At 71.6% G+C, this 57671-nt stretch carries 46 protein-coding genes (1 of these 46 only partly in view); 16 read left to right on the forward strand and 30 right to left on the reverse strand.

The annotated features are described in order from the left end of the window. Positions 1–253 precede the first annotated feature (253 nt). Positions 254–901, forward strand: a complete 648-nt coding sequence (locus tag BLR12_RS24900; protein ID WP_218120745.1) for an excalibur calcium-binding domain-containing protein — start codon at positions 254–256, stop codon at positions 899–901. A 47-nt stretch (positions 902–948) separates the two neighbouring features. Here the strand turns inward: BLR12_RS24900 and BLR12_RS19215 are convergent, their stop codons facing one another. The 3 genes from BLR12_RS19215 to BLR12_RS19225 are packed head-to-tail and all read right to left on the reverse strand — an operon-like array spanning position 949 to position 3523. Further along, positions 949–2016 (reverse strand): PDDEXK family nuclease, encoded by a 1068-nt coding sequence (locus BLR12_RS19215; RefSeq protein WP_091381547.1) that lies wholly within the window; start codon positions 2014–2016, stop codon positions 949–951. Between the two features lie 4 nt (positions 2017–2020). Continuing rightward, entirely contained in the window at positions 2021–3058 is a 1038-nt protein-coding gene (locus BLR12_RS19220) for a glutathione S-transferase family protein (RefSeq protein WP_091381549.1), read from the reverse strand. A 36-nt stretch (positions 3059–3094) separates the two neighbouring features. Continuing rightward, the gene (locus tag BLR12_RS19225; RefSeq protein WP_091381551.1) at positions 3095–3523 is read right to left on the reverse strand and encodes a DUF1810 domain-containing protein; all 429 of its coding nucleotides are present in this window, start codon (positions 3521–3523) and stop codon (positions 3095–3097) included. Positions 3524–3659: 136 nt separating this feature from the next. Here BLR12_RS19225 and BLR12_RS19230 point away from each other — a divergent pair, with 136 nt between their 5' ends. Together BLR12_RS19230 and BLR12_RS19235 are read left to right on the forward strand one after the other, a co-directional pair. After that, a complete protein-coding gene (locus BLR12_RS19230) occupies positions 3660–4595 on the forward strand; it encodes an ATP-binding protein (protein ID WP_091381552.1) in 936 nt (311 codons plus the stop codon). A gap of 40 nt (positions 4596–4635) precedes the next feature. Beyond that, positions 4636–5076 carry an AAA family ATPase gene (locus BLR12_RS19235; RefSeq protein WP_091381554.1) on the forward strand — a complete coding sequence of 147 codons (441 nt, stop codon included), beginning with the start codon at positions 4636–4638 and terminating at the stop codon, positions 5074–5076. On the opposite strand, the gene BLR12_RS19240 is transcribed toward BLR12_RS19235, so the two are convergent. Together BLR12_RS19240 and BLR12_RS19245 are read right to left on the reverse strand one after the other, a co-directional pair. Then, positions 5073–6950 (reverse strand): S9 family peptidase, encoded by a 1878-nt coding sequence (locus BLR12_RS19240; protein ID WP_091381556.1) that lies wholly within the window; start codon positions 6948–6950, stop codon positions 5073–5075. The two genes, BLR12_RS19235 and BLR12_RS19240, sit on opposite strands and share 4 nt — an antisense overlap. 476 nt (positions 6951–7426) lie before the next feature. Next, positions 7427–8857 (reverse strand): amidase, encoded by a 1431-nt coding sequence (locus BLR12_RS19245; protein ID WP_091381559.1) that lies wholly within the window; start codon positions 8855–8857, stop codon positions 7427–7429. 142 nt (positions 8858–8999) lie between these two features. Here BLR12_RS19245 and BLR12_RS19250 point away from each other — a divergent pair, with 142 nt between their 5' ends. Beyond that, positions 9000–9974 carry a helix-turn-helix transcriptional regulator gene (locus BLR12_RS19250; RefSeq protein WP_218120746.1) on the forward strand — a complete coding sequence of 325 codons (975 nt, stop codon included), beginning with the start codon at positions 9000–9002 and terminating at the stop codon, positions 9972–9974. Positions 9975–10063: 89 nt separating this feature from the next. Next, positions 10064–10801, forward strand: a complete 738-nt coding sequence (locus tag BLR12_RS19255) for an enoyl-CoA hydratase/isomerase family protein (RefSeq protein WP_091381561.1) — start codon at positions 10064–10066, stop codon at positions 10799–10801. Between the two features lie 47 nt (positions 10802–10848). Here BLR12_RS19255 and BLR12_RS19260 read toward each other — a convergent pair whose 3' ends face one another. After that, the gene (locus BLR12_RS19260) at positions 10849–11472 is read right to left on the reverse strand and encodes a maleylpyruvate isomerase family mycothiol-dependent enzyme (RefSeq protein ID WP_091381563.1); all 624 of its coding nucleotides are present in this window, start codon (positions 11470–11472) and stop codon (positions 10849–10851) included. Between the two features lie 138 nt (positions 11473–11610). Between BLR12_RS19260 and BLR12_RS19265 the strand changes: the two genes are divergently transcribed. Further along, complete coding sequence (locus BLR12_RS19265; RefSeq protein WP_091381565.1) at positions 11611–11835, forward strand: hypothetical protein; 225 nt, start codon at positions 11611–11613, stop codon at positions 11833–11835. Between the two features lie 73 nt (positions 11836–11908). Here the strand turns inward: BLR12_RS19265 and BLR12_RS19270 are convergent, their stop codons facing one another. The 3 genes from BLR12_RS19270 to BLR12_RS19280 form a co-directional block, all read right to left on the reverse strand. Next, positions 11909–12949, reverse strand: coding sequence for a transglycosylase domain-containing protein (locus BLR12_RS19270; RefSeq protein ID WP_091381567.1), 1041 nt, complete (start codon positions 12947–12949; stop codon positions 11909–11911). A gap of 68 nt (positions 12950–13017) precedes the next feature. Beyond that, positions 13018–13812, reverse strand: coding sequence for a class F sortase (locus tag BLR12_RS19275; protein ID WP_255363661.1), 795 nt, complete (start codon positions 13810–13812; stop codon positions 13018–13020). A 70-nt stretch (positions 13813–13882) separates the two neighbouring features. Further along, the gene (locus BLR12_RS19280) at positions 13883–14263 is read right to left on the reverse strand and encodes an excalibur calcium-binding domain-containing protein (RefSeq protein WP_091381569.1); all 381 of its coding nucleotides are present in this window, start codon (positions 14261–14263) and stop codon (positions 13883–13885) included. Between the two features lie 167 nt (positions 14264–14430). On the opposite strand from BLR12_RS19280, the gene BLR12_RS19285 reads away from it, so the two are divergent. Then, positions 14431–15009, forward strand: coding sequence for a TIGR03086 family metal-binding protein (locus BLR12_RS19285; RefSeq protein WP_091381572.1), 579 nt, complete (start codon positions 14431–14433; stop codon positions 15007–15009). Positions 15010–15228: 219 nt separating this feature from the next. On the opposite strand, the gene BLR12_RS19290 is transcribed toward BLR12_RS19285, so the two are convergent. From BLR12_RS19290 to BLR12_RS19305, 4 genes are all read right to left on the reverse strand, one after another. Further along, positions 15229–15810 carry a tetratricopeptide repeat protein gene (locus tag BLR12_RS19290; RefSeq protein ID WP_091381574.1) on the reverse strand — a complete coding sequence of 194 codons (582 nt, stop codon included), beginning with the start codon at positions 15808–15810 and terminating at the stop codon, positions 15229–15231. Continuing rightward, positions 15795–17102 (reverse strand): AarF/UbiB family protein, encoded by a 1308-nt coding sequence (locus BLR12_RS19295; protein WP_369803479.1) that lies wholly within the window; start codon positions 17100–17102, stop codon positions 15795–15797. The genes BLR12_RS19290 and BLR12_RS19295 overlap by 16 nt, the downstream gene beginning before the upstream one ends. A gap of 68 nt (positions 17103–17170) precedes the next feature. After that, the gene (locus BLR12_RS19300; RefSeq protein ID WP_091381576.1) at positions 17171–17596 is read right to left on the reverse strand and encodes a DUF3237 domain-containing protein; all 426 of its coding nucleotides are present in this window, start codon (positions 17594–17596) and stop codon (positions 17171–17173) included. Positions 17597–18016: 420 nt separating this feature from the next. Next, positions 18017–19132 (reverse strand): hypothetical protein, encoded by a 1116-nt coding sequence (locus BLR12_RS19305; RefSeq protein ID WP_091381578.1) that lies wholly within the window; start codon positions 19130–19132, stop codon positions 18017–18019. Positions 19133–19295: 163 nt separating this feature from the next. Between BLR12_RS19305 and BLR12_RS19310 the strand changes: the two genes are divergently transcribed. Further along, the gene (locus BLR12_RS19310; protein ID WP_091381581.1) at positions 19296–20717 is read left to right on the forward strand and encodes a DUF4407 domain-containing protein; all 1422 of its coding nucleotides are present in this window, start codon (positions 19296–19298) and stop codon (positions 20715–20717) included. A gap of 70 nt (positions 20718–20787) precedes the next feature. On the opposite strand, the gene BLR12_RS19315 is transcribed toward BLR12_RS19310, so the two are convergent. Both BLR12_RS19315 and BLR12_RS19320 read right to left on the reverse strand, forming a co-directional pair. Next, a complete protein-coding gene (locus BLR12_RS19315) occupies positions 20788–21162 on the reverse strand; it encodes a hypothetical protein (RefSeq protein ID WP_091381583.1) in 375 nt (124 codons plus the stop codon). 188 nt (positions 21163–21350) lie between these two features. Next, on the reverse strand, positions 21351–21824 hold the full coding sequence (locus BLR12_RS19320) for a hypothetical protein (protein ID WP_091381585.1): 474 nt from the start codon (positions 21822–21824) through the stop codon (positions 21351–21353). Between the two features lie 198 nt (positions 21825–22022). On the opposite strand from BLR12_RS19320, the gene BLR12_RS19325 reads away from it, so the two are divergent. Beyond that, entirely contained in the window at positions 22023–22469 is a 447-nt protein-coding gene (locus tag BLR12_RS19325) for a hypothetical protein (protein WP_143018818.1), read from the forward strand. Positions 22470–22475: 6 nt separating this feature from the next. Here the strand turns inward: BLR12_RS19325 and BLR12_RS19330 are convergent, their stop codons facing one another. The 3 genes from BLR12_RS19330 to BLR12_RS19340 form a co-directional block, all read right to left on the reverse strand. Beyond that, on the reverse strand, positions 22476–22772 hold the full coding sequence (locus BLR12_RS19330) for a hypothetical protein (protein ID WP_091381589.1): 297 nt from the start codon (positions 22770–22772) through the stop codon (positions 22476–22478). An 8-nt stretch (positions 22773–22780) separates the two neighbouring features. Next, the gene (locus BLR12_RS24685) at positions 22781–23617 is read right to left on the reverse strand and encodes an ATP-binding protein (protein ID WP_091381591.1); all 837 of its coding nucleotides are present in this window, start codon (positions 23615–23617) and stop codon (positions 22781–22783) included. A 285-nt stretch (positions 23618–23902) separates the two neighbouring features. Continuing rightward, positions 23903–24364, reverse strand: coding sequence for an ester cyclase (locus BLR12_RS19340; protein ID WP_176832594.1), 462 nt, complete (start codon positions 24362–24364; stop codon positions 23903–23905). 291 nt (positions 24365–24655) lie between these two features. Here BLR12_RS19340 and BLR12_RS19345 point away from each other — a divergent pair, with 291 nt between their 5' ends. The 3 genes from BLR12_RS19345 (at position 24656) to BLR12_RS19355 (ending at position 28957) form a co-directional block, all read left to right on the forward strand. Next, positions 24656–27802, forward strand: a complete 3147-nt coding sequence (locus BLR12_RS19345) for a DEAD/DEAH box helicase (protein ID WP_091381594.1) — start codon at positions 24656–24658, stop codon at positions 27800–27802. 193 nt (positions 27803–27995) lie between these two features. Then, on the forward strand, positions 27996–28466 hold the full coding sequence (locus tag BLR12_RS19350) for a YeeE/YedE family protein (RefSeq protein WP_091381597.1): 471 nt from the start codon (positions 27996–27998) through the stop codon (positions 28464–28466). After that, positions 28463–28957, forward strand: coding sequence for a DUF6691 family protein (locus BLR12_RS19355; protein WP_091381599.1), 495 nt, complete (start codon positions 28463–28465; stop codon positions 28955–28957). The genes BLR12_RS19350 and BLR12_RS19355 overlap by 4 nt, the downstream gene beginning before the upstream one ends. 225 nt (positions 28958–29182) lie before the next feature. Here BLR12_RS19355 and BLR12_RS19360 read toward each other — a convergent pair whose 3' ends face one another. Then, a complete protein-coding gene (locus tag BLR12_RS19360; protein WP_091381601.1) occupies positions 29183–30427 on the reverse strand; it encodes a polyhydroxyalkanoate depolymerase in 1245 nt (414 codons plus the stop codon). Between the two features lie 393 nt (positions 30428–30820). Then, complete coding sequence (locus BLR12_RS19370; protein WP_091381605.1) at positions 30821–31444, reverse strand: hypothetical protein; 624 nt, start codon at positions 31442–31444, stop codon at positions 30821–30823. 268 nt (positions 31445–31712) lie between these two features. Between BLR12_RS19370 and BLR12_RS24905 the strand changes: the two genes are divergently transcribed. The 3 genes from BLR12_RS24905 (at position 31713) to BLR12_RS19390 (ending at position 34167) form a co-directional block, all read left to right on the forward strand. Then, complete coding sequence (locus tag BLR12_RS24905; RefSeq protein WP_218120747.1) at positions 31713–32723, forward strand: GGDEF domain-containing protein; 1011 nt, start codon at positions 31713–31715, stop codon at positions 32721–32723. 332 nt (positions 32724–33055) lie between these two features. Beyond that, a complete protein-coding gene (locus tag BLR12_RS24910; RefSeq protein ID WP_218120748.1) occupies positions 33056–33277 on the forward strand; it encodes a hypothetical protein in 222 nt (73 codons plus the stop codon). A gap of 245 nt (positions 33278–33522) precedes the next feature. Continuing rightward, positions 33523–34167 (forward strand): phospholipase D-like domain-containing protein, encoded by a 645-nt coding sequence (locus tag BLR12_RS19390; RefSeq protein ID WP_176832595.1) that lies wholly within the window; start codon positions 33523–33525, stop codon positions 34165–34167. A gap of 326 nt (positions 34168–34493) precedes the next feature. Here the strand turns inward: BLR12_RS19390 and BLR12_RS19400 are convergent, their stop codons facing one another. The 6 genes from BLR12_RS19400 to BLR12_RS19425 form a co-directional block, all read right to left on the reverse strand. After that, on the reverse strand, positions 34494–35675 hold the full coding sequence (locus BLR12_RS19400) for an McrC family protein (protein WP_218120749.1): 1182 nt from the start codon (positions 35673–35675) through the stop codon (positions 34494–34496). A gap of 38 nt (positions 35676–35713) precedes the next feature. Next, entirely contained in the window at positions 35714–38395 is a 2682-nt protein-coding gene (locus tag BLR12_RS19405) for an AAA family ATPase (protein WP_091381617.1), read from the reverse strand. After that, positions 38392–42366 carry an Eco57I restriction-modification methylase domain-containing protein gene (locus BLR12_RS19410; RefSeq protein WP_218120750.1) on the reverse strand — a complete coding sequence of 1325 codons (3975 nt, stop codon included), beginning with the start codon at positions 42364–42366 and terminating at the stop codon, positions 38392–38394. The genes BLR12_RS19405 and BLR12_RS19410 overlap by 4 nt, the downstream gene beginning before the upstream one ends. Continuing rightward, positions 42363–45233: a helicase-related protein gene (locus BLR12_RS19415; protein WP_218120751.1), complete on the reverse strand. Its 2871-nt coding sequence runs from the start codon at positions 45231–45233 to the stop codon at positions 42363–42365. The genes BLR12_RS19410 and BLR12_RS19415 overlap by 4 nt, the downstream gene beginning before the upstream one ends. After that, on the reverse strand, positions 45230–50452 hold the full coding sequence (locus tag BLR12_RS19420) for a DEAD/DEAH box helicase (RefSeq protein WP_091381621.1): 5223 nt from the start codon (positions 50450–50452) through the stop codon (positions 45230–45232). Before BLR12_RS19420 ends, BLR12_RS19415 begins: the two co-directional genes overlap by 4 nt. Before the next feature lie 231 nt (positions 50453–50683). Next, positions 50684–53791: a DEAD/DEAH box helicase gene (locus BLR12_RS19425; RefSeq protein WP_091381623.1), complete on the reverse strand. Its 3108-nt coding sequence runs from the start codon at positions 53789–53791 to the stop codon at positions 50684–50686. A 203-nt stretch (positions 53792–53994) separates the two neighbouring features. Between BLR12_RS19425 and BLR12_RS19430 the strand changes: the two genes are divergently transcribed. Continuing rightward, a complete protein-coding gene (locus tag BLR12_RS19430) occupies positions 53995–54837 on the forward strand; it encodes an HNH endonuclease (protein WP_091381625.1) in 843 nt (280 codons plus the stop codon). 14 nt (positions 54838–54851) lie between these two features. Here BLR12_RS19430 and BLR12_RS19435 read toward each other — a convergent pair whose 3' ends face one another. From BLR12_RS19435 to BLR12_RS19450, 4 genes are all read right to left on the reverse strand, one after another. Then, entirely contained in the window at positions 54852–55193 is a 342-nt protein-coding gene (locus tag BLR12_RS19435) for a DUF6308 family protein (protein ID WP_091381627.1), read from the reverse strand. A gap of 22 nt (positions 55194–55215) precedes the next feature. Then, the gene (locus BLR12_RS19440; protein ID WP_091381629.1) at positions 55216–55575 is read right to left on the reverse strand and encodes a hypothetical protein; all 360 of its coding nucleotides are present in this window, start codon (positions 55573–55575) and stop codon (positions 55216–55218) included. Position 55576: 1 nt separating this feature from the next. After that, a complete protein-coding gene (locus BLR12_RS19445) occupies positions 55577–56611 on the reverse strand; it encodes a restriction endonuclease (protein ID WP_091381631.1) in 1035 nt (344 codons plus the stop codon). Between the two features lie 338 nt (positions 56612–56949). Then, positions 56950–57671: the 3' end of a hypothetical protein gene (locus BLR12_RS19450; RefSeq protein ID WP_091381632.1), read on the reverse strand. Its footprint extends 850 nt past the window's final position; the window shows 722 of its 1572 coding nt (coding positions 851–1572); its start codon lies beyond the right edge, outside the window; it ends in the stop codon at positions 56950–56952.

Consider the following 57671-nt stretch of genomic DNA (forward strand, 5'->3'; position numbering starts at 1 on the left):
CGCCGCCAGCGACCGTCACGCCCCGAGGGGCTGGATGGCGGGCGCTCCGCCGACCGCCGGCGGTCCCCTCCATCAGGCCCCGGGAACCCCGCAACCCCGCCTCATCCGGATCTCGCGCACCACCCGACCCTGATCGGATCAGCCGGCACACCTCGCGTGCGGCGCGCACGTACGGTCCTGCTGCACTGCTGAGGTCTCGCCCGAGCGGACGGCGCCCCGGCAGACGGCACTTCTCACACGGGGGACCGCGACGATGCCGACCGACCCGGGCATGCAGCCCACGCAGACCATGCAGATGCCCGTCCAACCGTCACCTGAGCAGCCTGCTCGGCGCTCCCGCAGGTGGCTGCGCTGGGCGATCCCGCTGCTCGCCTTCCTGCTCGGCGTCGGCGTGGGTGGGGCCGGCGACCAGACCAACCCGACTGCCACCCCGCAGTACCAGTCCCTGCAGGCAGAACTGGACAGTGCGGAGGACGAGGCCAGTGAGCTGAGTGACGAGGTGGCCGCAGCCGAGGAGCAGGTCCAGCAGGCGGCCTCGGCGGCACAGGCCCAGATCGAGGAGCAGACCGCGGCGATCATCCAGCGCGCCACGACGCTCGACCAGCGGGAGCAGGAACTCGCGGCTCGGGAGAGTGCCCTGCGGGCCGCTGAGGCGGCCACCAGCAGTGGCGACAGGGGCAGCTCGTCGTCCTCGCCGTCGGGCTCCGTGTCGTCCGGTGCAGGCAGTGCGGTGGTCGTGGAGCCGGAGCCGGAGCCGGAGCCGGAGCCTGAGGTGGTGGTGAGCGCCTCATACGCCAACTGCTCCGAGGCGCGCGCCGCGGGCGCTGCCCCCGTCAGCGTCGGGGACCCGGGCTACGGGCGGCACCTCGACCGCGACGGCGACGGGGTCGGCTGCGAGTAGGGCGATCGATGACGGGCCGGTCCGGACGACTCCGGACCGGCCCGTCCTCAGTCCTGGGGGTCGCCGGTGTCGTCCGCGAGGTACCCGATCCCGGCGGACGGCGCCAGCGAGATGAGGGCATCCATGACCTCGAGGGTCCCAATGCCCCACATCTTCGAGAGCACCCACGTGCGGTCGCCGTCGGCGAACGGCTCGTCGAGGAACCACCGGCCGAGGTTCTGCTCAGCCTTGGGGTACCGGGAGACGAACGCGGCGGCGAGCTCGTCGCCGGTCAGGCGGCCCTGGACGGGCAGGAACTTCGACCGCCGCATGACCCCGGCCATCGCCTCCGGTGCGACACCCGCGGCGTGCAGCTGGTGCATCAGCAGCAGCAGAGCCCGGCGCTTGGGCAGGAAGGCACTCGTTCCCGGCGGGCCGGTGACCGCGTAGCGGGTCAGGTCGCGTCCCTCACCGGAGGTCACCGCGCGGGTGGCCTCCTCCCGGCGGCGCAGCCCGACGGTGTACTCGGCGGCCTCCGGCAGCGGGATCAACTGCTGCAGGTCGATCACCAGCCTCCCACCCACCCGGTACGGCGTGAGCCTGATGCAGGTGACGTCGAGACCGTAGACGTCGTTGAGCCACAGCACGGTCGTGGTGATCTGGGTGTCGAAGCCCGCCGACACCAACACGATCCGCACTCGCCGCTCAAGGACAGCATCCTCGCCGCCGACGTCCTCCAGCCACTCGGCGAGCAGCTCCCGCGCCCGGTCGGCGTCCGGAGAGCCGACGGCGCGCAGGTGCCGGCCCAGCGTGGTCGCGAGCTGGTCGAACGTCATCGCCGAGACCATCGCGGCGTACCGGAGCGCCTGCAGCTCCAGGTGCCCGCCGTCCTCGGTGCGCTTGAGCTCGACGACGACCAGTTGTCCGGCCCGGTCGACGCACAGCAGGTCGATCCGCCGCCGGACGTCGAAGTCGCCGAACTCCTCGGCCACCACGAGCAGGTCCTCGCCGAGGACGTCGATCCGGTCGCGGATGGCCGCCTGCAGGTCCGCCCGCTCCCACACCCCCTCGGCCGCGAACGTCGTCGCCGGGACGTCCTGGAAGGAGCGCGAGGCGGTCAGCTCGAACAGGGTCACGCGGTCACCGGTGGCCGATGCCGCCGGGGCCGTGGTCGGCCGGCACGCGCTCGTCCTCCGGCGGCGGACCGGGCGGCGTCCCGTCGCCGAACGGCGAGCCGCCGAGCTCCTCGCGCCCGTGCGGGGTCAGCCAGACCGACGTGTCCGGGCCCTGCGGGATGACCTGCGTCGGGTTGATGTCGGCGTGGACGACGTAGTAGTGCTCCTTGATCTGCGGGAAGTCGGTCGTGTCGCCGAACCCGGGGGTCTGGAACAGGTCGCGCGCGTAGGCCCACAGCGCCGGCATCTCGGTCAGCTTCTGCCGGTTGGCCTTGAAGTGGCCGTGGTAGACGGGGTCGAAGCGGGCCAGCGTGGTGAACAGCCGGACGTCGGCCTCGGTGATCGTGTCGCCCACCAGGTACCGCTGTCCGGAGAGGCGCTCCTCCAGCCAGTCCAGCGCGGTCCACAGCCGGTCGTGGGCCCGGTCGTACGCCTGCTGGGAACCGGCGAACCCGCACCGGTACACCCCGTTGTTGACCTCGGTGTAGACCCGCTGCATGACGTCGTCCATCTCGTCGCGCAGCGCCTCGGGGTAGAGGTCGGGCGCGCCCTCGCGGTGGAACTTCGTCCACTCGGTGGAGAAGTCCAGCGTCATCTGCATGAAGTCGTTGGTCACCACCTGCTTGGTGGGGACGTCGACCAGCGTGGGCACCGTGATGCCCCGGTCGTAGTCGGGGAAGCGGGCGAGGAAGGCCTCCTGCAGCCGCTCGTAGCCGAGCACCGGGTCGCGGCCGCCCGGGTCGAGGTCGAAGGTCCAGGACCGCTCGTCGTGGGTCGGTCCGCACATGCCCATGGAGATCGCGTCCTCCAGGCCGAGCAGCCGCCGCACGATGACCGCGCGGTTGGCCCACGGGCAGGCCCGCGCGACGACGAGCCGGTAGCGCCCGGCCTCCACCGGCCACCCGCCGGACCCGTCGGCGGTGACCCGGTCGGTGATGTACGCGGTGTCCCGCCGGAACTCGCCCGAGGTGACGTAGCCCGAGCCGCTGTTCTCATCGCTCACGGCCCCAGCTTGATCGACCGGTCGCGGGCGCGCTCGTCAGAGCCGCGAGGTGGTCGCCGTGTCGCGCTCGCCGTCGTAGAAGCGCTCCAGCACCTCGCCGAACACCCGCTCGTCGGGCGCGGCCGCCTCGAACAGCGTCATCGACGAGCGCAGCTTGAGCGCGTCGACCGACCCGAGGACCCGCACCGGGTCGCGCTCGCCCAGCTCCAGCAGCGCCTGCGCGCACTCGACCAGCCGCGGGCCGAGCACCGGGTGCGCGAGGTAGGCGTGCGCCTCGTCCAGCCCGGAGACCGCGTACCGCTGCGCCGTCGGGCTGGAGCCGAGCCCGGCGACCTGCGGGAACACGAACCACATCCAGTGGCCGCGCTTGGCGCCGTCCCGCAGCTCGCGCAGCGCCTGCTCGTACACGCCGTCCTGCGCCTGCACGAACCGCTCCAGGTCGAAGGGGTCACCGGTGTCGCTCACCCGGGCAGGGTCGGTCGCGCCGCCGTCCCGGGCAAGTCGGGGACCCGCTGGCCCGGCCGACGCCGGGCTGCCAGGCTGCGCCCGGACCACGCGTGGTGCGTGACCGGACGGGGAGGTGCACGTGTAGAGGGGGTCGGTGCAGACGCCGGACGACGACGGCGGCCTGGAGCTCGCCGACATCGGCAAGCTCGCCCGCCGCGGGGTGCGCGCGGTGACCCGGGCCGCCCGGGCCGACGACCGGATCACCTTCGCCTCGCTGCTGCGCGGGCACCTCGGCGCGGCCGCGGACGGCGACGTGGTCGAGGAGACCTGGTCCGGCTACGAGCACGTCAACGTCCAGGCCGGCCTGGACGCGTGGCTCGCCGGGGAGGGGCGCGCCGGCGAGACGGTCGGCGTCCTGAACTTCCGCCACCAGCACTTCGGCCTCGCCGAGCTGCTGACCAGCGGCGACGAGCCGCACCCGTTCGGCCTGCGGCCGGGCGACGCCGCCACGGTCAACCTGCCCAGCGGCCCGGACGGCGCCACCCGCCCCTGCCTGCGCTGCGCCCTGGTGCTGGTGACCGACGGCGACGTGCGGACGGCGCTGCTGGTGCGCGGCGCCGAGCCAGAGTCCGGGCTGCTGCAGATCTCGGTGCAGGCGCTGTCCACCGACCCCGGGGCCGCCCGGGCCGCGGTCCGCGACATCCGCGCCGCGGCCGACCGGCAGAACGTCTTCCGCGGCCAGGTGCTCTCCTTCGGCCAGGAGGTGTTCGGCCACGGCCAGACGCTGCCGCAGTTCCACCGCCGGCCGGACCTCGCGTCCGGTCAGCTGGTGCTCGCCGCGGACACCCTCGCCTCGATCGAGCGGCAGGTCGTCGACGTCGCCCGGCACGAGGAGCGGCTGCTCGCGGCCGGGCAGCACCTCGAGCGCGGGCTGCTGCTCTACGGCCCGCCCGGGGCGGGCAAGACGCACACGGTCCGCTTCCTGGCCGGCCGGCTGCCCGGCACCACCGTCGTCCAGTTGATCGGCAACGCCCTGCACCTGATCGCCGAGGCCCCGTCCCGAGGCTCGCACCGAGCTTGCGAGGTGTGAGGAGGACGGGGTCCTTCTGCTGATCGCCGAGGACCGCGGCATGCACCCCGGCCAGCACCCGCTGCTGTTCCAGCTGCTCAACGAGATGGACGGCCTGGCCGAGGACGCCGACGTCGTCTTCCTGCTGACCACCAACCGCGCCGACCTGCTGGAGCCGGCGCTGGCCGCCCGCCCGGGCCGGGTGGACCAGGCCGTCGAGCTGACCCTGCCCGACCGCGAGGCGCGCCGGGCGTTGTTCGACCTCTACCGCGGCGACCTCGCCATGGACCTGTCCGGGCTGGACGAGGTGCTCGACCGCACCGACGGGGTCACCGCGTCGTTCCTCAGGGAGCTCATCCGGCGGGCGGCGCTGTTCGCCGCCGACCGCACCGGCGACGGCGCGCTCGACGTGTCGGCCGCCGACCTCACCGCGGCGCTGGGCGAGCTGCTCGACACCCGCAACGCGATGACCCGCACGCTGCTGGGCGCCGGGGACCCCTAGTCGCGCCGGCCGTCCAGCGCCGCGGTGAGGAACCGGAGCACCGTGCGCGTCAGCCGCTTGCGGGAGTCCGCCCGGCGGTAGTCGTGGCCCTCGCCGGGGAGCTCCAGGTACTCCACCGGCCGGTCCAGCGCCCGCAGCGCGGCGACGATCTGCTGCGCCTCGCCGATCGGCACGTTGGTGTCGTGCTCGCCGTGCACCACGAGCAGGGGGACGTCGATGAGGTTGGCCGAGGCGAGCGGCGAGACGTCCTCGAGCAGGGCGCGGTCGCGCTCGGGGTGGCCGTACTTGCTGACCGCCGCCGCGGCGATCCACGGCTCGCTGTCGCGGTAGAAGGTCACCAGGTCCGACATGCCGCAGATGTCGACGCCGGCCGCGAACACCCCCGGCGAGAACGCCAGCGAGGCCAGCGTCAGGTACCCGCCGTAGGACCGGCCGGTCACGGCGATCCGGTCGCTGTCGGCGACCCCGGTCGCGACGAGGTGGTCGGCCGCGGCGAGGACGTCGGCGAACGCGGCGTACCGCCCGGTCAGGTCGTCGGCATGCACGAACTCGCGCCCGAAGCCGGCGGACCCGCGGATGTTCGGGGCGAACACGGTGATGCCGGCGGCGGCCAGGGCCTGGTGGTGGGCGGCGAAGGTGGGTCGCTCCTGCGCCTCCGGGCCGCCGTGCAGCCACAGCGCCACCGGACCGGGCTCCTTGAGGTGGCCCGGTGCCCGGTACAGCCAGCCGGTCAGCGGCAGCCCGTCCCGGCCGGGGAAGGTCTCCAGCCGGGGGACGACGAGCCGCTGCCGGGGCAGCGGCGGGGCGGAGGTGACGCGGGTCCAGGCGTGCGTGGTGGTGTCCAGGTGCCACAGCTCGCGCGGGCGGGTGGGCCCCTGGACGCCGAGCACCACGCTGGAGCCGTCGCGGCTGAGCACCGGGTCGGCGGCGACCAGGCCGGGCAGCCCGGTGATCGGGGTGCGCCCTCCGGTGGTGGTGTCCATCAGCTCCAGCTCGCTGCGGCCGGCGACGTTCCACACCAGCAGGAGCAGCAGGCCGGCGTCGTCGGCGTCGACGAACTCCAGCTCCGCGTCGTCGCGGGCGGCGAGGGTCCGCGGCTCGCCGCGCCAGCCGTTGGGCCCGAACGGGACACCGATCAGCTGGCGGCGGGGGAGTCCGACGTCGGAGGCGAGGTAGACGTAGACCGGGCCGGAGTGCTCCACCGGCGCCGGGCGGATCAGCGCGACGTCGGTCGAGCCGGTCGCCCCGGGCGGCAGCACGCTGAGGTGCTCGTCGGTGAGCCGGTCGACGACGACGACGAACTGCTGCCCGCGCTCGCCGTCGCGGACGACGATGAAGCGCTCCTCCAGCGACACGTCGAGCACGTGGATCAGGTCGCCCTCGGCCAGCGGGTCGAGCCGGCCGGTCGCCGGGTCGGCCAGGTAGCAGCAGGTGGGTGCGCCCTCCGTGGCGCCGGGGAAGGTGACGACGAAGCGGTGCCCGCTGCGCGTCCAGGGCCCGAGCTCGGCGTGGGTGTCGGCGTCCCCGGCGACCCGGCGGGCGTCGGTGCCGTCGGGCCGCACCACCCACACCGCGGTCCGGACGCCGCCGTCGGTGGCCACCTCGACGGTCAGCCAGCCGCTGTCGGCGGCCCACCGCACCTGCGTCACCGGGTCGTCGGAGAGCGCGATGTGCCGCGCCCGGGGCTGCTGCCCGTCGAGCACGATCTCCTGGATGTAGACCTGCGGGACGCCGGAGCGGTCGCTGATGAAGGCGACCTGCCGGGCGTCGGGGGTCATGTTGGGGCCCCAGCTGCCCCAGGCGTCGACGAGCGCGTCGGCCAGCGCGGCCGCCGCCTCGACCGCTGCCGGGGCCACGTCCGCCTGCGTCGTCACCGTGCCAGGTCCTCCACCTTCTGCAGCTCCGTCCCGGGCAGCGCCGGGCTGCCACAGCGCACGGGAGCCGAGCGTCGTCCGGACGGCGTCCGGCTCGCGCAGCATGCTCTCCACCGCGTGAGGCCGGAACGGGCCACGCCGCTCGTCGGCCCGGTCGCTCGGCGCATCGCGTACCCGGCCACGGTACGGCCCGCGCCGCGGCCCGATCGCGGGCCCCGGCAGGTGCGGTCGGAGGCCGTCGTCCACCTCGGTTGCGTGGCCCCGCGGCGGGCAACGGAGGACCCCAGCGACCTCGGGCACTGCTCACCCGTGTGAGCAGTGCCCGAGGTCCCCGGGGTGGGTGTTCGTTCCACGGGAGCTCGTGCTCTGCCCACTCACGTGGGCAGAGCACGAGCGTGCCGGGTCGGAGGTGCGCGCCGGCCGGCTCGGGCAGCGTGGCGTCCGCCGACAGCCGCTCCTCGCGCAGCGCGCAGAGCTCACCGGGCGACGACGGCCGGACGGCGGTCCTCCCACGGCAGCGCCTCCTCGAGGAGCGCGGCGAGTCCCAGCAGCGTCTCCTCGGCGCCGTACCGGCCCACGAGCTGCACGCCCACCGGCCAGCCCTCCGGCGACGGCGTCCCGGGCACCGAGACGGCGGGGACCCCGGTGACGTTCGCGAGTGCGGTGAACGGGGCGAAGGTGAAGATCCGGTCGTACCAGCCGCGGGCGTCCAGCGACGGGTCGTCGGCGTCCAGGTGGCCGATGGCGGTGTTGGGGGCCGCGGTCGTCGGGGTGAGCCAGACGTCGTAGCCGGAGAGGAACCCGGCGAGGGCACGGGTGGTGGCGTTGACGACCCGGTCCACGGCGTAGAGGTCGAGGGCGGTGAGGGTGGCGCCGTACTCGGCGCAGGCCAGCGTCGTGTGCTCGAGCACGTCGGGGCCGAGCCGGACGCCCAGCGCGGCCGCCGCCCCGTACGCGCCGTCGGCGAGGAAGCTGCACCAGGCATTGAGGTTGGCCTCGTCGAAGGCGGCGACGTCGTAGTCGGGCGCCGCCTCCTCGACGGTGTGCCCCGCGTGCTCCAGGGCGTCCACGGCTGCGGCGACCGCGGCGACGCAGGCGGCCTCGACCGGCACACCGCTGGGCGCGGTGGTGGACACGGCGATCCGCAGGGGGCGCGCCGGCGTCCGGACCGCGTCCAGGAAGGTGGTGACCGGTCGGGGGAGCAGGTAGCGGTCGCCGGGTTCCGAGCCGTGGACGGCGTCCAGCAGGCCGGCCGCGTCGCGCACCGTGCGGGTGACCGCGAACTCCACGCCCAGGCCCAGGAGCGGGTCGGAGTAGTCGGGGGCCACCGTGACCCGGCCGCGGCTGGGCTTGAGCCCGACCAGGCCGGAGGCCGCGGCCGGGATGCGGATGGACCCGCCGCCGTCGTTGGCGTGCGCCACGGGCAGCGCGCGTGCGGCGACGAGGGCGGCCGAGCCGCCACTCGACCCGCCGGGTGAGCGGCTGGTGTCCCACGGGTTCCGGGTCGGCCCGTTGGCGACGGACTCGGTGCTGGCGTTGAACCCGAACTCGGGCGTGGCGGTCAGCCCCACGGCGGCGAGGCCGGCCCCGCGGAAGCGGCGCATCAACGCGGTGTCGTGGGGATACGGGACGCCGGGGCCGAGCAGCCGGGACCCGGCCCGCTGCGGGACGCCGTCGGCGTGCAGCACGAGGTCCTTGATCCCGAAGGGCACGCCGCCGAAGGGGCCCGTCGCGTCGGCCTCCAGCGGCTTCTCGAACAGCTCGCCGACGAGCGCGTTCAGCTCGCCGTCGACCGACTCGACGGCCTGCCGCCCGGCGGCGTGCACCTCTGCGGGGGAGACCTGGCCGGTCCGGACCAGCTCGGCCAGCCCGGTGGCGTCGTACCGGGTGTACTCGGAGACCTGCACGGCGCGCTCCTCGCGTCGATGGCGGGCCGTGCTGCCCGCGCCCGGTCCAGAGGCTCCCGCCGCGGCCACGGGTGGCACATCGGCAGAACTGCCGACCGCCGCGCCCTTCCCGTCGTCGCGTGGCCGTGCCACCCTGCCGCGCGTGCGCTCCGTGCGGAGGACCGGCCGGCTGGCCGCTGCGCTCGCCCTCCGCACGACCGCCGAGGCGGTGGCGGCGGGCGAGGTGCTGCCGGACGTCGCCCGGGGCGAGGCGGTGCTGACCGCGCTGCAGTCGCTGTCGACCTGCGCCGCCGCGGTCCAGCGGTGGGACCCGGTGCGCTCCCGGCACGAGACGCTGGCCAGCTCCGGCTACGTGGGTGAGGCGCTGGCCGCGATGGAGGGTGCCTTCCACCAGGACCCGTTGTTCCCCGCCGTCCGTGCGTCCGGCCGGCCGTTGCGGGTCTGCGACATCGCCCCCGCCGACCGCCGCGGCCCGATGTTCGAGCGGGTCATCACGCCGCTGCGCTTCACCGACGGGGTGAGCCTGTGCCTGGTGGCCGGCGGCCGGTACGTGGGGTCGCTGCACGCCAGCACCGCCTCGGACGGCGTGGACGACGAGGCGGTCGACTGGCTGCGGCTGCTGCGTGCCGATCTCGCCGGCCTGGTCGACCCGCTCGGTGGGCAGCTGCCGGTGGTGCCCGGGGACGGCGGCGTGCTGGCCTGGCTGCCGGACGACGGGCGGGTGCTGGCGCTGACGCCGTCCGGGCGCGCGTCGCTGCTGTCCGGACCCCTGGCAGCGCTGCTGCACCCCTCGTCCTGGCCGTCCCGGCTGGGACGGCACCTGCTGGTGCTCCGCGGTGCGGAGCTGACCGGTGTCGAGGCGCGTCCGGCGGGACGGTGGGTGGTCGTCGAGCACCGCCCGGTCGCGGCGCCCGCGAACCTGTCGCTGCGCGAGCTCGAGGTGCTCTGCGGACTGGCGCTGGGCGGGACGAACCGGATGGTGGCCCGGTCGCTCGGGGTCACCGAGCGCACGGTCGCCACCCACGTCGAGCACGTGCTCACCAAGCTCGGCGCCGGCAACCGCGCCGCTGCCGCGGCGTTCGCCGTCGGTGCCGGGCTGGTCCGGCTGCCGGCCTGACCCGCATCCCGGCACCCCGCCGTCCCGCACCGGTCGCGGGTGGGCATGCTCGACGGCGCACCCGGAACCCAGCAGAGAGGCAGGGACACGTGGGACAGGTCCAGTTGGAGCGGCACGGCGGCGTCGCCGTGTTCACGGTCGACTCGCCCGAGGTCAAGAACGGGCTCAGCCCGGAGATGGGGCTGCAGCTGGCGGCCCTGTGCGACGAGGTGGACGCCGACCCGGCGATCGGCGCGGCCGTCGTCCGCGGGGCCGGGGGCACCTTCTGCTCCGGGGCCGACCGCCGGCGCTGGACGGCCGGCGCCGACCAGGCCGAGGACACCGTCTACAAGGCGCTCGGCGCGGTCTACACCGCCTTCCGCCGGATCGGGACGCTGCAGGTGCCGACCATCGCCGCGGTGCGCGGCGCCGCGGTCGGCGCCGGGCTGAACCTGGCGTTGTCGACCGACCTGCGCATCGTCGGCGAGGACGCGCGGCTGCTCGCCGGCTTCCTGCGCATCGGCCTGCACCCGGGCGGCGGCTACTTCACCATCAGCTCGCGGACGGCGGGACGCGAGGCCACCGCCGCCATGGGGCTGTTCAGCGAGGAGATCGACGGGGTGCGCGCCGCGGAGATCGGGCTGGCGTGGAAGGCGGTGCCCGACGACCAGGTCGAGGACCTCGCCCTCGAGCTCGCCGGCCGCGCGGCGAAGGACCCGGAGCTGGCGCGGGAGGCCGCCCGCTCGTTCCGCACCGAGGCCGGCCCGCCCGGGATCGGCTGGGAGGCCGCGCTGCACTTCGAGCGGGCCACCCAGATGTGGTCGCAGCGGCGGCGCGACACCGCCTGAACCGCGCGAGGTGCCTTTCGCGCGCGGAAGGCACCCCGGACGCAGGGTCAGGCCTCGAGGCGACGGGCGACGCGCTCCCGGCCCGGTCCGGACAGCTCCGCCGTGACCTCCCGCCGCCCGGCGACGGCCATGAGCAGCGCCTCGGCCGGGCCGCGCACCTCGGGGCCGCGGCCGAACGCCCAGTCGGCGTCGGTCGCCACCAGTCGCACGTCGCGGACCCGCAGCACCCCGAGGAGCGTCGGAGCGAACAGGGCCGTGCGGAGCGCCGGGACCAGCCGCTCGGTGGGGATCTCGCGGCGCAGGCCGAGCGGGCGCCGGATGTTCTGGTGGTGGATCAGCCCGTCGGTGAGCGCGATGGCGCCGCCCAGCCCGGCGGTCAGGCCGGTGGGCGTCAGGTGCCGGCGGAGCAGGTCGACCAGCTGCTCGGGGGAGCGGGTGCGGTACTCGCGCAGCCCGACGGCGTTCACCCGGTCGAAGCGCAGGGCGCCGCGGGCGAAGCGCCCGGCCAGCTTCCGCGGACCGAGCTCCTCGTAGCTGAGCAGGTGCGCGACGACGTCCTGCACCGACCAGCCCGCGCACAGCGACGGCGCCGCCCACTGCTCGGGCGTCAGGGTGACCAGCAGGTCGAGGAGGTCCTCGCGCTCGGCGCGGGCCAGTGCCATGACACCCATGCCGTGTGCCTACCGGATGCGGGACGGCTCGGTCCACGTGACGGTTCTGTGTCGTTCGGCCGTCGGTCCGGGCAGCGGCCGCTCCGGCTGGGCAGCGGGTTCCGTACGCGGAGTCCGACGGTTCGAGGAGGAGACGGCATGCGCAGGACGCGGCGGTGGCTGACCGGGACGGTGCTGGCGGTGACCCTCGGGGTGACCGGCTGCTCCGGCAGCGCGGCGGGTGACCCGCCCGGTGACGCGGTGCCCGGCGAGGAGGCCGACAGCTCGAGCGACCCTGACCCGGTGGACGGCGGCGAGGAGGACGCCGACGGCATCGACCCCGGCACCGGCGGGATCGACGACGACGACGACACCGACGGCTGATCCTCGGACGGACGACGTCCCCTCCCGCTGGGTCGTGCTCTGCCCACGGTGGTGGGCAGAGCACGACCTCGCGTCAGTCGGTGCCCTCGGCGGCGATCAGGTCGGCGACCGCCTGCGGCCGGGTCGAGCAGTCGTCGTCCGACGGCGGCTGGTCGGAGGCGAGGCCGGTGACCCCGGCGTCCTCGACGGGGGTGAAGCCGAGCCGCTCGATGTGCCGCGGCACCCGGTTCTGCGCGTTGACCACGTGCGAGCGGGACAGCCAGCCCTTGCCGTCGGCGACCTCGAAGTCCATGCCGCCGCCGGACGCGCGCTGCACGTGGCCGGGCGAGGGCAGCAGCCCGACCAGCTGCACCGCCTGGTCGACCGGGAGGTCGGCCGGCGGGCGGTCGAAGTAGTACCAGCTGGCCGCGCAGACGCCGTAGAGGGTCGGGCCGAACTGGGCGTGGTTGACGTAGAGCTCGAGCATCCGCCGGTCGTCGACGACCATCGCGAGCTCGAAGGACAGCCCGGCCTCGACCGCCTTGCGCCAGGCGCTCATCTCCTGGTTGAGGAAGAGGTTCTTGGCGACCTGCTGCGGGATGGTCGAGCCCGACGGGTCCTCGGCGCCGGACAGGTGCGCCTGCGCGCGGCTCCACATCTGGGCCCAGGTGAAGGCGCCGGAGCGGTAGGGCAGCGCGGCGTCCTCGTGCGCAATGACCGCGGCGAGGAAGTTGCGCGACACGTGCTCGACCGGCACCGACTGCTGGATCGCGCCGTTCGGGTTGGCCGCCATGAACGCCGTCGTCGGCGGGTCGACCCAGCGCAGGGAGAGCATCACCAGCAGCTGGACGACGAAGCCGACGGCGAGCGCCAGCCCGAGCCGGCGGAGCAGCGCCCGGCGGCGGCGGGGCCGCTCGGGGCCCTCGTCGCGGCGGGGGCGCCGTCCCGACCGCTCCTCCGGCGCGGGGCCGTAGCGGTCGGCGACCTGGTCCCACGGCGAGCGGGACGGGGGGAGCGGCCGGGACAGGACCGGGCCGTCGTCGTACTGCTCCCAGTCGTCCTCGGGCGGCTCGGGTGCGGCGCCGCGGCTCCAGCGGCGACCGGTGGGCCGGCGATCCGGTGAGCGGTGGGGCATGGGGCGGTGCTCTCCCTGGTGGACGCGAGCCGTCATGGTAGGACGGCGGACCGTCACGGCCGGGGAGCTCAGCCTGTGAGGCGCGCGAAGACGACGACGTTCTCGGTGTAGTCGCCGGTGTCCTCATCGAAGGCGCCGCCGCAGGTGATCAGCCGCAGTCCGGCGTGGTCGAGGTCGCCGTAGACGGCGTCGCTGGGGAAGGCGTCCTTGGCGTGCTCCTCGACCCGGTCGACGACGAAGACGGCGGTGCTGCCGTCGGCGCGGTCGACCTCCACGGTGTCACCGGGCACCAGCTCGTCGAGGCCCGCGAACGCGCCGGGCTCGCCCTCCCAGTCGACGTGGCCGGCCAGGACGGCGGGCCCGAGCTGGCCGGGGGTGGGGCTGCCGTCGTACCAGCCGACCGGGTAGCCGGCCGGCGGGACCTCCATCGAGCCGTCCCGCCGCAGGCCCAGCTCCATGACGGCGGAGGTGACGCGCAGGGCCGGGATGCGCACCGCGGTCGGCGGGCTGGCCGGCAGCTGGTGCACGACGGCGGCCGGGGTCATCGCGGCGGCGGCTGCCCGGGCCGGCTGCTCGAGGGGCAGGTCGGCGGGCGCGGCGACGACCCGGTGCACCGCCGGCTCCGGTGCGGGGCCGACCATGAGGACCCCGGTGCCGGCCGCGGCCAGCACGACCGAGGCGGCCGACCAGACGAGCACGGCGCGCGGGGTCCGGCGCCGGTGCCGGCCGTAGCGGGTGACGCGCGGCGGGCGGGCGAGCAGTGCGGCGACGTCGTCCAGGGGTGGCGGGTAGGCGCCGACGATGCGGACCTCGCCGTCGGCCTCCCCGCGCAGCCGGATGGCCAGCGTGCCGGTGCCGGGCACGGCTCCGCCCGCCCCGGTCGCTGGTGGACCGGGGCGGGCGGGAGGCGGGTGCTGTGGCACGGCCCGCCGGTCAGGCGGAGCTGCGGGCGCTGCGGCGGGCCGCGACGGCCGCGCCACCGGCGGCGGCCAGCGCGGCGCCGCCGAGGACGAACGGCAGCGCGCCGCCGTCCTCGCCGGCGCTGCCGTCGCCGGCGGCGACCGCGCCGGCCGGGCGGGCGGTGACCTGGGTGCTGCCGGTGCTCGCGTAGGCCTGGTCCTCGCAGGCGATGCCGTCGTTGTCGGCGTCCAGCCGCTCCGGGTCGCCCGGGACGGCGTCGAAGGCGGCCTGGGCGGCGGCCTGGCTGGCGAAGTCGGGGCAGTCGCGGTCGGTCGCGGCGTTCGCCGTGCCGGTGGTGCCGAAGGTGAGGACGGCGGTGACGAGGACACCGGCGGCGGTGGTGGTGCGGCGCATGGACTCTCCCGGGAGGGCGGTGGCTGGGGGACCACCATCACCCGGGAGTGACCGTGTCGGCACGCTCCGACATACCGGGACCTCGGCGTTCCGGTTGGTGGATGCTGCCAGCCCGACACGCGCGGACACGCCGCTGACTTCCGTGACGCCGGGCGGTCTGCCCCCTCATGGGGACGATCCAGTGGGACCTGGGTGCGCAGGCGGCGGAGGTGGCGCGGGTGGTGGCCGGCGTCCGCGACGACCGGCTCGGCGAGCCGACACCGTGCGCGGGCACCCCGGTGGCGGGGTTGCTCGCGCACCTGGCGGGGCTCGCGGTGGCGTTCCGGATGGCCGCGGACAAGACGCCGGTGCCCGGCCAGGCGCCGGCGTCCCCGGACGACCTGCCGCCCGACTGGCGCACCCGGATCCCGGCCGACCTCGACGCGCTGGTGGCCGCGTGGCGGCGACCGTCAGCGTGGGAGGGCACCGCCGAGGCCGGCGGCGTCGAGATGCCCGCGCCGGTCGCGGCGGTCGTGGCGCTCGACGAGGTGCTGGTGCACGGCTGGGACCTCGCCGTCGCCACCGGTCAGGACTACGCGGCCGACCCCGCGTCGGTGGCGGCGTGCACCGAGTTCGCCGCGCAGGCCGCCGCCGAGGGACCCACCCCGGGGTTGTTCGGCCCGCCGGTGCCCGTGCCGGAGGACGCTCCGCCGCTGGACCGGCTGCTCGGCCTCACCGGCCGCGACCCCGCCTGGCGCCCTGCCTGACCCCACCGGCGGGCGCCGACCGCGGTGGTGGGTCGGACGGCGATGACCTGCACGTCACTGATCTCCGCGAGGGTGGGGTAGTCGGTGTCCTGACCCACCACCGGCACGTGCAGGGCCAGTGCGGCGGCGGCGATCCAGGTGTCGTGGACGGTCACCCGGCGGCCGGCCTGGGCCAGCAGGAGCCGGAGTCCGGCCCACTCGTCGGCGACGGCGACCTCCTCAGTCGGCCGACCGTTCTCCCTCGGCCAGCTCGTCGTACTCGTCCACGGGCAGCTCGAGCGCTCGACGGACCCGGGAACGCGCGCGCACCAGGCCGGCCGCTCGGCTGACTGCCAGGTCGTCGCCCTGCTCGGCCCGGCTCAGCATCCGCAGCAGGCCCATGGTCAGCCAGCGGTGTGCCTCGCGGAGGTCGCCGGCGAGCTCGTGGTCCTCGCCGATGAACAGGTACACGTCACCGTCCGCCGGGCGCTCCCGGCGCAGCTCGTCGGCGAGGCGTCGGGCGCCGGCGACGTCCCCGACGGCCAGCAGCCCGTGGTGCAGGTAGCAGCGGACGTCGGGCAGCACGTCCCCGTCGGCGACGGTGGCGCGCCGGAACAGCTCCAGGGCGGCGTCGTGGTCGCCGATCCTCGACAGCTGTTCCCCGGCATCGACCAGCAGCGACGCGGGGGAGACCTCGTCGTCCTCGGGATGGACCTCCTCGGCCCACGCCGCCAGCTGCGCGGCCGCCGCCCGGTGCTGCTCGGGCGTCCGGGCACGTGCGTACAGCTCGTCGACGTCGTCCTGGGTCAGCGGTCTGCGCATCGGCTCACGGTAGGTGTGGGGACCGTGGAGTCGGGCCGTGGCCGGGCAACCAGCGCCGGACCTCGGCGTCGACGGCGACGGTGGCGTCGAGGGAGCAGAGGACGCCGACCAGTCCGCTGGCCACGCGCTGCAGCAGCAGGTGGCGCGGCGGGACGGTCAGCCGGCGCTGGGTGCGCGCGGCCGCGCCGAACGGGTCGGAGGCGCGCCGGGTCTGCTCCTGCAGCCAGGCCCGGGTGAACCGGTGGGCCGGGGTGCGCAGCGGCTGCAGGTAGGGGTCGAGCAGGGCGAGCAGGGCGTCGTCGGTGACCTGGTCCGGGCGCAGCAGTCCGGCGGAGGCGGCGATCCGGTGCAGGGCCGAGGCGTCGCCGTCCCGGCCGGCGGCGAGCAGCAGGCCGAGCCGGGCCGGCCAGCCGTGCGGCAGGTCCTCGGTCGCGCCGAAGTCGAGGACGGCGAGCCGGCCGTCGGGCAGCAGCCAGAAGTTGCCGGGGTGCGGGTCGCCGGGCCCGCACGGAGGCCGAGGCCAGCAGGCGGAGCAGCAGCTGGCCGGCGCGGTCCCGGTCGGCCCGGGTGCCGGTGGCGATGACCCGGGACAGCGGCGTCCCGCCGACCCAGCGGGTGACCAGCACACGGTCCTCGGCGGCCAGCACGTCGGGGACGGGGATGTCCGGGTCGCCGCGGTAGGCGTCGGCGAAGGCCGTCTGCGCGGCGGCCTCCCGGACGTGGTCGAGCTCCTCGACCAGCCGGGCGCGCAGCTCGGCGAGCAGCTGCCGGGCGTCGAGACCGGGTGCGGCGGCGGACACGACCGGCGCGAGCTTCTCCAGCATCCCCAGGTCGGCGACGAGCGTCTCGCCGGCGCCCGGGTACTGCACCTTCACGGCGACCGGCGTGCCGTCGGACCAGGTGGCGCGGTGCACCTGCCCGACGCTGGCCGCCGCGACCGGCCGGTCGTCGAAGTCCTCGAGCACCTGCCGCCAGCTCGTGCCGAAGGCTCTGACGAGCTGCTCGTGCACCATCGGCGCCGGCATGGCCGGCGCCGCCTCCTGCAGCCGGACGAGCGCGTCGCGGTACGGGCCGACCAGCTGCTCGGGGAGCGCGGCCTCCATCGCCGACATCGCCTGGCCGACCTTCATCGCGCCGCCCTCGAGCTGGCCGAGGGTGGCGAACAGCTGCTCGGCGGTGCGCTGCTGCACCTGCGCGGCGACCACCTCCGCGGGGCGGCCGCCGATCCGCCTCCCGAGGCCGACGGCGGTGCGGCCGGCGTGCGCGGCCGGCAGCGCGGCCAGCCGGGCCATCCGGGCGAGGCGGCCCCGGGGCGGCCGGCCGTCCTCGGGCTGGTCCACCGCCGGATGTCAGCGACCGGCTAGCGGAGCTCGTACCACTCGAAGTCCAGCGTGAGGTCCTCGTGCACGACGCCCTTGCCGACCGCCTGGATCCGGTTGAGCCACGCGTAGCGCTGGTCGCCGGTCTCGAAGCGCGGGGTGACGTAGAGCGTCTTCGGCAGGTCCATGCCGTCCGACGCGTCCAGCCTGCCGTGGTACTGGGTGAAGACGAAGGCCCCGTCGTGGGTGCGCAGCGTCGCCCGGACGTCGATCGTCCCGGTGCCCTCGGGGCCGACGAGCAGCCAGTCCCCGGATGCGCCGACCATCTCGCCGCTGAAGCGGTCCCCGTCGAACTTCACGCTCTCGTTCTCGATGACCACCCGCGTTCCCGCAGGCCCCGTCCCGACCTCGATCGGCGGCTTCAGCTGCACCCGCATCGTGCACAGTGGCACCAGCTCGATCCCCATCGTCCCCCCTCGGCTCTGGCCGTCGCCGGCCACCCACCGTGGCGCGGACGCCGTCCGCGCCGCCAGAGCCGGATGCCCCTGGACAGGGCCGTCAGGAGGACGGCGGCGCCGGCACCGGTCGGTTGGGTTCGGACGTGCGGGTGTCCCAGCGGGTGCTGGCCAGCTGCCGTTCGGCGTGGGTGACGAGCGAGAAGACGTCGGTGGCGGTGTATCCCGTCGTCCAGGTCCGGCTCGTACTGCCGGTAGGGGCCGAAGAGCCGGTCCGCTCGGGGGACCATGTCGAGGTCGGAGTGCTCCCAGACCGAGTCCACCCACCGAGCCACGGACGTAACCTTTCATGCTCGGGCCACCTGTTAAAGCATCACACGCGATCCTTTGATGGATGCCCGCTCCATCAAGGGTTCCGGGTCCTCGGGGCGGTCAGCCGACGAGGAACGCGGTGGCCTGCGGGCCGTCGCCGTCGATGCAGGAGCCGGTGGCGAGGATGCCGCCGTCCGCACCGACCGGGGCGACGTCGCCCAGCACGCCGGCGCCGTCGCACAGGGACACCACGCTGAGCCGCTCGCCGGTGGCCAGGTCGACGGTCACCAGCTCGGCCGGGTAGGAGAGGTCGGCCTGGGGCACCCACGCCGAGGCGCCGTCGGGGGAGACGAGGACGTCGAGCGCCGAGTCGCCGACGCCGTCCAGCGCCACCGACCTCGCGACCGCGCCGTCCACCACGGTGACCAGCAGCCCGGACTCGCGGCCCTCGCTGACGTGCAGGGTCGCGACGACGGTGCCGTCGGCGGCGACGTCGAGGTCGGCGGGGTGGCCGACCGGGTCCTCGGGGGCGAGGTCGACCGGCTCGCCGACCGGGCGCAGGCCGGGATCGAACCCGGCGAGCAGCGCGCGCGCCTCCGCGGTCTCGACCAGCGCGGCGAGGCCGCCGTCGGGGCGCGGGGTGAGCGCGGTGACGGTCCCCGGGGGGACGACCGGCGCGGTGGTGCGGACGACGCCCTCGCCGAGGTCGACCGCGATGAGCTGGGCCGGCCCGTCGGCCAGGGTGAGCGCGGCGTAGAACGTGCGCCCGTCGGGGGAGAGGGCGGTGGCCACGCTGTCGGGGCGGACGCCGAGGCCGACGACGGTGGCCTGCCCGTCGGGCGGGACGGTGAGCAGCTGGTAGCCGGCGGTCGGGCTGGTGCCGGCCACGAGGAAGGAGCCGTCGGGGAGGACGCCGAGCTCGGCGTCGTCCCCGACGGCGGGGACCTCGAGCAGCACGGTCGCCACCGGGCCGTCGTCCCCGGGCTCGACCTCGACCAGGAAGCCACGCGTGCCGCCGTCGGTGAGCAGCGCGACGGGGTGGCCGTCGGGGGCGGGCGCGAGGTCGAGCAGCCGGGCGTCGCCGTCGACGGCGGCGTCGAGGTCGACGGTGCCGAGGAGTTCGGGCGCGCGGTCCGGGGCGTCGTCCCGCGTCGGGCCGTCGCCGTCCCCGCCGGTGCAGGCGGCGATGGCGAGGACGACGGCGAGGGCCGCGGCGGTGCGGCGGACGCGGGGCATGACGGCTCCGGATCTGGTCGGAGGCCGAGCGTCCGCTGTGACGGGTGGTGCGGCAACTCGGGAGGTGACCGGCGGCACCGTGCCCTTGCCCGGGCGCCCTGCCGATAGCGGTTCGTGAGGCGACGGACTGATCTCTACCCCCGTCGTCGGGGAGTGGCTCGAGATGGCGGCTGTGCAGCGACGACTCGGTGACGGACTGGCGGTGCTGGGAGGCGCGCGCCCCGATGTGCTGGAGGCGGCGCCCGGGGCGCGGCCGCGGTTCGTGGCGCTGGGCGGTGTCCTGCTGAGCACCGGTGGCCTGGCCGTCGTCTCGATGGCGTTCGCCGTGGCGATGGCGCTGGGCGTGTGGTGGCCGCTGGCGCTGCTGGTCGGCCTGGGCTGGGGCGCGGTCGTGGTGAACCTCGACCGGATGCTGCTGGTCGGGATGGCGCACGACGCCTCGCTCAAGCGCAACCTGGTGCTGGCCGTGCCGCGGGTGGGGCTGGCGCTGATCCTCGGCGCGGTGATCGCGACGCCGCTGACGCTGCAGGTGTTCAGCTCGGAGATCGACACCGAGGTCGAGGCGATGCAGGCCGAGGCGGCCGACGCGTTCCGCACCTCCCTGGAGTCCGACGCCCGCTTCGTCGGGCTGCCGGAGCTGCGCGAGCGGGTGGCCCTCGGCGAGTCGATCGTGGCGACCGGGGGCGTGGCGGACCCGCAGCTGGCGGCCGTGCAGGGCGACGCGACGGCGGCGCAGGCGGCCTACGACGCGGCGCTGGCGACCCAGCGGGAGCTCGAGGCGAGGGCGCAGTGCGAGCTGGACGGCACCTGCGGCACCGGGGACGCCGGCACCGGTCAGGCGTACGTCGAGGCGCGGGCGGCGGCGGACGCGCAGGCCGCCGTGGTGGCGTCGGCGCTGTCCTCCCTGGACGCCGCTGTGTCGGCTGCCTCGGCGGCGGAGGGGCGCAGCGCCTCGCTGGCGTCGTCGTCGCTGGAGGCCGACCGCGCCGAGCTGCAGCGGCTGACCGCGGAGCAGACCCGGCTGCAGACGGCGTTCGACGCGACGAACGAGGAGGCCGACGGGATCCTCATGCGGCTGGAGGCGCTGGACCGGCTGGGTGACCGCAACGTCACGCTGGCCGCGGCGCAGCTGATGCTGACGCTGCTGTTCATGAGCATCGAGATCCTGCCGGTGCTGATGAAGCTGCTGCTGAACTTCGGCCCGCCGTCGGCGTACGACAAGCTCGCGGCGCTGCGCGACTCCGGTGACGTGGAGATCGAGGAGCTGCAGAAGGAGTCGCGGCTGACCGTGGCCGCGGCCCGCGAGGAGATGCTGGTGATGGCCGAGCGGGAGCGGATCGACCGGCAGAAGCAGGCGATCATCGCCCGGCGGGAGGTCGCGGAGGCGGCGGCTGCTGCCGAGCGGGCGGCGGCGGTCCGTGCTGCCGAGCGGGCAGCGGCCCAGGCCGAGGCGACGGGCGCCGTCCCCGCTGCCGAGCCGCTGCGGCCCTGGGACACCGGGCCGATGCGCCTGGCCCGCTCCGCCGCCCGGACGGTCCTGCCGACCCGGCGGCGTCCGTCCGACCGCGTGCCCGCCGGGGTCTGACACCAGTAGCCGTCGACAGCGCCCCGGCCTCCTCGTGGGAGGCCGGGGCGCTGTCGTCGCACATCGGGACTCACAGCCGACCGCAGGCGCGGAAGCCCTCGTCCTCCTCGACGGCCAACACCTCGATGCGGTGCGTGTCGCCGGCCTGGGCGAGCTGCACATCGACGACGTAGGACTGCGGTGAGGAGCGTCCGTTGGGGCGGACGTCGCCGACCGTGATGGTCAGTCCGTCGTTCAACGGCCCGACCACGGCGACTGCTGCGTCCTGCGTGCGGATGTAGCGGTCGAGCGGCCCCAGCTCCAGCTGCTCGGTGTGGCAGAGCAACTCCCAGGCGACACGCCAGTCGTAGCGTTGGTTGGCCGTCAGGAAGTTCTCGACCGCCTCCCGGGGCGTGTCGTCCGGTCCCGAGGTGAGCCCGCGGTGGGTGAGGACGCCGGCCACCATGGCCCCGACGGCGAGGACCGCACCACCGATCAGCAGGAGACGGGTGCGCCGTCGGTGCGGATGGGGCGCAGTCGGTGGCAGCGCGGCTCCCGGACCGTGGGGCACGAGCCCTGGATCCGATCCGGTCGGATGAGCCAGAGCCCACGGATGGGCGGCGTGACCGTCGGGGGTCCAGCCGGGGGGCGTCGTCACCGGAGGCCGTCCTCGACGCCGGGGGCCGTCGCCCGGCCGACGCGCACGAAGAAGCTCGGCGCCGCGACCAGGGACTCGACGCGGCCTCCGGCGGCGAGGTGCAGACTCCAGGTGCCGTCGAGTGCGCTGTCGAGGACGTCGTGGAAGGCGCCCGCCCACTCGTCGTCGTCCTCGGTGGGCACGGATCCGCCGGGACGGGCCAGAGCCATCGCCAGGTGGACGTCGTCTCCGGGGATCGAGCGGGCCAGCTCGGCGTGGACGTCGAGCAGCCCGACGGCCAGGTGCCGGTCGGCCTCGATCGGGATGTCCTCGACGGGAGCCAGAACGGGGGACTGCCGACCGTCGGGTCCCAGCCACGCCAGCCAGAGGGTGCGGCCGGAGAAGGAGAGCGGAGAGAGCAGCGTGACCCAGCGGCGGGTCAGTGCGAGGGTCGAGCGGACGGGGACGTCGGCGAGGGCGGGTGTCGTCACGCGGCACACCGTGGCAGCGCGGAGAGGCCGGACCGCGGTTTTCCACAGGCCAGCGGGGTCGTCATCCGTTCCCTGTGTCCCAGCCGGCCGGCGGACGCGCCGTTCGAGGAGCCGCCGCGTCCCGCATCGCGTCCGGACGGCCGGAACTCGTCGTACCCCGGTCCTAGCCTTCACTGTGGGTAGGCGAGGGGGAGCACAGTGAGCACAGCCGTGTGGGCGTTCATCGGCGTGATCGCCGGCGGGCTGCTCACGGTCGCGGCCCAGGCCACGGCCGAGTCGCTCAAGGCCCGCGCGGCGGCGCGGGCGCGGGAGGAGCAGCGGGAGCGCGCGTCGCGGGAGTTCCAGCGCGCGACCCTGATCGAACTCCAGGCCGCCATGGCCGACTACCGCGCGGCGCTGACCCGGGACCGGAGCCAGATCCTGCCCTCGCGCGCCACGGACGCGCAGCTCTCGGCCGCCCGGTCGAGGTACCAGATGCTGGTGCACCGCGTGTCGTCGTCCGCGGCACGGGAGGCCGCGCTGGCGTGGGAGGTGGCCGCGCTGCCCTGGTTCCAGGGCGACGACTCCGCCACCGCCGCGGTGGAGGCGGATGCGTGGGAGACGGCGATGCGGGTCACGGGCGAGGCCGTCCGCGCCACGGACTGAGGACCGTCAGACGGTGTGCAGGCGCTCCGCGACGCCGTGGTCGCGGGCGGCTTCGACGAGGTACTCGCCGAACTCCCGGCTCACGTGCTCCGCGCGGAGCACCGCGGCGCCGCCGTCGACGAGCACGCGGGTGACCAGCTCGTCGGCGAAGGACGGCGTCCCGGCGACCATGCGGCGGAAGTCGACCACGATGGTGGCACCGGACATGCGGTCGGCGAGGCCGTCGACCAGCGCGCGGGCGCGTTCCCGCCCGCCGCTCAGCTGGGGGACCTCGATCGGTGGGAGGACAGCAGGCACGCTCATCGACCTCCTCACAGGCTCAGACGCACGTGCGCGAGCGTACCGGGATACGAGGCGGGGAGATCGCTCAGTTGGGGATCCAGGTGACCCCTCCGGAAGGTGCCGCTGGCCGCCCCGCTGAGCAGCGTCACGCTCCCGCGGTGCTCCCCGGTTATGCCGATGACCCGGCTGATCCCGCGCCCACGGCCGGGGCGGCCGATGGAGGTGACGTGCACCTGCGCCGCCCGCACGATGGCCGTCCGGTCGTCGGGCACGGGGAGGGCCTCGGCGAGTCGCTCACGGAGGCCGATGCCGCTGTCACCAACGGCGAACGAGATGTCGCCTGCGTTGTCGTAGCGCTGGAGCGCCACGTAGCCGTGCGACCGCGTGCTGTGCTCCAGCACGTTCCGGGCCATCTCGTCGAGTGCCGCGTACAGCGGCTGGATGAGCTCGGGGTGGTCGTCGACGTAGGTCTGCACGAGGGCGGCGGCGACGGTGTCCAGGCCGGCCTCCCCGTCGAACCGGCGCAGCTCGACGAGCCGGTGGCCGAGCCGGCGCTCCCGCACGTGGGGCAGGTCGTGCGCCACGTCCAGCCCGGCCAGCTGCTCGCCGAGCCGCATGCGGGTGAGGTAGTTGGCGACGTCGCCACCGGCGGGCTTGTGGAACTGGACGGGACGGCGCTGCAGCATGGCCCGCTCGGCGATCACCGCGAGGCTCACCAGGCCGGCCGGGTCGATGAACTTGAGCCCGGTGAGGTCGATCCGGACCGGTCCGTGGTCGCCCGCAGGACGCAGGTGTCCGCCGATCTCGTCGTACGTCAACACGCCGTTGGTGCAGACCGCGATGTCGACGCAATCGGCCCGGGTCATATCCGTTACATCATCGGACCAGGGAGTGACAGCCGGATGCGTGACGGCCTGGTTCTCTCAAGTGACCGGAGGGCATGGTCGGTCGTCACTCGCCGACGGTCGGGGGTCGCACACGGTCAGGGCTCCCGACGAGCGTCGTCCCCGGGCAGCCAGCGTGGACCTCACCGTCGAGGTGACGGTCGCGCGCATCGGGCGGAGGACGCCGGCCAGCCCGGGATCGAGGTCAGCGGATCGCGGTGGCCGGGGGCGAGGCGCTGGACCGGTCGGTCGTCCCGAAGCGGTCCGTCAGCCACCCGCTCCCGGCATGGGTGGCAGCGCTCCGGCCTTCGTCAGCCAGCCGAGCCAGTCGCCGAGGTGCCAGGCCTCGGACACCTCGTCCCCGGTCCAGTGCAGGACGTGCGCGCCGTCGGCAGACGTGTGGTTCCCGGTCGGCTCCACTCCCGGCAGCAGCTGCGTCGTCCCGGAGAGGACGGCGTCGACCGTCCAGCGGTGTACGGAGGTCGTCCCGTCGACGACGTGCTCGTGCACCTGCACGTGGATCTCGGAGAAGCCCGTCCGGAAGCTCGTGATGAACTCCCGCAGCTCGGCCCGCCCCATGTCCGGGAACGGGGGCCCGTGGTAGACGACGTCGTCGGCGAAGACGTCGTCCACGGCGGACAGGTCGCCCTGCTCCCAGGCCGCCGTGAAGCGGGTCATCGCCTCACGCGCCCGCTCCTTCGAGACCGCCGAGCTCGTCGTCCGGGTCATGGCACGGCTCCTTCCTCGTGCGTCCGCGACGTCCCCCATGCTCCTCGGAAGGGGGCTCCGGACCAGGGACGTCCGGCCCGGCCGGTCAGTGGACGGCGCGCTCCTGCCCGGCCCAGTTGGGCATGCAGCTCCCGCTCGAGCACCTCGCCGACGGGGGAGAGCAGCGCCTCCGCCGTCCGGCCGAGCAGGGCGTCGGACATGGCGAGGCCCCGCCCGGGCCCCGGCCCGTGCCTTCACTGTCCGCAAGGACGAAGGCGCACCTGTGTCACACACTCGCTCTAGCCTCCGTCCATGAGCCCGCGGACGCCGTCGCGCCGGGGCGGCGTCCGGCTGGACGCCGGGGCCAAGGCCGTGCTCCGCGCCTGGGCCGACCTCGACCGGTTCGAGCTGCCCGAGGTGCCGACCAGCGAGGAGAAGGGCTGGGCCGCGGTCGGGGAGATCCCGCGCTGGCAGACGCCGCGCCCGTGGCCACCCCGGCCGGAGAAGGCCCCGGAACGGCAGGACCGGCAGGTCCTCGTCACCCGGGTGCTGTTCGGCTGCCTGCCGGTGGCCGAGCTGGAGGGGCTCCTGGACGAGCTGTTCCCCGACGACCTGCGCTTCCGCGCGACCGGCGTCCGCCGCCGCCCGACGACAGGCGGCGCGCTGACCTGCCGTGGGTCCTTCCTGCTGGACGACGCCGGCCGGCCGATCGGGGACTCCCTCAGCTACTCGCCGCTCATCGACTTCGCCCGGCACGTCCAGCACCACGTGGCCGCAGGGACGCCCCTGAACGGTGCGGTCGGGAAGGCGCTGCGTGCCATCGACGCCCGGGAGACCAAGCTCCGCACCGACTGGGAGCGCGTCGCGGACGGTGCCCCCGAGAACGCCGACCCGGCCGCGGTCGTCCTGCAGCTGCTGCGGTCGGTCTCGGTGCAGCGGGACGTGTTCCGCTACGCCACCTGGTGGGTGCCCACCGGCCAGCAACCAGCCGGCCAGCTGCCGGCCTTCTTCCGCGACGACCTGCTCGCCGCGGTGCAGCACCCCACCTCACCGCTGGTGGGCGACTACCTCAGCGGCCGCCCGCGCGGTCGGCCGGCGACCACCCAGGACGTGCGGGACGACGGCGTGCTGGCCGAGCTGGTCACGCCGTTCCGGATGCCGCGGGCGGCCTGGCCGGGGGAGCACCGGCCGCGGCTGTCGCAGCAGGTCGCCGTGAGCGCGGTCGTCGGCGCCGACGCGCAGCGGATCCTGTCGGTCAACGGGCCCCCGGGCACCGGCAAGACCACCCTGCTGCGCGACGTCTACGCCAACGTGGTCACCGACCGGGCGGAGGCGATGGTGCGCTACGCCGACCCGGCGAAGGCCTTCGGGCCCCGGCGCGAGCTGCCGTCGGGCACCCAGCGCACCTGGGAGCTCCACGCACCCGCCGCGGACCTCTGCGGCTTCGAGATGCTCGTCGCGTCGAGCAACAACGCGGCGGTCGAGAACGTCAGCCGGGAACTGCCGTCGCTCGACAAAGTCGATCCCGGGCTGAGGGACGTCGTCAGCTACTTCCGGCCGGCGGCCAACCCGGAGCCGCCGTCGCCGAAGGGTGCGGTGCCCCGGCGGACGGGCCGCCCGGGCCTGCTGGCGAAGGGCGAGGCGTGGGGCTTCGCGGCCGCGGTGCTGGGCAGCCGGGACCGGGTCTCGGCCTTCACGGAGGTGGTCGACCGGTACCGCACGGCACGGGGCACCACCGACCTGCTCTCCCTGCTGGGCGCCGGGGCGACCGACGCGCAGTGGGCGGCGGCCCGGCGGCGGTTCCGCGAGGCGCGGCAGGCGGTCGAGCGGCGGTGCGCCGAGCTGGCGGAGGTGGCCGAGGGCCTTGCCGTGGTCGACGACCTCGCCGGCCGGCGGGAGGCAGAGCGGCGGGCGGTCGAGGACGCCGAGCGCGCGCTGACCCGGGCCACCGAGGACGTCGGACGGGCCCGGCAGGCCGTGGCCGACCACGAGGGCCCGGCGGCCGCGGCGGTGCTGGCGGTCGAGGGCGTCTCGGCGCAGCGACCGGGCGCCCTGTCCCGTTGGTTACAGACCGAGGCCGCGGCGTCGTGGTCGGCCCGGATGGCGGCGGCGGAGGAGGCGGCCGAGACCGCGGCCCGTGAGCTGGAGGCGCGTCGCGTCGTCCTGGCGCGGGTGCTCGGTGCGGAGGAGGGAGCGCGGGAGGCGGCGCGCGCAGCGGCGGCGGCGCAGCGGGCGGCGGAGGAGCGGCTGCGGCGGCTGCAGGCGGCGGTCGCCGCCTGTCCGGAGCGGGTGGACGCCGCGTGGTGGCAGCGGCCGCGCGCCGCCCGGGAGTCCGGGCCGGCCTGGATCGACGCGGACCTGCAGCGCATGCGGGGAGAGCTGTTCGCGGCGGCGATGCACGTCCACGAGGTGTTCGCCCGGCGCGCGGGCACCCAGATGCAGGCCAACCTGCGCACGTGGATGGCGCTGCAGACCAACGAGGTGGAGACGACGGTCGCCCGGGAGGTCACCCTCGCCGCCTGGCAGGCGTTCTTCCTGCTGGTGCCGCTGGCCTCGACGACGTTCGCGTCGATGGCCCGGCTGCTGCGGGACGTGCCCACCGGGTCGCTGGGCTGGCTGATCGTCGACGAGGCCGGCCAGGCGGTGCCGTCGGCGGCGGTCGGCGGGCTGGCGCGGTTCCGGCGGGCCGTCGTCGTCGGCGACCCGCAGCAGCTGGAGCCGGTGGTGACGCTGCCGGACGCCCTGGTCGCCCAGCTGATGCGGCACCACGGCGCCGCCGCCGAGCTCGCCCCGAACCGGGCCTCGGTGCAGACGCTCACCGACTCGATCACCCGGTTCGGCACCGAGCGGCTGGGCACGTGGCTCGGCCTGCCGCTGCTGGTGCACAACCGCTGCCTGGAGCCGATGTTCTCCATCGCGAACGAGATCGCCTACGCCGGCGAGATGATCTCCGGCCGACTGGAGCCGGGCCCGGACGACCTGATGGGTCCGAGCCGGTGGATCGACCTGCCGCGGCCGGACGGCGCGCACTTCCGGACGGAGGACGCGGAGCGGGTGCTGGAGCTGCTCCGCAGGGTGGACTGGGCGGTGGACCAGTCGATCGCGATCATCTCGCCCTTCAAGGAGGTGGTGCGCGGGTTGCGGCGGCCGGTCGAGCGGGAGGTGCTCGCGCTGCTGCCTCCCGAGCGCCGGTCGAAGGAGGGGCGGGAGAAGGCCCTCGACTCGGTGAGGGTGGGGACGGTGCACACCTTCCAAGGGCAGGAGAAGACGGCGGTGGTCCTGGTGCTGGGCGGGGGCTCGAACGGTGCGCGGGCGTGGGCGGCCGGCAGCCCCAACCTGCTCAACGTCGCCGTCACCCGTGCCCAGGACCGGCTGTACGTGGTCGGCGACCGCTCGGCGTGGGCCGACGTCGGGCACGCCCGGACCCTTGCCGAGTGGCTGCCGTTCGGGCCGGACTGACCTGTGCCGCCGGGACCGCCCCGTCCACGGGCGGAGCTGGCCAACGGGCAGAGCGCACCACTGCTCCGGGCGCCGGCGTCCCCGGGCGTCCGACCCCTCGGCCCGGCGCCCGCCGTCCGAGCTCCGCCGCAGCCGGTCTGGACGGGCCGGGCGCGCGGACGGGACGATGTGCGCCCGCTGCGAGGAGGCCCCCGTGCTCGGTTGGATCGACGGCCAGCTGCCCTGGTGGGTGATCGGTCCAGGCGTGGGGCTGTGCGTCGTCGCGCTCTACGGGCTGGCCGACGCCCGGCTCGGGGTGTCCGGGGCCTGGCTGGCGACGATCGCCCGGGCGGAGGGCTGGCAGCCGGAGCCGTGGCGCCGGTCGTTCCTCTTGGCGCTCGTGGTGGGCTCGCTCGGCGCGGCCCTGCTCGGGCCGCCCGTCACCGTGCACGGGTACGGGCGGCTGTCCGAGCTCCTCCCGCCGGTGCTGTTGGTCCCGGTGCTGCTGGCGGTGGGACTGGCGCTCGGCTACGGCGCCCGGTGGGCGGGCGGCTGCACGTCCGGGCACGGGCTGTCCGGGTGCGCGGTGGCCTCGCCGGACAGCCTGGTGACGACGGCGACGTTCTTCTCCGTCGCCGTCCTGGTGACCCTGGCGCTGCACGCGCTGACCGGCGGGGCACTGTGAGCCGCCGGACCCGGTGGGCCGTGCTCGCCGTCGGCGCGGTGTTCGGCTTCCTGCTCACGGCCAGCGGCTTCGGCGACTACGAGACGATCCACCGTGGCCTGCTGCTCCAGGACGGCTACATCTACCTGACCATGGGCAGCGCCGTCGGGACGGCGTTCGCAGGCATCGCCCTGCTCCGGCGGCGGGGACGGACGGCGTCCGGCGCACCGCTGCGGCTGCCTCGGCAACGGGCCGAGCGGCGACACGTGTACGGCGGGGCCGTGTTCGGGCTGGGCTTCGGCGTCGGGGCGACGTGCCCGGGGATCACGGTCGCGATGACGACGACCGGCGGCCTGTACGGGCTGGTCGTGCTGGTCGGCCTGCTCGGCGGGCTGCGGCTGCGCGGGTGGGTGGAGCAGCGCGCGGCCCGCTCGCTGAGCACGGAGCCGATGCTGCCGGCGGCCCAGCCCGTCGTGTCGGCTCGACGGCTCTCGGACGTGGTCCCCGAGTAGTTGCGCGGCGTGGAAGCGACGGGTTCGCCTCGACCGCCGACGGATCCGACCGCAGCACGTGGTGCGCGCTCGCCGTCCCGGATCCCGAGCTGCCGGAGTGCGCCGGCGACCGATCGACTCGGCGTGGGTCCGGGTGCGGCCGGCGCAGGCGGTGGCGGCTCGTCGTGGGGTCCGGATCGCTGCCCTGTCGGAGCCCGGGTCGCCAGGAGCGGAAGGCTCTGCGGGTCAGCCCACGGACGTCGCCTGCTCCCGGTCCCGGGCGGAGGCGATGAACTCCCGGACGACGGGGTATACCTCGGCCTCCCAGCGGGAGCCGCTGAAGACGCCGTAGTGGCCGACCTTCTCCTGCAGGTGGTGGCGCCTGCGCTCCTCGGGGATGCCGGTGCACAGCCGGTGGGCCGCCTCGGTCTGGCCGGGGGAGCAGATGTCGTCGTTCGCGCCCTCGACGGTGAGCAGGGCGGTGTGCCGGATGGCCCCGGGGTCGACGCGCCGGCCCCGCCAGGTGAAGCGGCCGAGGGGGAGGTCGTGGCGCTGGAAGATGCGCTGGACGGTCTGCAGGTAGAACTCGGCTGGGACGTCCATGACCGCGCCGTACTCGTCGTAGAAGGCGCGGGTGGTGGCGGCCGCGGCGGCGTTGCCGGTGACCAGGTCGCGGTACATCCGCGCGTGCGCGGTGAGGTGCCGCCGGGGGTTCATCGACATGAAGGCGGTCAGCTGGACGACGCCGGGGTAGACCCGCCGTCCCGCGCCTCGGTACCGGCCGGGCACGGTGTCGACGACCCGGCGCTCGAACCACTCGATCGGCTTGCCGGTGGCGGACGTGTTGACCCGGTTGGGGTTGATGCGGGTGTCGATCGGGCCGGCCATGAGGGTGACGGAGGCGGGCTGGGCGGGGTCGTCCTCGGCGGCGAGCAGCGCGACGGCGGCGAGCACGGGGACGGCGGGCTGGCAGACGGCCACGACGTGGGTGTCGGGGCCGAGGTGGCGCAGCGCCTGCATGACGTGCTCGATGTACTCGTCCAGCCCGAACGCCCCGTGCGCGACCGGGATGTCGCGGGCGTTGTGCCAGTCGATGACGTAGACGTCGTGGTCGGACAGCAGCGTGCGGATCGTCGGCCGGATGAGCGTGGTGAAGTGGCCGGACATGGGGCCGACGACGAGCACGCGGGGCTGGCCGGTCACCGAGGGCTTCGCGAAGTGCAGCAGGGTGCCGAACGGCGTCTTGAGGGCCGGGCGCTCGAAGACGTCCGCCTCGCGGCCACCGACCGGCACGGTGGTGATGCCGAAGGCCGGGCGGTGGTGGGTGGGACGCGCGTTGGCGAGGATGTCGCAGGCCGCCACCATGTGACGGACGCCCGGGGTGCGGCCCAGCGGGGACGGCAGGGACTGCAGCGCGCGGGCGGTCCACTCGGACGCCGCGACGACGGGCGCTCCCATCCGGCGGTTCATCTCGTAAGCGCTGTAGAGCATCGGCCTGCCTGTCGCTCGGTCGTCGTCCGTCCAGTGACTTAAGTCACTTGCCCGAAGACGTTAACCGCTGTGTACGACGGTGGCGCGTCGGGGCCCCGGCGCGGCGACGTGGCGGGCAGGTGTCGCGGCACTGGCGTCCCGTGGGCAGCAGCCACCACTCCGGTCCCAGTCGCAGCTCGGGACGTCGCGGTGGTGGCGTTGCTCGGCGCTGCTGTGGCCGGGGTCTGGCCGATCTCGTGGAGGCGCTCCGGTGACCACGGTCGCCGATCCTGCTTACGGCTCCTGCGCGGCCTCGGGGACGTGCTGGTGCCGGCCGAGCACCACTTGGCGATGCTCCAGGACCGGGTGCGCGGCCGGCTGGGAGAGGGCTGACCGGCAGGAGCCCGCGGCGGGTCAGACCGTCTCGGGAACCCGCAGGTGGGCGAGGACGAGCTCCATCTCGGCGACGTCCACGATCCTGGCGCCCATGGCCTGGGCAAACTGCTCGCGCAGGACCCTGGCGTGCTTGCGCACCAGCCCGGCGGCGTCGCGGTTCTCGAAGCTGGTGACGCTGACGGTCCGGCCGAGGCGCCGGTCGACGAGCATGCTGACGCTGCAGAAGCCGGGCAGCTCCTGGAGCTTGGGCAGCAGGTTGTGCCGGTAGGCGTCGAGCAGGTCGTCGAGGTGGTTCGGTGCGATGCGGGCCCAGGTGACCTGCGCGCCGGCGCCGTCCCCGGCCGGGCGCTCCCGGTGCAGAACGGCGATCTCCCACTCCTGGACGTCGGCGTGCTCGCCGCCGAGGGTGTGCAGCAGGCGGTGCTGGACGGTGCGGTCCTCCGCGGCGGTGGCGCGCATGGCCTGCTCGTCGACCCAGGCGGTGGCAACTATGCAGCGGCCGCTCTCGCGGTCGGCGAGCAGCGACAGGCCGACGCAGCCGTCGGTCTGCTTGATCGCCGGCATCACCTCGTCGCGCACGTAGGCGATGCCCGCGTCGAGGGTGCTGGGGTTGCCGCGGATGCTGGTGGATCGGGCGTACATGCCACCTCCTGTTCGGGCGGCGCCCCGGCGGCATCGCCTCGCAGGTCAGCTTCTCGGCCGATGACCCGCGAGGCAACGTCTGGTGTAGCCCTACGGGGTTGCCGTGAAGCAGCTGTCATCGACCTGGGCAACCATCGGCACGTGGTCGCTGCCATCCGCGTGCAGGTGGTGGCGCCGCGGGCGCCGCTGCAGGTGGCCAACGCACTCGACGACCCCGTCTTCTGCGACAACCCGGCCGTGGCGGCCGGCGTGAGCCGCTCCTGGCTCGGTGCCGTTGATCGACGAGGACGGCTTCGTCCTCGGCTCGCTCGGCGAGTTCGACGACGAGCCCCGGGCGTTCTCGATGCGCGAGCAGGATCTGCTCAAGAACCGGGTGCGGCTGGTGCGCAGCGTGCTGTCGCTGCGGCGCCAGGTGGCCTGGAACCGGTGGGACGCCGGGATGCTGGCGGCGCTGGGCCGGACGCTGGAGGGGGTCGCGGCCGGCCTGCCGCTGGAGCAGATGCTCGACGTGTTGACCGCGTCGGTGGCCGAGCTCGGGGCGGACGCCGACGCCGACCAGGAGCGGCGGCTGCAGGAGACGGTGGACCGGCTGACCGCGGTGGCCATCAAGACCGACGGCTGGAGGCAGGCGCTGCTGCGGTCGGCGCGGCAAGACCCGCTGACCGGGCTGGCCAACCGCAGCCACTTGCTCGACCGCGGCCGGCCGGCGCTGGCAGCCGGAGGAGCGGTGCTGTTCGTGGACGTCGACCGGTTCAAGGAGGTCAACGACCGCGGCGGGCACGCGGTGGGGGACCAGCTGCTCGTCCGGCTCACCGACCGGCTGCGCCGGTACGTGGAAAGGGAGTTGCTGGGGGCGGTGGTCGGCCGGCTGGGCGGGGACGAGTTCGTGGCGGTGCTGCCGGGGTGTCCGCCGCTGCGGCGAAGGCCATCGGGCACGGGCTGGCCGCTGTGCTGGTGGACGAGGTCGAGGTGGGACGATGGACGGTGCGGGTGTCGGCCTCCATCGGGCTGGCGATGGCCGCGCCTGGGACGACGCTGGACGAGGTGCTCTCGCTGGCAGACCGGGCGATGTACGGCGCCAAGGAACGAGGCCGCGGCGTCCTGCACGTGGTGGGGGCCGAGCGGCCGGCGTAGCCGGTCAGCCGGGGCCGCCGCGGGGCTGTCCTCGCCTTGCACCCGGCACTGCATCGTGACGGCCGCGGGGGAGCCGGACAGTAGGGCGACCTGGCCGACCCCGCCGTCCTGGCACAACGGGACGTCGCCAACCACATCGCCGTGACGAGGTCCACGGTGGCCAGGCCAGCCGAACCGTCGGCGCGCTTCGTGGCGTCACTTAGCCCGAGGCCGCCGTCGGCGGCTCCCTTCGGCGACGACCGTGCCGTCGCCGTCGGGCCAGCGCGCTCTCGCTGAGCAGGGCGACGGCGGTGCCGGCGAAGCCGGTGGCGAGATCGAGGAGGAAGTTGTCCTCGCCGAGGGTGGCGGCGACGCGGCGGCGACGAGGGCGGCGGCGAGCAGGGCGGTGCGGCGCGGGGGTCCCTCCTCCGAGAACGGCCGCAGTTCCTGCCCCAAGGATCCCGCCCGTGGGGTGCTCGCGTCACCCTAGGCGGTCTGATGGCGACCGAGGGCCGCCATCAGCTCCGCGGCGACCTCAGCGGCCGGCCGGACTTCGGTCACCGCGCCGACGCCCGCTCCTGTGTGCACCGCCATCACGTCAAGGTGGCCCAAGGCGCCGGGCAGGGGCCGGAGGCCGGACCCGCGCGACACGGGGACCCGGGTGGAGCCGACGGTGGCGACGACATCGTCGTCCACGTCGGTAAGCCGCCCGACGGCTGAGCGCAGCACCCGGGCTCGCGGACTGGCGGCGCCAAGCGGGCAGCGGCGAACGCTCGGCCCTCTGGGGTCTTCGCCGACGAGCCTCACGAGTGTGCCCAGTCTGGTCCGAGAGCAGCCACTGGAATGGCGATCACGCGTGGCGCCAAGCAGGTATGTCGACCCTCTTAAGCCATGATCGACCTTCGACGCGCCGGGACGTCGAGGGCCGCGTTACAGCCATAGGAAGTGGTGATGAGGGTGCAGCTATGACCGACACTCTTGTGCCGAAGGCGTACGACGATGTGTTCGCAGCCTTGCTCGCCGCGCAGTCCGAGGTGCGTCTCGCGAGCCCATACATGGGCGCAGGAGTGCTCGCGTACTTCAGTCAACTCGCGAAGGCGAGCCCGGCCACGTGGAGGGTGCTCACAAAGCTGGACGCCGCCTCGGTTGCACACGGGTTGTTGAGCGCCCAGGGCCTGCGGCAGCTGCTCAGCGCCGGCGTCGAGCTGCGCTCGTTGCCGAACCTGCACGCGAAGGTCGTCATCACCGATCAATCCTTTGGGCTTGTCGGCTCGGCCAACCTCACGAACGCCGGACTAGGCGGTTCGGGCGGGAAGGCGAATATCGAGCTCGGAGTCCTCCTGGACGCTGCTCAGCGAAAGGCGGCAACGAAGCACTTCAACGATTGGTGGGACGGCGCCTTCCTCGTTACCGAGGCCGGCATTCAAGCAGTCGAGGAAACCGCGAAGCACTTGCCGGCCAGCGTGTCGGCCATGACTACCGACGCTGGTCCCAGCAACGACTCACTGCCACTAGTGGAAGACGCCAACCAGCTACTCGCTGAGGCCGGTGGCGTGAATCTCTGGGTCAAGGCCGTCTATGGCGATGAGGAAGCTGCGGACCAGGGATGAACCGACGGCGACTGGTTCTCGAGCAGCAAACGCGGTCGACCCAGTTTCGCCATCGGCGACCTTGTGCTGCTCTACTCCGCAGGCGAGCATCGCTGCAACGCGGTTCTCGAGGTCACCACTGAGGCTCGGTATGACCCGGCTTTCGTTGTGAGCGACGGGCGCCCGCAGGAGGAGGGCGACCGGTGGCCTTGGGTCAGCGAGGTGAAGCCACGCCTGCAGGTGCCGATCTCGGCCGGCGTCCCCCTGAGCCACCTCGGCTTCACCGGTCAGTCCCTACAGGGTGGGCATAAGCGTCTCGGGCTTAGCGAGTTCGCTGCTGCGGTTCGCTACCTGGTGGAGGCCAGCTCTTCGCCGGCGACGACGCCGTAGGCCATGTGTCGCTGCAGAGCAGCAATGCGATCCTCGATGTCCGCGAGGGGCAACCGCAGATCAATAGCGTGAATACGTAGGTCCGTCGCGGCGCCGCGAATCGTGTATTGGTCCGGCTGCGCCAAGCCATCTCCCGCGTAGATCAGGTGTCCGACAGAGAGCCCAAGCCGACGGCAGTACGTGACCAGCTGGTAGGCGTCAGCGTTAGGGAATGTGCCGTTGTCGTCGAGCAGCTTGTACTTCGTGTCGCCGACCGCAAGTACGGTGGCTCCTCGACTTATGACGAGGTCGGGCCTGATCTCGAGGCGGTCGTCCTCATCTAGCTGGTACGTCTCCTGTGCAAGCAAGCGCCCAGGCCCGAACTCATCGCTCAGGTCGCCGAGTATCTCTTCGATGAGCTTCTCGAAGACGAAGGCCATGTTGAGCGCAAAGCCGCGGGCCACGACTCCGCCGGCTCGGTGCTCCACGCTTCCTCCGCCCAGCGCCAGGTTGGCGAGGTGAAGCAGGCGGTGGACGTGCGCGTTGAGCCGAGTCGGGATCCATGCCGGCAGTCGCGTGCCGCGAGGCGGCAGCCAAACCTCGGCCAACAGGCGATCCACCCGACGAAGCCCAGCGACAGTGTGGGCGGGTACACCGGGCAGGCTCAACAGCAGCTGAGTTGCGGCCCGGATCAGCCGGTTCTCGTCCGTGTCGAGGGTCCACTCGTCGACCGTCACCTCGATGGGTGTCACGGCGCCGAAGCGTCGCAAGGCTTGGTCGACCAGGCGAATGCGCCCTCTAACCACCGGTAGCGACTGGTCTTCGGTCCGGTAGCCACGTTGGGGTCGCAGGGCGAGCGCTCGTCGGGCCTCCCGCTCGAAGAGCACGGCCAGGACAGTGCTGAGGTCAGCGTCGTCTGCGAGGCCGATCAGGGTCTCGTCCACGTTGAGCCTGCGGATTCCATGGGCCCGAGCCAGCAGTTGAAGCACCTTCACCGCCCCAACCTTGGGTGCGACGCGCACTTCCAGGTCGCCGCAACGGATGGCCCCCACCCACTGTCCGGCAGACACACGCCAGCCGTCGCCTTCCGGCGTGGCAGTGACGAGCTTCGTCCCGCTCAGCGCTGCGGCTTCCGCCCTCGTGAGCTCGACGCCTGTCACTACCTGTCCCTCGGACAGTTGCTCCAGTGCCAATCGAGTCACTCGGGCGTGCTCTCGAGTGCTGCTGGCTGAGTCAGCCCAAGGTCGGCCAACCACTTCGCGAACGGGTACCAGCTGGCGAGCTTGTCCTGGGCGTCGTAGTGGTGCTCCTTGAGCATGGGGAGCAGCTCCCGGCGCCACACGCGGTCGAGAGACGTCGCTTTCGTGGCGTCCGGGCGCATGAAGTACGAAGGCCCGAAGGTGAGCGACGGCTCGAGTCCGCGTTCCACCATTCGGCCGTTGATGCGGTCGAGTAGATCGGCGACGGCGGGCGGCTGTCCCGTCGCTTCCAACCACCGCCGTAGGACCCCGTTCAGCGCCGTCTCGCTCGTATCCATGGACAAGAAGACGAAGCGCCGGCGCATCGCTGCATCCAGCAGCGCGATAGAGCGGTCAGCCGTGTTCATCGTTCCGATGATGAAGAGGTTCTCCGGCAAGCTAAAGCGCTCGCCTTCGCTGTACAGAAGTTCGATCTCTTCGTCGCGGTACTCGAGCAGGAAGTAGAGCTCGCCGAAGACCTTGGCGATGTTGGCTCGGTTGATCTCGTCGATGACGAGCACGAAGGGTTTACCCGGGGCGTTCCTGGCCTCGTCCGCGATACGGCGCAATGGGCCGGGCTTCACGGCAAGAGCCGCGCTCCCGTCGCCGTCTCGATGCTGGACCGGACGAAAGCCCTCTACGAAATCCTCGTACGAGTACGTCGGATGGAACTGGACGAGGGCGTACTGACCCTCCACGAGTCCGCAGGCTTCGAGCAGTCGCTTTGCGAGAAACGTTTTCCCTGTGCCGGGCGGTCCCTCGAGCACAACCTGCTTGCGCTCGTTGAGGCTGATCAGTAGCTCCCAGATCCAGCTGTCGTCGGCGTGATGCAGGGACGCTGCGAGGGCGGCCGTATCGCACTCGAGGCGCGCCGGCTTGGCCGGCTGCTCGGCGTCATCTCCACCTGACACCTCAACGCTGGGATCGGCCTCGTCGACCTCTTGGGAACTCGTGAGCGACTCGTCGGACTCGACCAATTCGGTCAGGGGAGTGGCGACCTCTGTCAGATCAACGACGTCCTCACCCTTGAAGCGCAGCCGGGTCCGGACGCCGGAAGGCAACTTCTTCACCGCCGGCGCAGCGTCCGCGCTCCAGGCGACCGGCCGGCTCAACAAGGTAGATCCACCGATTTGCTCCAGCGACGCGCCGCCCTCCTGGATGCGTCCCAAACGAAGCTGATCTCCATCGACGCTGGCGACGACGTCCCCGGGCTCCATTCCGAGCACGAAAGCAAGGACGTCGCGCTTCTTGGCCTCCCGCTTCACGACCTGGAAGTCCGCGTAGCGCTCATCCACCAGGCTGCTCAAAGCGTCCTGAGTCGGCTGCTGCGGCAGCTGCGTGAGCCGCCCCACCGTGACGGTCACCCTTCCCTGGCTCAGCCAGGCGGGCACGCGGTTCTGCTGATCGATTTCCCCTCGGACTAGCCATGCCCGGACGCCCTCGACGTCTTGGCTCCACTGCTGCAGCAGCGGGGCGCTGTCGAAGCGCACCGGCTTGCCGCCCTGCCGCTTCTGGAGGTTCAGGGTGATGGTCTTCAGGTCACGCTCGAGGTCACCGGTGGGCGTCTCCACGTGCTCGGCGAAGACGTCGACCACTCGCGCTCGGTCCGCGGGCCGCAGCAGCGTGGTGAACGACGACGGGTGAGCGAGCAGGCACAGCAGCGATGCAACGCGGTCGTCGACGTCCGGGATGCCGCTTACCAGGTCGCGGAACTGCCAGGGGTCGGACCAGGCAGCCTCACGGACCTCCGGGGCATGGGTCCACCAGCGCCCCAGGATTCGCGTGAACGAGGCCAGCATGGCTGCGGGGGCAGCAATTAGCGCCTTACCGCCGGGCACGAAGCCGTGTTCGAGGTCGGCGGAGAGCTGCCATGGCAACCCGGGCGGGTCTACGGGAGGGATGAGCGGGTTGCGGATACGGCTGCGCTTGGTGCTGGGGATCATGTCGCTCAACGGCCCGACGAGGAGCACAAGTGCCTCGGCCGCCAGCGTGCGGGGCGCCAAGCTCTCGAGTCCCGGTAACGTGGCTGGCGTGGGCTGAGCGGCCGACTCGAGGTAGGTCAACAGTGCGGACGTCGTCGCCGAGTCCCATACCACCGTGTCAGGGAGGAAGGCCGAGCGACCGTTCCGCCATGCCTCAAGGACATCCGCCGCGGCGCGCATCGAATGCGCAGCACCAGGGCCGCCGTGGAGTACGCCGTGAGTGGGCCCGGCGGACAAATCCGGCAACATCTCGCCGCGCGCGGCGTCCCACGCCCAGTACAACTTGTTCGAGGCGTCGTACAGCGCGACCGGGTCTTGGTACTGCTCCAGGGCGGCCCGACCTTCACGAGTCAGCCGAAGCCCACCGTCGGAGGTGACGTGCAGCCACCCGGCGTGCACGACGTTCGTCGTGAGGTTCCAGTCGAGGTTGTTCCAGCCGCGGACCTTGCCGCCCTTGGTGACGGACAGGTCGTACTCGTTGAGCGGCACGCGACCCGCGACCAGCTCCCGCAGCTCGGTCAGCTTGAGCGGCGCATGCTGCTCCGCGAGAACCTCAAGGGCGGCACGCAGCCGTCGGCGGATGCGCGGAGTCCAGTCAGGGTCCTGAACCGGCTCAGCCGCGTCGGGCGAGTTCGATGGTTCCAGCGGTTCCGCGGTCACACCTGCTCCTTGTGTCGGGGCCCATGACCGGGCCGCGGATTTAGGGGACTGACGAAGGGCACCCCGGTACACACCGCCTCCGCCATGGCGTCGTATGCGGCGAGCACCAAGCGCTTCGTGCGGAACTCGCCGTGATCACGCTCGTCGTACTTTCGAACGACCGGGAAAGAATCGAGGATATGCTCCGTGTCCGCACGATCGAGGTTGTAGATGTGGAAAACTGCGGCATTGATCTCCACTTGCAGCTGCTCTCGGCGACTGTCGACCCAACGGAATGGTGGCCCGGCTGACTCCGGGATAACCGCTTCGGCGGCGAACTGCTGCATCTTGAAGGAAGTGTAGGTCAGCTCAACGACACGATTTCTCATCCACTTACCCAAGAGTTCGTCCGTCGACCAGCGGGCTGGCTGTTCGAACACTTCGGGCGCTGGACAGGCAAGTTGCTTGGCCAGGAAGATGGTCACGTGAGTTCCGGCAATCTTCGCGCGCGTAAGGTAGTCCCAGACGTAGCTTGACCATATCGCTAGGAGATTCGTTGCGGACCATGCGTCGGCTGGTATCGCAAACCACAAGCCGCTTGCGGGGGCGCGAGGAATCAGAACCGGGGTGAAAGTTCGTTCATCTACGCCGCGCGCTATGTCGCGCCAGCCCAGAAGCCATGGATGCGGCCACCCTTTGCTGCGCATGAAGGACTCGAAGTCGCTGCGCTGTATCCAGTAGCGGCTTTGTGCTTCTATAGACGGATCGTCGTGCGCATAGGTCGAGACTCGGGGCAATGCCCCTTGATTCAGCTGGGCTTGTGTTGCCCCCTCGTAGGTCGTGTAGCGGTGATCGAAGCGGCTCGTCATCTTGGCTTCATAGAGAGGCAAGTAGTCTTGGTTCTCAAGTCTCCAAGACCAATCGTCGTATTCCGCGCCTAGGCTCTGAAGCTCTTCGAACGTGTGAAACATCCAGGAGTCGTCGGCCATGTGCAGCATTCTTCCGAATGTCAACCGCCAGGGGTTTCGGGCAGGCGAATCGACGACAAGGTTTGGATGAATCCGATAACATGCAAGGTTGATTTCGGCATCGCGCCGTGATCGAAAGACGGGCAGTGTGCCGGTATTTGGGTTAAGAGCGAGAATTTCGTCGGGTGCCAGAGTGAAGCGGCGCGCATGCACCTCTGCAACTTGACGGCAGTAAAAGGCCAGATTCACCGATTTTGCGGGTTCGCCGCCCGTCAGAGATGTTACGGCGAAGCGGTAGGCGTGATGCACGCCCTCAAAAATCTTCGCTTCATTCTCGAAATCGTAAAAGGCGGCCAGTCGGGATGCCGTAAGGGCGTTGCTGAAGAATGCGGCCGTAGTAGCATCCGTGGCCAAACCGGTGGGCGTGATTACCCCACTCCGTCCGTCTGGCGACAAGCAGGTCCCAAAATGCTCGGCAAAGACGCTGTAGGTGTTTACGTCGCCGACCCCACACAACGGGAATCTTTTGCTGCTTCGCAGAAAGTAGCTCTCCGCCTCGGATCGCCGCTTCGCGGCCTTGAACTCCGCAAAAAGCGCTGGGTGCTCTTGTTCGAGGGCGGCGATAGCCTTCTTGCGGGCTGTTGCGTTCGTGGCCTCGGCGATCGCAGCATCCCGGGCGGCGAAAAACTCCTGCTCTTGCAGCTTGACGCGCTCCCATGGAGGATTGCCAAGCATGGCGGAGAAGCCGCCGGTCCAGCCCGTCGCCGTGTTCGCGGGTCCGTCATCCGGAACTGAGAAGATGTCCGGGAATTCCAAGTGCCAGTGAAAGAGCCGGTGTCGGGACGCGACTGCGTCAACGGCCGCGATAACAGATCCTGGCGCGCTGCCGGTGCCAAGCTGCTCAAGCACCTCGTGCGTGATGGCCACATCGCCTGCCGTCTTGCTGCCGAGAAACGCGGCGCACCAGGCGTCGGCGACCCGCCGAGCGCGCAGAGCGGCTCCGGTTGCTCGCTCCGCGTCGTATCGCTGGGCCGCCCAGACCACGTCCGCTAGGGTTTGCGCGTTTGCGGAGCGTTCAGCTACCTGCCGGAGGCTTGCTAGTCCGGCCTTGTTGCTGACCGGGATGCCGTGGTCGTTGAAGAGGTCCCCTTGCCCCACTCGCTGTGCGGCGTTGACCTTCCGCCACGACGCGGCAATCTTCTTGTCGTCGCCGGTTAGCGCAACGTAAGCGCTGTCGGGAATGCCGGCATGGAGCAACGCGGGCGTGGTGCCGAGCAGCGCGTTGCCGACCTTGATGTGGTGATCAAGGAAGGTGAGGGGCTTACCGGGTGTCATCGACTCCAGCCACAGGCTGACCTTGGCGAGGTTGGCCGCCATTGGGTTGACGTCCACTCCGTAGATGCAGCGCGCTACGACGTCGTGCATGGCCTTCTGGGCATCTGTGGGTGTCGGATCGATCTCACCAGTCCGTACTACGGCGAGGCGCTGCGCGATGCGGCGGGCGGCCGCGACCATGAAGTGCCCGCTGCCGATGGCGGGATCGCACACGGTGACGGCGAGCAGTGCCCGTTCCGGGTCGGGTTGCTTCTCGGCGTCGTCGAGCACCGGGTCGAGCGCGGTGTCGAGCACCAGCTCGACGAGTTCGGTCGGGGTGTAGTAGCTGCCGGTGGTCTTACGGTCGTGGCCGGCGAGTGTCTCCACGGTGTAGGCGTGCGTCGTTGGGTCATGGCGGGGGACGAGTTCAAGGAGCGACTCGTAGATCGAGCCGAGCTCCTCGGCTCCGAGGTGACGGAAGTCGATGAGCCGCCGCGGTTGGCCCTTCGGCTGCACGATCGACAGCGACCGGATAGCGGACAGCAGGGGCTGGTTACCCAACCGCAGCCCGGTCAGTACGTCCGCGGCGGACTCCTGAAAGAGCCCGCCCAGCCCGGGCAGGCCGAGGCGTGGCTCACCTTCCGCGCGACCGAGGGCAGTGAGGACGAGTTGGGCGCCGTCCCACAGGTCGGAATGGGCGCTGCCATGGCGGCGAATCGCGAGCCGGCGCAGCCGCGCCGCGGAGAAGTGATCGCGGTAGCGCTCCTGGACGTGAACGGTGGCTGCAGGATCCAAGACGGCATCGCGGGCCTCGGCGACGGACCAGAAGAGCAGCCGGTAGACCGTGCGCAGCAGGCTCTGGTGCACGTCATCCAGTCGGATGGCGCCGGTGGCGAGGTCGTCGCGCAGCCGCGCGTTGTCAGGGTGTCGCAGGAATCCCGTGCCGAGCGTGTGCAGGGCTCGCTCCACGCCGTCGCGGAGTAGATTCAATGCACGTACGCCCTGGTTGACGGCCGTGGTGCGCCAGCGTTCGAGCCAGCAGTCGGCCGGGACGCCGTCGGTGGGGACCTCGACTCTGGACTGGTGGGCAAGTAGATAGAGGAGAGCGAACTCGGCGAACAGCTCCCCGTCGAACATCGCCTCAAGGTCGAACTCGACGTATGCCGGACCGGTCAAAGTGGTGGAGTCGCGCAGCAGCCGCACGACACGACCGTTCGACACGATCGCCCACAGGTAGACGTCGGTGCGGTTGAGCATCTCCTGCACCATCGCGTGCGGGGCTCGATGGGCGGCGCCGGGAACGCCGGCGGTGCGCTTGTCCAGCTCCACGCCCCAGCCCAGCAGATGAATCGGTGTGACGCCCCACAGGTGGCTGACCGGGTATTGCCGGTCGTTGACGGTCAGCCCGCCCGGCCCGGTCAGCGGCACCCGCCCGTAGCCCAGTTCACTAAGCAGCACCGTAAGCCAACGCTCGCGTGTCAGCCCGACGGCTGGGTCGTTCTCGGGCAGACGCTGCAGATCGTCCCTAAACCGGCGGTAGACGCCCAGTAGGTGGGTCCACACCCGAGCCGCGGCCTCACGAGGGCTCTCCCCTGCGAGGTGGTAATGGCTGGTCTTGAGCCCGTCGAGACTGCCACTCAGTACGGCCGACATCACATCTGGCGGCAACAATCCACCGGCCACTCGGACCGACGTCAAGGAACCGCTCACGCCGGAGCACCCCCGGACGGCAGAAGGACCTGAAGGCTCAAAACGTCGATCGGCCGCTGCGCCGTGACGGAGAGACCTCGCCGGGCCGCGCCGGCGCCGGCCCGGGCCCTGCGATGTGCCCCAAGCAGGCGGTCTGCGTGCTCGTCGGCGACGTTCTCTAGGTAGGGCATCAGCGCAGTCATTCCGTCCAAGACTCGTTGTGCGGCGAGACGAGCGGCGTCCGCCGGCAGGTTCGCGGTCGGGCTCGCTCCGAGCAGCGCTTCAGCGCGCTGATCGGGCAACCAGACGGCGCTCGTCGGGGCACCTTCGAATGCAAGGAGGCGCGCGTCCTCAGCAACGCGGGACTCCACGCCTTCGCTGGTGGGCAGCGTCAACTGGAAGCGAAATCGGACCAGGAGCAAGGTCGTACGAGTCTGCACGGCGTCCGTCCGCATCACGCCGGCGCGTCGCGCCGGACGCTCACGCTCGGGCACCGCGGCGTCCAGCGCAGTCTCCAGGACGTACCGCGCGATCGTCTGCACGGTCGGATCCGTGCGAGCGATGACCGCTTCCTCACGTCCAGCAGGGGGTTCACTACGAAAGAGCAGTGGCTCGCGGAGACCGACGGGCAGGCTTTGCCATAGCCCGAGAGGGAGCGTCGATAAGACGGCGGTAAACCCGTCCTCGACGTTCGTAACCGTGGATCCGAGGGCTCGAAGCGTCCGCTCCAGGAAGCGGCGCAGATCACCGTGGGTGCCCAGCGCTGCTCTGACCTCGTCGACCTCCGCGACGACGTCCTCGGGCTTGATCGCGTGCTGGGCGAACCGAGCCCGGGAGGTCTTCTCCTTTTCGGCGGCGGACTGCCATTCCTTCTCGAAAGCAGCGGTCCGCTCGTCCAGCTGCAGGTCAAGCGTCAGCTGCTGGGCGTCCCGCCCCCGCAGTAGCAGTCCTTCGGCGAGTGCGTCGATCAGCCCATCACCGTTGCCGGGCACCGGCACGGCGACGCCGGTCGCCTTGGCGATGGCCCGGTGCTTACGGATCAACACGTCCAACACGATCCCGTCGATGCCGTTGTCCTCGCCGTACAGTGTCAGGGCGCGCACGACGTCCCGACGCTGGCCGAAGCGGTCGACGCGTCCCTCCCGCTGCTCGTGTCTGGTCGGATTCCAGGCCAGGTCGTAGTGCAAGACGGCAGAGAACGCGTCCTGCAAGTTGACGCCTTCAGAGAGGCAGTCGGTGGCCACGAGGACGTGCTGTCCCTGCTTGTCGACCAGCTCCTGGACGCGATGCTCCCGCTCCGCCGGTGGCAGCTGCCCGGTGATGACGCCGACGTTGACCTCGCGCCCGCGCTTCCCTGATAGGGCGGCACCCAGGTACTTGCCGACATAGTCGGCGGTGTCGATGAAGCGGCAGAAGACGATAGGCGCGTACCCGTCTGCCAGGAGCTTCTTCACCTGAGCAATCAGAAGAGCGAGCTTGCGGTCCATGGCCGGCCCGTCGAGCTCAGCCGCTCGGCGAGCGAAAGCCTGAAGACGGCGGCGCCCGGCCGAGTCGCTGCCGTTAACCGGCGCTTCGTCGTCCTCGACGAGGGCACCCGGCGTGATATCGAGCCCCTCGAGCATCTCTTCGTCCGCGCTGTCGAGCACGCCTGCGCGTCCGAGGAAGTCAACCTCAGTCACGGTTGGGACGTCGGCGTTGGCAGCCCGGGTGCGCAACGTGGCGGCCGCGGCGCTCGGGCTGGATGCGAGCGCGCGCAGCAGAGCGAGGGCAGACCACCAGCGGACTCGACCACGAACTCCGTTCGCGCCTTCCCGAACCTGCTCACGGGCGTACGCCAGTACGTCCTCGAACAGATCCCGGTACTGCGGGCTGAGCGTGTACGGCTCGTCCCTGGTCTGCCGGTCGCTCGGGAAAGGGGTGTCCTCGTCGAGGTAGTGCCGGATGTCGGCGCGACGGCGCTGAACGAAGTGCCGGGCGAGCAGCGAACGGCCGGCTAGAGTCGTGAGGTCCGCGGTGGCGAGGGCCGGATTGCAGAGCGCGATCAAGTTCGTGAAGGCGGTCTCGTCACCTGAGTGCGGAGTCGCCGTCGTCAGGATCAGATGCCTGGTCTCGTCGGCCGCCAACGACTGAAGCAGCTCGTAGCGCTGGTGGCGGGCCCGCTGCCCGGCGCCGCCACTGGCCACTGAGTTGTGCGCTTCGTCGACGATGACGAGTTCCGGACACCGCAGGACGAACTCGTGCCGCCGGCGGTCGCTCTTGATGAAATCGCTGGACACGATGACGAATGGGTGCCGATCGAACAACGACTCGTTCAGCATGAGTCCGCGCTCGAGGCTCTTCACGCTGCTCGTCAGGACCAGCGCAGCGTCGATGCCGAACTTCTCGCGGAGCTCGCGCTGCCACTGTTCGGCAAGTGCGGGGGAGCAGAGCACGGCCAGTCGCTTAACGGTGCCCTGAGCCAGGAGCTCGGCGGCGATCATGCCCGCTTCGATGGTCTTACCGATGCCGACGTCATCGGCGATGAGCAGGCGCACGATGTCCTGGCGCAGCGCGAGCAGCAACGGGACGTACTGGTAGTTGCGCGGGCTGACGCTCAGGCCCGCCAGAGACCGGAATGGGCCAGCTGAGGCCTGGAAGCCGACGCGCAATGCGGTGCGGAGCAGCTCCGTCGACGCCGCATCCCCGAGGTCGTCCGGCGTCGGGGTGGGGAAGGTGGCCGGCTCAACGCCCTCATCCGGGAACACCCCCACGACGTCGTCCTGACTGCCGCCGAGGGGCTGCAGCAGCAGGAAGTCCGGAGCGGTGCCAGGGAGAACCACCCACTCACGGCCGCGCGCTCGAACCAGACTGCCGACGGCAAAGTCGGTGGGGGCTGAGCTGAGGGTCAACGTACAGTCCTTCCAGGGCTGAAGACCCATGTGTGCTTGTCGGTGATGCCGGCCCAGTCGCCGTCGTGGTGAACCCGCACGACGGTCCAGCCGAGATTCTCGAGCCGTTCAGCCGCTTGGTCGTCGCGCTGCTGCTGATGGCTTACATCGTGCTGCGGGCCATCGACGAAGACGGCCACCGACATGCCGTTCACGTTGTACACGAAGTCGGGACGGGCCTTTGCCTCGCTGACGGTGCACTGGGCGTCGTCCGGAAGCCGGTATCCGTGCTCCTGCAGCCAGTAGACGAACCGCCGCTCGAGCCCAGAGTCGGAGAGCTTCTTGAGCCATTCCTGTTGGCCGCTGCGGTCGCGCTCACCTGCTCCGCCCGCCACCTCGGCTCGCACCAACTCCTGGAGTAGCGGGACGACGGCATGCCGGTCGATCGCGCTGTGGTCGTGCTGGTTGCTGTAGGAGAGCAGACAGTCGTAGCAGCCCTTCTCGCACCGCTCGCGCGCTCCGGGGGCCTGTCCGAGGTCCTCGCCGGTGTCCGCGTCGTAGTGGATGAGCTCGAGCGCTTTGCGCGCGACCTCCGCCAGCTTGTGCGGCTCTTCCAGGAGCCGGCTGAGTACGCCGGCGCCGCCCTCGGCCGACTCGTTCAGCAGCATGCGACCGCGATGGTCGGGATCGGGTAGTTCCTTGCTCTCGAGCTCGGAGTCCTCCAGCTGGAAGGTGGCTTCCGCCGCCCGCTCGAGAGCCGCACGCAATGTCATGGTGACGGTGTCGCTCGCTGCCTCGGTCAGGCGCAGGACAAGGAGGTTCCGGCGGTCCTCGACATAGGGCGTGACCTTGTCCTTGACGGCGACGTCCTCGGCGGCGTCCAGGCTGTCGGCGTCGACCGTGTTGTCGGCGGCCTTCTTGTCAGAGAGCCACCGTCCTTCGCGCCGGTCCAACCAGAATCCACGGTCAGCCGGATGCCTGCGGCGGCGACGGCCGACGTTGGTGATGCGCATGACCGCGGCGTCCGCGTACACGAGCTCCAGAACGGGGCTGCCGTCGACAACAGCCTCGGCCTTGGCGAAGCCGGGCCGCCCTCCCCGGTCGGGGAAGCGGAAAGAGACCTCCAGCTCGAACCCTGACTTCCGGCGCTCCTCCTCGTCGCTGCTGATCCGCTCGCGCCGACGGGTGAAGACGGTCTGCAGTCGCAGCAGCCCGTACTGGTTGGCGCCCAACTGCGCCTGACAGAGCTCACAGGTGTCAGTGCCGACGACGACGCCGTGGTGGTAGCCACAGCTCTCGCAACGCTTCGCTGTCTCGGTGATCGGTCCCGAGCCGGTCGAATCGTCCGGGTTGCGCGGAAGCTGGATGCGCGTGACCTCGTACCGCGCACCCTCGTGGTAGATCAGCGAGCCCGGGCCGAATTCGCTGATCGCCACGAAGCGGGGGCGCTGCAGGTAGTCGCCGTCGGCCTTGCCTCCGCGCCGGTTGGGGATGTACGCGGCCAGCGGCAGGCGGGGGAACGAGTATCCAGGCAAGAAGCCTTCGCTCGCCAGGTAGCGATACGAGTAGAAGTCGGTCGCGCCGAACTCTCGGTCCTCGTTGCGCAGCAGGATCAGCTGATTGCGTGCATCGGAGCGCCGTCGGTCCGCTTGCTGACGGTCACGCCTGCTTGAGCTGGTGTTGATTGCAAGCTTGTGCTGCTCGTCGTACTCGGTCCGAGCGGCCTGAAAGAGCTGCCGCCAGCGCTCGAAGGACTCGTCCAGCCGCCGGGCGGCGTGCTTGACCTGGTCGTGTACCCAGGTGTCGCTCCACCACGTCGGCTCCTCGCCGCTTGCGCGCCAGGTCCTGCGGAGATCGGCAAGCACCCGCGCGGCGGTCGCTTGTGCCCGGCTGTTGGCTTGCGGGTCGGTCAGTGCCTGCCACACGTCGGGGAATAGGCGGAGGGTCGGGTTGTCGCCGTCCGCCTCCAACAGGTCGGTGATCGAGGACTTCATCGACTGGTCGGTCTCGGCCAGCCACATGGCGTGCACGTGTGACCGGATCAGGTCCTCGTTCGTCAGGTCGAGGCGAGGAGCGACGACCGACCCCGCCACCATCTCCCGTGACCGGCGGAACCAATAGTTGTCGTGGGCGTTGCCGGCCGAGCAGTACGTGAGTACAAGGGCAGGCTGGCCACTTCGACCGGCGCGGCCGGACCGCTGTGCATAGTTGGCGGGAGTCGGCGGCACATTGCGCAGCCCGACGGCATTCAGGCTTGAGATGTCGACGCCGAGCTCCATCGTGGGGGAGCAGTACAGCAACGGAAGGTCGCCCTTGCGGAAAGCATCCTCACGCTCAATGCGCAACTGCTGCGGCACCTGGGCGGTGTGCTCGCGGGCGCGCAGACCGGCGAAACCGGCCGCCAGGTCGCGGTAAAGGTCGCGGAAGAACGGGTTCACACGCGCTGTGGCTTCGCCCTGGAAGGCGCGGCGGAGGGGGTCCGGCGCGCCGGTCTCGCCGTCCCCGGCAATCCAGCGGATGGCGGCTGCGCGCAGGCGGTAGATCGGTCCGTCGGGGCTGTCTGCTCGGGCGAGAAGGCCGGCATCAGTCAGGACTCGGAACAAGTCCTCGATGACCTGGCTTGTGTCGGCCGTCTTGAGCTTGCCCGGCAGGCCAGCGGCGTCCGTCTTGAGATACCGGCCGAAGGCGCCGCGGCCGGTCATTGCTAGGGCCCCTCGGGGACCGCCGGACCGGGACGGGCGAGGGAACGCGAATCCGACGTCGACCAGCCGCTCGTCCTCGGACATCGCCCAAGGATCGATGAGTTGTTGACGCGATTGCGCACGGAGGCGTTCGAAGCCTTCTTCGGTCAGGCAGTCGACGTCGATCGCGCGGACGCGGCGGAGCTCGTCGAGCAGGATGCGGCTCAACTCTTCGCGCCGTGCGGGCGAGATCTGGTCGAGGAGGTAGGTCCCCGCCCACGAGTCCTCGTCGGCAGCGATCTCAGCGAGGTCGCGGTAGCCGACCTTGAGAAGTCCGGTCTGCTCGAGGTTCGGCATGGTGACGCGCCAGCCTCGCTGCAGGTCGACGTACAGCTCGTATTCGACGACCGCTCGCAGCGCCCGCGCAGCGTCGGCCCTGGCGCCGAACTTCGCGTTCGGGTTGGCCGAGAAGTCCGCCGGCTGCAGATTAAGTGCGTCGACCACCGCGCCAGCGATGCTCTCATGGGTCAGTCCGTCGCTGCCGGCCTTCTCCAGTGCGGCATACAGGCCTGCACGTAGTTGGCTCACCTGTATGAAGTCGTTGAAGTGACCGGCCTGGAGGCTGGCGTCCTGACGGTTGTCGACGAAGGTGAGGAGCTTTCGGGCCTCGAGGTCCAGGTCAGCCTCCGGGATCGCGCGGAGATGACGAACGATCGAGGCGCTCAGCAGCGTCATGGCGCTCGAGCGGCCCTCGGAGTCGAGCGTTGCGAGCTTGCCGAAATCTTGGCCGCGAACCTGCTCGTAGGAGACGCCACAACGCATACAGAAGGCGAAGGGCGTCGACATGAACCATGCGGTCAGTCCGCTGCCGGCGTCGTCGAGCGTTCCGTCGGGGAGGACACGGACCTCGTCCGGCAGGTACTTCTTCTTGCTGTCGAGCATCTCGACCTGGTCCGTGTCCGGATCGGTGACCAGCCAGGAGTCCGGCAGACGGCCGCTGGCAACCGGGTCATGAGGCCAGGGCAGGTCGGACGAGATGTAGAGGTATCCGGTGATGCTGTCGCCACCGCTGGCATCGGCATCGCGTCGTGAGACGAAGGCGGTCTTCTGCCCGCGGCCCGCCTTGGCGACGACCAGATACTCCTGGCCGCACTCGCGACAGAAACCTAGAGGGAGCAGTGCCTTGTCTGGCTGGTGCGGGACGGTGACCTGGTAGAAGCCGGTGATGTGCCGAGTGTCTTCCGGCTCGATGGAGACGTAGACCGTGTCGCCTTTGGACAAGAACTGGTGAAGGCGGAAGGCAAACACTGGCCGGTCGATGCCCGGCTGACGGACGCGGGAACCTTCCTCCAGAACGCGGCGCAGCGCTGTCCGGCAGTCGTCCGCGGACTTGCCGGTCATTCCGGCCAGCCGCTCGGAGGCCTCGGGGAGAGTCGTTGGGGCGCGGCGGATCAAGCGATGGGTCTCGGGCTCGAAATCGAGCCCGAATGTGGTCTCGATCCAGACGGCAAGCGGATCGGCCACAAACTCGGAATGTGGCCTGGTCCTCGTCGTGCCGAGTGCCTCACCGACCGACGCGCGGAGTTGATCGGCCGACGGTGTGTTGTCGCGTGTTGCGCGCGTCAGCGTCTCGCCGATCACACGCTCAGGAGTGACCTCTGAGCCGAAGAGGCGCGTGGCGACATCGGCAACCACGGCATTGCGTTCCGCGGTTGTGCCTGCGCTGGCCATCGTCGCGCTCGTGCCGACGATCTGCAGATCGTCGCTGGCGCATTGATCTCGCAGACGACGGATCAGCATCGCCACGTCGGCGCCTTGGCGACCGCGATAGGTATGCAGCTCGTCGAGAGCGAGGAAACGGAGGCCCTGCGCGGCGCGGACCAGATGCTTGCGCTCGTCTGGTCTGGTCAGGACCAGTTCCAGCATTACGTAATTTGTCAGCAGGATGTCCGGCGGTTCCGCCAGGATCCGCTTCCGCTCGTCCGGACTCTCCTGCCCGGTGTAGCGAGCGAAAGTGACCGGCTCGCCGCCGTCCGAATAGCCGAACTTGAGAAACTTCTCAAGCTCACCGACCTGAGAGTTGGCGAGAGCGTTCATCGGATAGACGACGATCGCCTTGACGCCGGGTTGTCGCTGCCCGCCGTTGGCCTGCCGTCCCCGGAGCACTGCGTCGACGATAGGAACGATGTAGGCAAGCGACTTGCCGGACCCCGTTCCTGTGGTCAGGACGTAGCTCTTCCCGGACCGGGCAACTTCTACGGCCTCTCGCTGGTGCTGGTGCAGCACGATCGGGTCACGTCCGGCGTCATTCATGTCCGCTTTGCGGCGGAAGATGCGCTCGCACTCCTCATGGAGGAGGCCTTGGGACACGAGATCCGGGATCGACCCACCCGACTGGAAGGATGGGTTGAGGCTCAGCCAGGGGTCGGGCCACTGAACACCGTCGGCGAACTGCTGCTCGACGAAGTCGCTGATCCGCTCATCGCGGACCCGTACGAAGCCACCGGTGAACGCCCGGTAGTCGGCGATGACCTGCTCGTGGATCTTGAATATGTCCAAATCAACCCGTCCCCGTTTCGGTTTCGAGCAGTACCTTAGAGTCTCGACAAGATCACTGGGAGCAACCTGACGTGCGGGAGGGGCGCTGTGTCGAGTGGGCTCGCTGCGAAGAGTCCATCGCAGCTAACGCCTGCCGGTCGAGCGGTCGCAGGCGAGTGAGGCCCTGCAGTTCAGTTGGAGCCAGACCTCTGGCCGGACGGTGTCCGGGGCGGGCGGACACGGGTCCCGTAGTCAGGCCACCTTGGCGGCGTGGAAGACGTCGGCCGGCAGGGCGTGGTCCAGTTGCCACAGGATGCGCATGGGGCGCTCGCCGGTGTGGGACACGTAGGTCATCGGCCCCGCGTAGAGGTAGGACGGCGTGCCGAGCGTCCCGTCCGCCATCTTGGACTTGCGGACAAACAGGTGCACGGACGTACCCATCTCCCAGTGGTTGATGTAGCGCTGCCCGGTTGCTGACCGCTCCGCCGTCGCGTTCTGCGACTCCCACTGGAAGAGCGTCGGTGTGATGGCGTGGTCGGCGTACATGGTGGTGGGGGAGAAGTGTGCCTCCGACTTCTGCAGGGTCACGAAGAAGACGTCGGCGCGGTCGCCGGGCACCCAGCGCACGCCTGAGCCCCACGTGCCGTTGAGGTCTGCGAGCCCGAAGGCCGCCAGCGCCTCGTCCCGGCTGTAGCGCGCGTGCACGTGCAGCGGACGATCGCCGGCTTCCGTGAGCGGACGAGCCACCCGGTGAATCCGCTCCTGCAGCACATCGCTCAGCTCGACGACTTCCTCGCCGCGGCCACGGTTCGCCAGCAGTCGAGCCAGTGACTCTTCGATGCTGCTGAACGGCGTCCGCGAGCCGAACAGTGAGAAGTGCAGCATCGCAGCCATCCGCCGCAGTCGGGCGCTGGCCTGCGCCGCGGCGTGGGGCCGGATGACCGACCGCAAGAACCGCAACCGCTCCAGGTCATCGACATGCAGCATCCGGCCGAGCGCGGCGCCGAGCGCGGCGTCGTCCGGCCCCGGGGCGTCGTCGGCCCAGCCGGCGGCTCGCTTGAGGTCCAGCCAACTGCGACCGTTGCCGCGGTACAGGTCCTCGAGTTCGACGCCCGTCTCCGCGAGGAAGTCGGCCAGCGACGGCGACTGCTCGCGCTTGGCCTCGCTAACCAGCCCCTTCCACGACACGCTCAGCGACTGCTTGATGTTGTCGAGGACAATCCGCTGGGCCACGCGGTCGAGCTCGATGTGGCACCCGGCCGGCAGGGTGGGGAAGCCCTGCTCGACGTCGCGCTGCACCCCTCGTCGAGAACTGCCGGTCAGCGCTCGGAAGCGCAGGTCGAAGCGGAACTCCTTGTGCTGGGCGCCGATGAAGTCGAGGACGGTCAGGCAGGCCTTGTCCTCGGCCAGGCGCAGGCCGCGACCCAGCTGCTGGAGGAACACCGTCGCGCTCTCCGTGGGTCGGAGGAACAACACGGTGTCGACGGTCGGGATGTCGAGGCCCTCGTTGAACAGGTCGACGGTGAACAGGACGTTGACCGTCCGGTCTCGCAGCGCGGCCAGTGCCGCTGCCCGCTCCTCGCGAGTCGACGCCGACGTCACCGCGCGGCTCGGGATGCCGGCCCTCGTGAACCGGTCGGCCATGTACTGCGCGTGCTGGACGCTGACGCAGAAGCCCAGCGCCCGCATCCGGCCGGGGTCCTCGACCTTGTCCTTCACCGCCTGCAGGACCAGCCGAACGCGGTGGTCGTCGCCGGTGTAGACGTTGGTCAGCTCGGTGGTGTCGTATCCGCGACCGCGCTTCCATCGCAGCTGGTCGAGGGCGACGTCGTCGTGGACGCCGAAGTACTGGAACGGTGCGAGGAGGCTCTGCTCGAGTGCTTCCCACAGCCGCAGCTCGACGGCGGTGCGTCCGTCGAACCAGGTGCGCACGTCGGCGCCGTCGGTCCGCTCGGGCGTCGCGGTCAGTCCGAGCAGGACGCTGGGCTTCAGGTGCTCAAGCAGTCGCCGATAGGTGGCCGCCTCGGCGTGGTGGAACTCGTCGACGACGACGACGTCGAAGTGCGTGGGATCGAGCTCGTCGAGGTCGAGCTGATTTAGCGACTGGACGGAACCGAACACGTGCCGCCACTCGCGAGGACGCTGGCCGCCGACGAACAGTTCCCCGAAGTCGCCCTGCCGCAGGACGTGCCGGAACGTCGACAGGCTCTGGGTCAGCAGCTCCTCGCGGTGGGCGACGAACAGGAGCCGGTCGACCATGCCGCTCTCGCGCAGGCGCCGGTAGTCCAGCGCGGAGACGACCGTCTTGCCGGTGCCGGTCGCCATCACCACGAGGTTGCGCCACCGGTTGTGGACCGTCCGCTCGGCGTCGAGCCCCTCGAGGATCTCCCGCTGGTAGCCAAAGGGACGGACATCGAGCGTGGTGATCTCGATGGGCAGGTCGGACGGACCGCCGCGCTCCGCGGCGAGCGCCTCGCGGAGCCGGTCGCCGTCACGGTGCGGCTCGTAGGTCTCGAACGACGGGTCGAGCCAGTAGCTGTCGAAGGTCTCGGCGAAGGTGGTGAGTAGGTGCGCCTGCTCGACGTTGGACAGCCGGACGTTCCACTCGAGACCGTCGGTCAAAGCGGTGCGGGAGAGGTTCGACGAGCCGACATACGCCGTCGACAGGCCGGTGGCGCGGCGGAACAGCCAGGCCTTGGCGTGCAGCCGCGTCGTCCGGGTCTCGTAGGAGACCTTGACCTCGGCACCCAACTCGACCAGGCGGTCGAGGGCGCGCTGGTCGATGGCACCCATGTACGTGGTGGTGATGACCCGTAGCCGGCCGCCGCGCTCGCGCAGCTCGCTGACTTGCTTCTCGATGACCCGTAGGCCCTGCCACTTGATGAAGGCGCACAACAGGTCGACCCGGTCAACCGAGGCCATCTCGCGGGTCACCTCGTAGCCGATCCGCGGTTGTCCGCGGCCGTTGACGAGGAGCGCGCTGGTGGACAGGGGCACTTCAGGTCGTTGAGGGAAGGTCGTGGGTCCTGGCGTGCGGGATGCCTTGGCGATGGCAAGCAGCGTGCGCGGCGGTTCGGCGACTGCGTCCTCGGGGGCTGCAGCCTCTGGCGCCAGTGCAGTGATGGCCTTGACCATGTCATTGGCCAGAGCGACCTGCCGACTGACTGCAGCCCGGTCACTGCCGCCGGCGCTGCGCAATGCGCGCGAGGTCAGCACCGTGATGTGGCGGGTCAGCGTCTCGTGCGCGTCGACGGGATCGAGCTCGCTGAGCGAGACGAGTTGAGGGTCTGCGCCGGCCAGTCGACCGCTCAGGGCCTCGGTCAGCAGGTGTTCGTAGACGCCCGGAGTCAAGTCCCCCATGTCCGCAACGTAAGCGGACGAATGCGGTTCTCTGAGGAGCGACCCGGCACTTGGACCAGCGAGTCGCGGCTGTGTCGATCGTAGGAATGGCCAACTGTGACGGCTGAGGCCAGCCGCGACGCGAGTGTCGACTGGCCTCGCCGTCGTGGCAACTGCCGGCGTGGCGCCCGCCGCTGCCTCTCGTACTGAGAGCTCATGAAGGAGTGACGCACTGGCTCTACCCCACCAATGCCTCTGGCGACTACTACTTGATCGATCCGGTCACCGATGAGCATCTCCCGGTCTCGGCGGGGAACGTTCTTCGCTTCATCGAAGCAGCACCGGGTCAGGTAGATCCCTGGGGCCTCAGTCAGGGTTACCGCAGCATGGAGGCCGGCGACCTCCTCTGGCTGTATGCCGCGGGCGTTGGCGAGCTGTACGCGGTGGGGACGGTCGACGACGTCCGCTTGGACGAGGACGGCTACTGGTACGCCGACGTCCTGTGGTCGGCGGAGGACACCCGACGGCTGATGGACGCCCCGATACCGCGGGCTCGCTTCGGGCAGGTCGTTCGAGCTCCGGTCCGCGCCAACGAGACAACGACGGCCCTGCTCGACGAGTGGCTGGACCGAGGACCAGAGCAGTCGACGGACGGAAATGAGCGGCCGGGCCAATCGCAACGACCCGATCGAGTGCGACGCGACATCGCCCTGCGGCGTGGGCAGCCTGCCTTTCGAGCCAAGCTGCTTGCGGCGTACGAAAGGAAGTGCGCCGTCACGGGCGAGGCTGTGGAGGACGTCCTCGAGGCAGCCCACATCGACCCGTACAGCGAGAGCGGTTGCAACGACCTCGGCAACGGACTGCTGCTCCGCGCCGATGTTCACACGCTCTTCGACCTGCACCTGCTCGCGGTCGACCCGGCAGGACGGCTTGAGGTCTCGCCGAAGCTACGCGGCACCTCGTACGCAGCCCTGGCCGGCGTCTTGCTGACAGTGCCGCGTGACCCGAGCGCCAAGCCGGATTCCAGCCGACTGGCCGAACACCGGCGCGCATTCAGCTCCGACTAATTCGGTGAGGCTGCTCAGCGCCAGGTGCAGATGTCCAGCAGGCGGAGGTCCGTCAGTCGGGACATCGCCTGGATGGCCGGGTCGCTCGATGTTCTGAGCTGCTCGCGGACTTGCGCGAGTGCGCCCGACGCGGTGTTGGCCATCAGGTCTTCACGGACGGCGGACCAGTACTGGTAGCGCCCCAGCTCCGGTCGCGCCTGACCCTGGTGGCGCGCGAGTCGCCGATACCGCCGCATTAGCTGGCTGTCGAGGATCGGGTAGAGCGCCGGCCGCTTCAAGTAGAGAACCTTGCTGAGCTTCGCTACCGAAAAGCCGGACGGCCGCTCGCCGTAGAAGTGCCTCCAGAGCTGGAGCATTGGTCCGTAGGTCGACCCGTCTTCATCGGTCCACGGTCGCGAGGTCCGCGTCCGCCGCGGCGACCCACCAGGGCGCGTCCTCGCTGCGGTGGAGCAGCCATCGGGCTTCGGCATGGCTGATCCGCGACGCGATCACCCGGGTCCGGACGATCTCCTCCATGGTGAGAACCGACGGACCGCCCGGGCCGGCGTAGTCGTAGATGCGCAGGGTCTTGCCGTACCGGTGCGCGTATCCCGTGAGCACGCTCAGCGGATCGTCGACCCAAGTGTCAGCGACGCGCATGGAAACCCTCCGGTCGGAGGAGTGTTCGGGGATCCCGATGGCCGCAGCCACCTGGGCGGCGCGATCGGCGTTGACGTCACCGCGCTCGTCGACGGGCACGTCAGGCGTCCTCGTCGGGCACCAGGCTCCACATGCGGCGGAGGGGGAGCTCGGCCTGGATATCCTGCGGCAGCCGCTCGTAGACGGCTTCGACCCGGGCGATGACGTCGTCGGCGTCCCAGAGCCGCAGCTGAAAGAACAATCGTCGGGCCTCGGCGCGGGCGTTCTTCGTGTAACCGCCCCAGCTGACCATCAGACCTCGAGTGGCCCCGAAGTTGGCCATCACGCCCTGCAGTTCACGCAGAGTTGATGCGTCGACCACGATCGCGCCCGACTTGACCTGCACGGCGAGGCCCACGCCGTCGAAGCCCATGTCGCCCTCGCCGGCGAGGATGTCGACACCACCGTCCGGCCCGGCGGGCGAGACATGCACGTACATGCCCTCGGCCTCCAGGACCGCGCCGATCAGGCGAGCGAGGTCGTGCCCGGAGAAGCGGGCGCCGATGCGGCGCCGGATTTGGTCGCGGCTGAGGTCGAGCAGGTCGACGTCGGGCTGCCGGACGACATCGCTGGCCGACTGCTCGGCGTCCGGGTCGGGATTCGCGGGCGTCGGGGGAGCCCCGCCGTCGAGCAGCGCCTCGATGCGCGCCTCGGCGTCGTTCCGTTGGATCCGGCAGACGGTGAGGAAGGCGCCGAGGGAGTAGAGGATGTCCTGCGCGATCGACTCCCGGGGGACGTCCTCGCGGATCCATGCGACCGACCGCTGGTGCTGCATCGACTCGGGCGCCTCCGGCGCATACCGGTAGGAACCGGTGATGCGGCCGAAGGCGATGGCCGGCGTCCGCTTGAGGGGGAGCGCCACGAGGTCGCCGATGGCGATGCGCCGCTGGAAGGCGTCGACCTGGGCGAGCCAGTTGGTGATCGTGCTCGCCTTGGCGTCGGGGTAGCTCGCGATGAGGCGCTCGCGTAGCTGCTCGGTTGTCGTCACGCCGGAGAGGTCACCCACCGGCGCCCAGCCGATCCCGACGACCCCGCTGGTCAGCGCCAGCTCGTCCCCTTCGCCGTGCCGACCACTGCGCACCAGCCAGAGCGCCACGCTCGTCCCCCGTCCTCGCGTGGCCTCATCCTGGCAGCTGCCTCGCGCGGCCACCGGACGGTGTCGTCCGTTCAATGTCAGGCGGCGGAGAGTGAACTGGGATCCGGGCTGCCTACGCCAACCGGCTCGACATCCGAGTGCCAGCTCAATCCGTTTCTTCTTCCTGACCTGCGCCGACTGTTTGAGCTCAGCCCCACCGATCTGACCCGACACGGGGAGTGTCGCCACCACACCGCCCTCGACCTCCTGGTCGCCGACGGCCGGCTGGCCCGCCGGCGAACGGCTCGAGTGAGAACTCGACCTGATCTTCCGACGCGGCCTCGACCACCGGGGGCCCGTCAGCCGGCGGCGCTCTCCAGCACCCGCCGCTTCTCGCCGAGGCAAGCGGTGAGGCGCTCCACGAACTCCTCACCGCGCGCGGCCAGCGACGAGTCGCGGAGAGCGAACGTGCGGACGTCGCGCTTCTCGGCGGTCCCGTGCTCGATCGCCAGGTCGAAGCCGTCGTCCCGGTCGCTACCGAGCACCCTGGCGATCGCATGGACCGATGTCCACGGGAGCTCCTGGTCGACGTGCCCGTCGCTGAGGAAATTGCCCTCGCGGACGATGAGGATCCGCGCGCTTGTGAAGATGAGGTAGCGCTCCAGTTCCAGCCAACCGCCAGACTTGGCCACCGCCACCAACGTCTCGCCCTCCCGGAGGACCCAGCGGAGCCGCGAGGTGACCGCCTGCATTTGCTCGTCGGGGAGGAGCGGGATCTCCACGGGAGCGGACGGTGGATCGGCCTGGTATGCGCCGTGGTGATCAGCCAGTGCGCCCAGCTGGGCAGCGACGTGGCCAGCCGCCGCGCGCACCGCTTCGCGGTCCCGGGTGCCCGGGAAGAGCTTCTTCCAGGCCGAGCCCGTGCCCTCCTCCAGCATGCGGAGCAGCCGGTACACCGCTTCGAGAAGCGGGAAGGCCACGGCGCGCACCTCCGCGTCCCTCCGCTGAGCCCCGGCCAGCACGCGCTCGAGCAGGGCGGCGTCCTGGGGATCGACCGCCGCGGTTCGGTGGAGGTAGCCGG

It is taken from the genome of Geodermatophilus sp. DSM 45219 (assembly GCF_900104025.1).
In the GTDB taxonomy this organism is placed as follows: domain Bacteria; phylum Actinomycetota; class Actinomycetes; order Mycobacteriales; family Geodermatophilaceae; genus Geodermatophilus.

Coding starts and splice junctions, on each gene's coding strand:
- BLR12_RS19235 (WP_091381554.1), top strand. CDS start 4,636: ATGCACCCCGGCCAGCACCCGCTGCTGTTCCAGCTGCTCAACGAGATG.
- BLR12_RS24685 (WP_091381591.1), bottom strand. CDS start 23,617: ATGACCCGGGCCGATTGCGTCGACATCGCGGTCTGCACCAACGGCGTG.
- BLR12_RS19390 (WP_176832595.1), top strand. CDS start 33,523: ATGACCGACACTCTTGTGCCGAAGGCGTACGACGATGTGTTCGCAGCC.
- BLR12_RS19425 (WP_091381623.1), bottom strand. CDS start 53,791: ATGGGGGACTTGACTCCGGGCGTCTACGAACACCTGCTGACCGAGGCC.
- BLR12_RS19345 (WP_091381594.1), top strand. CDS start 24,656: ATGAGCCCGCGGACGCCGTCGCGCCGGGGCGGCGTCCGGCTGGACGCC.
- BLR12_RS19260 (WP_091381563.1), bottom strand. CDS start 11,472: ATGGGTGTCATGGCACTGGCCCGCGCCGAGCGCGAGGACCTCCTCGAC.
- BLR12_RS19360 (WP_091381601.1), bottom strand. CDS start 30,427: ATGCTCTACAGCGCTTACGAGATGAACCGCCGGATGGGAGCGCCCGTC.
- BLR12_RS19330 (WP_091381589.1), bottom strand. CDS start 22,772: ATGAGCGTGCCTGCTGTCCTCCCACCGATCGAGGTCCCCCAGCTGAGC.
- BLR12_RS19265 (WP_091381565.1), top strand. CDS start 11,611: ATGCGCAGGACGCGGCGGTGGCTGACCGGGACGGTGCTGGCGGTGACC.
- BLR12_RS19310 (WP_091381581.1), top strand. CDS start 19,296: ATGGCGGCTGTGCAGCGACGACTCGGTGACGGACTGGCGGTGCTGGGA.
- BLR12_RS19305 (WP_091381578.1), bottom strand. CDS start 19,132: ATGCCCCGCGTCCGCCGCACCGCCGCGGCCCTCGCCGTCGTCCTCGCC.
- BLR12_RS19340 (WP_176832594.1), bottom strand. CDS start 24,364: ATGACCCGGACGACGAGCTCGGCGGTCTCGAAGGAGCGGGCGCGTGAG.
- BLR12_RS24910 (WP_218120748.1), top strand. CDS start 33,056: ATGGCGACCGAGGGCCGCCATCAGCTCCGCGGCGACCTCAGCGGCCGG.
- BLR12_RS19315 (WP_091381583.1), bottom strand. CDS start 21,162: ATGGTGGCCGGCGTCCTCACCCACCGCGGGCTCACCTCGGGACCGGAC.
- BLR12_RS19270 (WP_091381567.1), bottom strand. CDS start 12,949: ATGCCCCACCGCTCACCGGATCGCCGGCCCACCGGTCGCCGCTGGAGC.
- BLR12_RS24900 (WP_218120745.1), top strand. CDS start 254: ATGCCGACCGACCCGGGCATGCAGCCCACGCAGACCATGCAGATGCCC.
- BLR12_RS19435 (WP_091381627.1), bottom strand. CDS start 55,193: ATGCTCCAGCTCTGGAGGCACTTCTACGGCGAGCGGCCGTCCGGCTTT.
- BLR12_RS19285 (WP_091381572.1), top strand. CDS start 14,431: ATGGGGACGATCCAGTGGGACCTGGGTGCGCAGGCGGCGGAGGTGGCG.
- BLR12_RS19280 (WP_091381569.1), bottom strand. CDS start 14,263: ATGCGCCGCACCACCACCGCCGCCGGTGTCCTCGTCACCGCCGTCCTC.
- BLR12_RS19370 (WP_091381605.1), bottom strand. CDS start 31,444: ATGTACGCCCGATCCACCAGCATCCGCGGCAACCCCAGCACCCTCGAC.
- BLR12_RS19290 (WP_091381574.1), bottom strand. CDS start 15,810: ATGCGCAGACCGCTGACCCAGGACGACGTCGACGAGCTGTACGCACGT.
- BLR12_RS19295 (WP_369803479.1), bottom strand. CDS start 17,102: ATGGCCCGGCTGGCCGCGCTGCCGGCCGCGCACGCCGGCCGCACCGCC.
- BLR12_RS19300 (WP_091381576.1), bottom strand. CDS start 17,596: ATGGGGATCGAGCTGGTGCCACTGTGCACGATGCGGGTGCAGCTGAAG.